The organism is Allosphingosinicella sp., assembly GCF_036403745.1.
In the GTDB taxonomy this organism is placed as follows: domain Bacteria; phylum Pseudomonadota; class Alphaproteobacteria; order Sphingomonadales; family Sphingomonadaceae; genus Allosphingosinicella.
The window spans coordinates 1-56,940 of the sequence record NZ_DASWQI010000072.1 but is presented as its reverse complement, the minus strand read 5'-3'; the positions used below and the strand labels follow the sequence as shown (position 1 = coordinate 56,940).

49 protein-coding genes, 1 tRNA gene and 5 pseudogenes (1 of these 55 only partly in view) are annotated in these 56,940 nt (G+C 64.5%); 23 read left to right on the top strand and 32 right to left on the bottom strand.

Annotated features, from left to right (window positions below; genetic code table 11):
* On the top strand, window positions 1-35 hold the 3' end of the coding sequence (locus tag VGC56_RS14035) for a hypothetical protein (protein WP_464125841.1). It extends 874 nt beyond the left edge of the window; 35 of the gene's 909 nt are visible here — the last part of the coding sequence; its start codon lies beyond the left edge, outside the window; it ends in the stop codon at window positions 33-35.
* A 6-nt stretch (window positions 36-41) separates the two neighbouring features.
* Here VGC56_RS14035 and VGC56_RS14030 read toward each other — a convergent pair whose 3' ends face one another.
* From VGC56_RS14030 to VGC56_RS14010, 5 genes are all read right to left on the bottom strand, one after another.
* Complete coding sequence (locus tag VGC56_RS14030; RefSeq protein ID WP_464125839.1) at window positions 42-392, bottom strand: hypothetical protein; 351 nt, start codon at window positions 390-392, stop codon at window positions 42-44.
* A 2-nt stretch (window positions 393-394) separates the two neighbouring features.
* Window positions 395-913, bottom strand: a complete 519-nt coding sequence (locus tag VGC56_RS14025) for a hypothetical protein (RefSeq protein WP_464125838.1) — start codon at window positions 911-913, stop codon at window positions 395-397.
* A gap of 70 nt (window positions 914-983) precedes the next feature.
* Window positions 984-1,613 (bottom strand): uracil phosphoribosyltransferase, encoded by a 630-nt coding sequence (gene upp, locus VGC56_RS14020; protein WP_464125836.1) that lies wholly within the window; start codon window positions 1,611-1,613, stop codon window positions 984-986.
* A gap of 2 nt (window positions 1,614-1,615) precedes the next feature.
* Window positions 1,616-2,818, bottom strand: coding sequence for a DUF1688 family protein (locus tag VGC56_RS14015; RefSeq protein ID WP_464125834.1), 1,203 nt, complete (start codon window positions 2,816-2,818; stop codon window positions 1,616-1,618).
* A 5-nt stretch (window positions 2,819-2,823) separates the two neighbouring features.
* Window positions 2,824-4,089: a GTP cyclohydrolase II gene (locus VGC56_RS14010; protein WP_464125832.1), complete on the bottom strand. Its 1,266-nt coding sequence runs from the start codon at window positions 4,087-4,089 to the stop codon at window positions 2,824-2,826.
* Between the two features lie 186 nt (window positions 4,090-4,275).
* Between VGC56_RS14010 and VGC56_RS14005 the strand changes: the two genes are divergently transcribed.
* Entirely contained in the window at window positions 4,276-5,598 is a 1,323-nt protein-coding gene (locus VGC56_RS14005) for an ammonium transporter (RefSeq protein ID WP_464125831.1), read from the top strand.
* Window positions 5,599-5,613: 15 nt separating this feature from the next.
* Here VGC56_RS14005 and VGC56_RS14000 read toward each other — a convergent pair whose 3' ends face one another.
* Window positions 5,614-6,012 carry a DUF1801 domain-containing protein gene (locus VGC56_RS14000; RefSeq protein WP_464125829.1) on the bottom strand — a complete coding sequence of 133 codons (399 nt, stop codon included), beginning with the start codon at window positions 6,010-6,012 and terminating at the stop codon, window positions 5,614-5,616.
* A 738-nt stretch (window positions 6,013-6,750) separates the two neighbouring features.
* On the opposite strand from VGC56_RS14000, the gene VGC56_RS13995 reads away from it, so the two are divergent.
* Window positions 6,751-9,090, top strand: coding sequence for a PAS domain-containing protein (locus tag VGC56_RS13995; protein ID WP_464125827.1), 2,340 nt, complete (start codon window positions 6,751-6,753; stop codon window positions 9,088-9,090).
* Window positions 9,091-9,353: 263 nt separating this feature from the next.
* Here the strand turns inward: VGC56_RS13995 and VGC56_RS13990 are convergent, their stop codons facing one another.
* The 6 genes from VGC56_RS13990 to VGC56_RS13965 form a co-directional block, all read right to left on the bottom strand.
* Entirely contained in the window at window positions 9,354-9,866 is a 513-nt protein-coding gene (locus tag VGC56_RS13990) for a hypothetical protein (RefSeq protein ID WP_464125825.1), read from the bottom strand.
* 29 nt (window positions 9,867-9,895) lie between these two features.
* Complete coding sequence (locus VGC56_RS13985; protein ID WP_464125823.1) at window positions 9,896-10,528, bottom strand: SHOCT domain-containing protein; 633 nt, start codon at window positions 10,526-10,528, stop codon at window positions 9,896-9,898.
* 63 nt (window positions 10,529-10,591) lie between these two features.
* Window positions 10,592-10,831 carry an SHOCT domain-containing protein gene (locus VGC56_RS13980; RefSeq protein ID WP_464125821.1) on the bottom strand — a complete coding sequence of 80 codons (240 nt, stop codon included), beginning with the start codon at window positions 10,829-10,831 and terminating at the stop codon, window positions 10,592-10,594.
* Window positions 10,832-10,909: 78 nt separating this feature from the next.
* Window positions 10,910-11,629, bottom strand: coding sequence for a hypothetical protein (locus tag VGC56_RS13975; protein WP_464125819.1), 720 nt, complete (start codon window positions 11,627-11,629; stop codon window positions 10,910-10,912).
* A 557-nt stretch (window positions 11,630-12,186) separates the two neighbouring features.
* Window positions 12,187-13,935 (bottom strand): ATP-binding response regulator, encoded by a 1,749-nt coding sequence (locus VGC56_RS13970; protein WP_464125817.1) that lies wholly within the window; start codon window positions 13,933-13,935, stop codon window positions 12,187-12,189.
* Window positions 13,932-14,531, bottom strand: a complete 600-nt coding sequence (locus VGC56_RS13965) for a response regulator transcription factor (protein ID WP_464125815.1) — start codon at window positions 14,529-14,531, stop codon at window positions 13,932-13,934. The genes VGC56_RS13970 and VGC56_RS13965 overlap by 4 nt, the downstream gene beginning before the upstream one ends.
* 221 nt (window positions 14,532-14,752) lie before the next feature.
* Here VGC56_RS13965 and VGC56_RS13960 point away from each other — a divergent pair, with 221 nt between their 5' ends.
* The 4 genes from VGC56_RS13960 to VGC56_RS13945 all read left to right on the top strand — a co-directional run bounded on the left by VGC56_RS13960 (window position 14,753) and on the right by VGC56_RS13945 (window position 17,998).
* Window positions 14,753-15,097 carry a hypothetical protein gene (locus VGC56_RS13960; protein ID WP_464125813.1) on the top strand — a complete coding sequence of 115 codons (345 nt, stop codon included), beginning with the start codon at window positions 14,753-14,755 and terminating at the stop codon, window positions 15,095-15,097.
* On the top strand, window positions 15,094-15,939 hold the full coding sequence (locus VGC56_RS13955) for a hypothetical protein (RefSeq protein WP_464125811.1): 846 nt from the start codon (window positions 15,094-15,096) through the stop codon (window positions 15,937-15,939). The genes VGC56_RS13960 and VGC56_RS13955 overlap by 4 nt, the downstream gene beginning before the upstream one ends.
* 127 nt (window positions 15,940-16,066) lie before the next feature.
* On the top strand, window positions 16,067-17,200 hold the full coding sequence (locus tag VGC56_RS13950; protein ID WP_464125809.1) for a DUF2628 domain-containing protein: 1,134 nt from the start codon (window positions 16,067-16,069) through the stop codon (window positions 17,198-17,200).
* 75 nt (window positions 17,201-17,275) lie between these two features.
* Window positions 17,276-17,998: an SHOCT domain-containing protein gene (locus tag VGC56_RS13945; RefSeq protein ID WP_464125877.1), complete on the top strand. Its 723-nt coding sequence runs from the start codon at window positions 17,276-17,278 to the stop codon at window positions 17,996-17,998.
* A 147-nt stretch (window positions 17,999-18,145) separates the two neighbouring features.
* On the opposite strand, the pseudogene VGC56_RS13940 reads toward VGC56_RS13945, so the two are convergent.
* Window positions 18,146-18,530 (bottom strand): annotated as a pseudogene (locus VGC56_RS13940) (site-specific integrase).
* 23 nt (window positions 18,531-18,553) lie between these two features.
* The gene (locus VGC56_RS13935; protein ID WP_464125807.1) at window positions 18,554-20,527 is read right to left on the bottom strand and encodes a winged helix-turn-helix domain-containing protein; all 1,974 of its coding nucleotides are present in this window, start codon (window positions 20,525-20,527) and stop codon (window positions 18,554-18,556) included.
* Between the two features lie 139 nt (window positions 20,528-20,666).
* On the opposite strand from VGC56_RS13935, the gene VGC56_RS13930 reads away from it, so the two are divergent.
* From VGC56_RS13930 to VGC56_RS13895, 8 genes are all read left to right on the top strand, one after another.
* Window positions 20,667-21,239, top strand: a complete 573-nt coding sequence (locus VGC56_RS13930; RefSeq protein WP_464125805.1) for a hypothetical protein — start codon at window positions 20,667-20,669, stop codon at window positions 21,237-21,239.
* A gap of 5 nt (window positions 21,240-21,244) precedes the next feature.
* Window positions 21,245-22,039 (top strand): hypothetical protein, encoded by a 795-nt coding sequence (locus VGC56_RS13925; RefSeq protein ID WP_464125804.1) that lies wholly within the window; start codon window positions 21,245-21,247, stop codon window positions 22,037-22,039.
* A gap of 8 nt (window positions 22,040-22,047) precedes the next feature.
* Entirely contained in the window at window positions 22,048-22,863 is an 816-nt protein-coding gene (locus VGC56_RS13920; RefSeq protein WP_464125802.1) for a hypothetical protein, read from the top strand.
* A 53-nt stretch (window positions 22,864-22,916) separates the two neighbouring features.
* On the top strand, window positions 22,917-24,035 hold the full coding sequence (locus tag VGC56_RS13915; protein WP_464125800.1) for a hypothetical protein: 1,119 nt from the start codon (window positions 22,917-22,919) through the stop codon (window positions 24,033-24,035).
* Window positions 24,036-24,047: 12 nt separating this feature from the next.
* Window positions 24,048-24,308, top strand: a complete 261-nt coding sequence (locus VGC56_RS13910) for a hypothetical protein (RefSeq protein ID WP_464125798.1) — start codon at window positions 24,048-24,050, stop codon at window positions 24,306-24,308.
* A 101-nt stretch (window positions 24,309-24,409) separates the two neighbouring features.
* A complete protein-coding gene (locus tag VGC56_RS13905; RefSeq protein WP_464125796.1) occupies window positions 24,410-25,027 on the top strand; it encodes a hypothetical protein in 618 nt (205 codons plus the stop codon).
* Window positions 25,028-25,064: 37 nt separating this feature from the next.
* Window positions 25,065-25,415, top strand: a complete 351-nt coding sequence (locus VGC56_RS13900; protein WP_464125795.1) for a hypothetical protein — start codon at window positions 25,065-25,067, stop codon at window positions 25,413-25,415.
* A gap of 465 nt (window positions 25,416-25,880) precedes the next feature.
* The gene (locus VGC56_RS13895) at window positions 25,881-26,558 is read left to right on the top strand and encodes a hypothetical protein (protein ID WP_464125793.1); all 678 of its coding nucleotides are present in this window, start codon (window positions 25,881-25,883) and stop codon (window positions 26,556-26,558) included.
* Window positions 26,559-26,796: 238 nt separating this feature from the next.
* Here VGC56_RS13895 and VGC56_RS13890 read toward each other — a convergent pair whose 3' ends face one another.
* The 4 genes and pseudogenes from VGC56_RS13890 to VGC56_RS13875 form a co-directional block, all read right to left on the bottom strand.
* Complete coding sequence (locus VGC56_RS13890) at window positions 26,797-27,213, bottom strand: hypothetical protein (protein ID WP_464125792.1); 417 nt, start codon at window positions 27,211-27,213, stop codon at window positions 26,797-26,799.
* Window positions 27,214-28,122: 909 nt separating this feature from the next.
* Window positions 28,123-28,272: pseudogene (locus tag VGC56_RS13885) on the bottom strand (IS5/IS1182 family transposase); the annotation flags it as partial.
* Between the two features lie 135 nt (window positions 28,273-28,407).
* Window positions 28,408-29,472: a family 43 glycosylhydrolase gene (locus tag VGC56_RS13880; protein WP_464125791.1), complete on the bottom strand. Its 1,065-nt coding sequence runs from the start codon at window positions 29,470-29,472 to the stop codon at window positions 28,408-28,410.
* Between the two features lie 40 nt (window positions 29,473-29,512).
* Window positions 29,513-29,896: pseudogene (locus tag VGC56_RS13875) on the bottom strand (family 43 glycosylhydrolase); the annotation flags it as partial.
* 419 nt (window positions 29,897-30,315) lie between these two features.
* Here VGC56_RS13875 and VGC56_RS13870 point away from each other — a divergent pair.
* Window positions 30,316-30,866: pseudogene (locus VGC56_RS13870) on the top strand (hydrolase); the annotation flags it as partial.
* A gap of 866 nt (window positions 30,867-31,732) precedes the next feature.
* Here the strand turns inward: VGC56_RS13870 and VGC56_RS13865 are convergent.
* From VGC56_RS13865 to VGC56_RS13815, 11 genes and pseudogenes are all read right to left on the bottom strand, one after another.
* Window positions 31,733-32,041: pseudogene (locus tag VGC56_RS13865) on the bottom strand (Arm DNA-binding domain-containing protein); the annotation flags it as partial.
* A gap of 274 nt (window positions 32,042-32,315) precedes the next feature.
* Window positions 32,316-32,390 (bottom strand) — tRNA-Gln (locus VGC56_RS13860).
* Window positions 32,391-32,556: 166 nt separating this feature from the next.
* Window positions 32,557-33,510: a branched-chain amino acid aminotransferase gene (locus VGC56_RS13855; RefSeq protein WP_464125789.1), complete on the bottom strand. Its 954-nt coding sequence runs from the start codon at window positions 33,508-33,510 to the stop codon at window positions 32,557-32,559.
* 91 nt (window positions 33,511-33,601) lie between these two features.
* Entirely contained in the window at window positions 33,602-33,964 is a 363-nt protein-coding gene (locus VGC56_RS13850; RefSeq protein WP_464125787.1) for a hypothetical protein, read from the bottom strand.
* Between the two features lie 334 nt (window positions 33,965-34,298).
* Window positions 34,299-34,574, bottom strand: a complete 276-nt coding sequence (locus VGC56_RS13845) for a hypothetical protein (protein WP_464125786.1) — start codon at window positions 34,572-34,574, stop codon at window positions 34,299-34,301.
* A 9-nt stretch (window positions 34,575-34,583) separates the two neighbouring features.
* Entirely contained in the window at window positions 34,584-38,726 is a 4,143-nt protein-coding gene (locus VGC56_RS13840) for an RHS repeat domain-containing protein (RefSeq protein WP_464125784.1), read from the bottom strand.
* Window positions 38,727-38,737: 11 nt separating this feature from the next.
* A complete protein-coding gene (locus VGC56_RS13835; RefSeq protein WP_464125782.1) occupies window positions 38,738-39,316 on the bottom strand; it encodes an Ig-like domain-containing protein in 579 nt (192 codons plus the stop codon).
* Window positions 39,317-39,794: 478 nt separating this feature from the next.
* Window positions 39,795-40,643, bottom strand: coding sequence for an RHS repeat-associated core domain-containing protein (locus tag VGC56_RS13830; protein WP_464125875.1), 849 nt, complete (start codon window positions 40,641-40,643; stop codon window positions 39,795-39,797).
* Window positions 40,644-41,213: 570 nt separating this feature from the next.
* Window positions 41,214-43,754: an RHS repeat domain-containing protein gene (locus tag VGC56_RS13825; RefSeq protein WP_464125874.1), complete on the bottom strand. Its 2,541-nt coding sequence runs from the start codon at window positions 43,752-43,754 to the stop codon at window positions 41,214-41,216.
* 20 nt (window positions 43,755-43,774) lie between these two features.
* Window positions 43,775-45,730, bottom strand: a complete 1,956-nt coding sequence (locus VGC56_RS13820) for a hypothetical protein (protein ID WP_464125781.1) — start codon at window positions 45,728-45,730, stop codon at window positions 43,775-43,777.
* 11 nt (window positions 45,731-45,741) lie between these two features.
* Window positions 45,742-46,380 carry an Ig-like domain-containing protein gene (locus VGC56_RS13815; protein WP_464125779.1) on the bottom strand — a complete coding sequence of 213 codons (639 nt, stop codon included), beginning with the start codon at window positions 46,378-46,380 and terminating at the stop codon, window positions 45,742-45,744.
* A 196-nt stretch (window positions 46,381-46,576) separates the two neighbouring features.
* Between VGC56_RS13815 and VGC56_RS13810 the strand changes: the two genes are divergently transcribed.
* From VGC56_RS13810 to VGC56_RS13785, 6 genes are all read left to right on the top strand, one after another.
* Window positions 46,577-47,593 carry a CaiB/BaiF CoA transferase family protein gene (locus tag VGC56_RS13810; RefSeq protein ID WP_464125777.1) on the top strand — a complete coding sequence of 339 codons (1,017 nt, stop codon included), beginning with the start codon at window positions 46,577-46,579 and terminating at the stop codon, window positions 47,591-47,593.
* A 72-nt stretch (window positions 47,594-47,665) separates the two neighbouring features.
* A complete protein-coding gene (locus VGC56_RS13805; RefSeq protein WP_464125872.1) occupies window positions 47,666-48,790 on the top strand; it encodes a DUF47 family protein in 1,125 nt (374 codons plus the stop codon).
* A gap of 9 nt (window positions 48,791-48,799) precedes the next feature.
* Window positions 48,800-49,813: an anion permease gene (locus VGC56_RS13800; RefSeq protein WP_464125775.1), complete on the top strand. Its 1,014-nt coding sequence runs from the start codon at window positions 48,800-48,802 to the stop codon at window positions 49,811-49,813.
* Between the two features lie 66 nt (window positions 49,814-49,879).
* Window positions 49,880-50,215 (top strand): metalloregulator ArsR/SmtB family transcription factor, encoded by a 336-nt coding sequence (locus VGC56_RS13795; RefSeq protein WP_464125773.1) that lies wholly within the window; start codon window positions 49,880-49,882, stop codon window positions 50,213-50,215.
* Window positions 50,212-51,171: an acyl-CoA desaturase gene (locus VGC56_RS13790; RefSeq protein ID WP_464125771.1), complete on the top strand. Its 960-nt coding sequence runs from the start codon at window positions 50,212-50,214 to the stop codon at window positions 51,169-51,171. Before VGC56_RS13795 ends, VGC56_RS13790 begins: the two co-directional genes overlap by 4 nt.
* Before the next feature lie 47 nt (window positions 51,172-51,218).
* On the top strand, window positions 51,219-52,511 hold the full coding sequence (locus tag VGC56_RS13785) for an SRPBCC family protein (RefSeq protein WP_464125769.1): 1,293 nt from the start codon (window positions 51,219-51,221) through the stop codon (window positions 52,509-52,511).
* A gap of 12 nt (window positions 52,512-52,523) precedes the next feature.
* On the opposite strand, the gene VGC56_RS13780 is transcribed toward VGC56_RS13785, so the two are convergent.
* The gene (locus VGC56_RS13780; RefSeq protein WP_464125767.1) at window positions 52,524-54,428 is read right to left on the bottom strand and encodes a phospholipase D-like domain-containing protein; all 1,905 of its coding nucleotides are present in this window, start codon (window positions 54,426-54,428) and stop codon (window positions 52,524-52,526) included.
* Between the two features lie 138 nt (window positions 54,429-54,566).
* Window positions 54,567-54,842, bottom strand: coding sequence for a hypothetical protein (locus tag VGC56_RS13775; protein ID WP_464125765.1), 276 nt, complete (start codon window positions 54,840-54,842; stop codon window positions 54,567-54,569).
* A gap of 123 nt (window positions 54,843-54,965) precedes the next feature.
* On the opposite strand from VGC56_RS13775, the gene VGC56_RS13770 reads away from it, so the two are divergent.
* The gene (locus VGC56_RS13770; protein ID WP_464125763.1) at window positions 54,966-55,319 is read left to right on the top strand and encodes an AraC family ligand binding domain-containing protein; all 354 of its coding nucleotides are present in this window, start codon (window positions 54,966-54,968) and stop codon (window positions 55,317-55,319) included.
* A 9-nt stretch (window positions 55,320-55,328) separates the two neighbouring features.
* On the opposite strand, the gene acs is transcribed toward VGC56_RS13770, so the two are convergent.
* Window positions 55,329-56,940, bottom strand: a 1,612-nt coding sequence (acs, locus tag VGC56_RS13765; RefSeq protein WP_464125761.1) for an acetate--CoA ligase, incomplete at its 5' end; no start/stop codon positions are given.

Here is a 56,940-nt window from a genome sequence, read left to right as displayed (position 1 = left end):
CCGCCAAGGTCGCCGCGGCGCTCCGGACCCGTTAGCGCCGCTCAGCTGCCCGTGGGTGGCGGCGGAAACAGGTTTAGGCCAGTGGCCTTGTTGATCGCGCCCCACAGCACGCCGACCATGGCGTTCCACAGCTTTTCTGCGGTCACCACCGCGAGGCCCGCCAGCGTGTTGACGAAGCTGCGGGTCATCTCCTCCAGGCTCTGGAGAAAGTAATCGCGTGTGTCCTTGTCGATCGAGCCGTCGAGCGTGCCTTCGGCGATCAGGGCCGCCTGCCGTGCGATCGCTTGCAGCTGCTGCTGCGAGAAACCGCCCATCGCGGGCAGGTCCTGGTTGAGCACGGTCTTGCCGGCGCTGAGGATGTTCTGGAGAAGGCCGTCTACATCGAATGCCATGGCTACCTCTTGAGGTAATTTTCGTAGGTCATCGCCTGCGACAGGAAGGTCACCGCCTGGTTCTGGAAGGCGGCGACCGCGGCGCCCCGAAGGCCGCTCTTCTCGTCCACCTCCTCCATCTTGACGATGGTCCCCTGCAAATCGTGCACGGCGCGGGCGCTGGGATAAGCGGAAAAGTTCGGATCGAGCGTCACGCCGCCGATGTTCAGCCGCTGGATGGCCGCGGCCGCCTTTTTGATCGCCTCGGGCTTCGGGATGGGCCTGGTACGGATCTGGAGCTCGACCGCACCAAGCTCGCCGACGATCTTGTCATATTGCGGCTTGCGTGTCGGAAAGCCCGCAGGGTCGGTCAACGTGCCGATCTGCGCGAAGAGGAGCTGGATGTCCTGGTTGGCGCCGTTCAGGCCGTCGACGATATCGCTGTCGTAGGATGGCGCGAGCTGGACCATGCAGGCGGACAGCGCGGCGCACAGCCCGATGCACAGCGCCAGCAACCGTCCTTCGCGCACCCGCTGCAGCATCCCCACGCTCCCCCTGCCTCGGCCGATCATGACACAAGCGCGCGTCCGCCTCAACGGCCCCTGCGCGGCGTCAGCGGGTGCCGTAGGTGCGGTCGCCGGCATCGCCGAGGCCAGGGACGATATAGCCGTGGTCGTTCAGCACCTGGTCAATGCCGGCCGCCCAGATCGGCACGTCGGGATGGTGGGCGCGCAGCGCTTCGGCGCCGGGACGGGCGGCGAGCAGGCAGACGAAGCGGATCTCGCCGGCGCCCTCCTCCTTCAGGCGCTCGATCGCGGCAATGGCGGTGTGGCCGGTGGCCAGCATCGGATCGACGACGATGACGACGCGCTGGTCGAGATCGTCGGGCGCCTTGAAATAATATTCGATCGCCTCGAGCGAGAGCGGGTCCCGGTAGAGGCCGATATGGGCGACGCGGGCGGACGGCACGAGGTCGAGCATCCCCTCCGCCATCGACAGGCCGGCGCGCAGGATCGGCGCGAAGACTAGTTTCTTGCCTTCGAGGGCAGGCGCGTGGGTGGGGCCGATCGGCGTCTCGATGTGGACCGTCGTGGTCGGCAGGTCGCGGGTCACCTCGTAGCAGAGCAGGGTGGCGATCTCGCGAACGACGGTGCGGAACAGCTGGATCGAGCTGTTCTTGTCGCGGAGCAAAGTGAGCTTGTGCTGCACCAGCGGGTGATTGACGAGGGTGAGGCCGTCCATATCTAGAATACCGTTCCGTCGCTGAGGATGTTGAGGGGAGGCCCGCCGCCCGGCCGGCGCTCGGCGGCGAGGCGGCGCCCGGCAGCCCAGCTGCCGCCTTCGAGCATGCGGGCGAGCGGGAAGTCGGCCTCGGAGGCGCCGAGCAAGGCGCGCACCTTCGGCGCCATCCGGTCGAGCAGGGCCACCGTCATCGCGCGCCAGGCGACGATCAGAGGGTCGGAGACGTGGTGGGCGCGCACCGCGTCTTCCGGGTCGGCGAGGCTGAGGATTCCGCCATCGAGGAACAGGCCGCCGTTGCGATATTCGGCGAGGCCGGTGAGGCCGTCGATGTCGGTGACGTGGATGCCCGCCGCCTCGAGCGGCTCGACCAGCGAATAAGCGAGCCATTGCGACAGCTTATGGAGCGGCACGAGGCCGTCCGTCGCGTCGTCGCGGCGCAGCGCCGGGTGGCGCCAGCAATCGCCCAGCGCAAGGCCGTCGACAACCAGCCGCCCCGCCCAGATCGGGCCCAGCGCCTCCAGCAGCAATTCGAGGATGGCCGCGGCGGGAAGCCTGCCCCTGGACGCCCGCGCCGCCAGCACATCGAACAGCCCGCCCGGGCGCGGCGCGTCGGCCGTTGCGAACAGATCGGGCCGCGCCAGCACCTGCGCGCCGAGGCGGCGGAGCAGGGCTGCGCGGCCGTCGAGGCCGACGAGCGGATTGTCGATCGAGACCTGGAAGCCGGCGGCGAGCGTCGCCGTGTCCAGGGACGCGAGCGCCTCGCCATTGGCGCGGGCCGAGCCGTCACCGGCGAAGGCGCCGCCTTCGAACAGCCGCTGGCTCGCGACGCCCAGGCCTTCGGAGCGGGTGAAGGTCTTGCCGCTCTCCGCGTCCACGTACCGCCAGCCCGGGCCGGAGCCGGCGTCCAGCAATACGGACAGGATCACGAGGTCGAAGGCGGCCCGGCCGCGCTCCGCTCCCTCCCCTGCGAGCTTCGGAGCCCCGGCGACGAAGTGCCGCCAGCGGGCGTGGAACGGCACTGCGAGGTCCGGATAATTCTCCCGCGTCACCGCCGCGGTCAGCTCCGCCGCCGCATCGAACCGCGTCAGGTCGACGCGCCAGCCTTCGATGCGGCCTTCGATGGCGAGGGCCAGCATGTCGTGCGCGCGCTCGCGCACGGCGGCGGCGCTCAGCAGGCGCTGCAGGGGTTCGGTCGAGGTCGCCACGCGCGCTAGAACTTGCCGAGGTCCCGGCCGACCACCGACTTCAAGGCGTCGGCGCTCGGCGCGCCCTCGGGCGTGTAATAGCCGGCCGCCTTCTTGGCCTCCATCTCCACGCTGGCGTCGGGCGGGACGAGATCGTCGGGGATCGGCACGCGCTCGCCGATCTCGACGCCGCCGCCGGCCAGCGCGTCGTATTTCATGTTCGACATGGACACGAACCGGTCGATGCGGCGGATGCCGAGCCAGTGGATGATGTCGGGCATCAGCTGCTGGAAGCGCGCGTCCTGGACGCCGGCAACGCATTCGGTGCGCTCGAAATACGTCGCGGCCTGGTCGCCGCCCGGCTGGCGCTTGCGGGCGTTGTAGACGAGGAACTTGGTGACCTCGCCCAAGGCGCGGCCTTCCTTGCGGTTGTAGACGATGAGGCCGACGCCGCCGTCCTGCGCCGCCCGCGTCGCCTCCTCGATGCCGTGGGTGAGATAGGGGCGGCAGGTGCAGATGTCGGAGCCGAACACGTCCGAGCCGTTGCACTCGTCGTGAACGCGGCAGGTGAGCTTCTTCTCGCTGTTGCCGAGGAAGGCGGGGTCGCCGAAGATGTAGAGCGTCATGCCCCCGATCGGCGGCAGGAAGACGGTGAGGTCCGGGCGCGTCACCAGTTCGGGGTACATGCCGCCCGTCTGCTCGAACAGGCAGCGACGCAGCGCCCCTTCCGCCACGCCGAACCGCTCCGCGACCCCCGGCAGCCACCAGACGGGATCGACCGCGATCTTGGTCACCGAGACGTCGCCCGCCTCATGGACGATGTCGCCGTCCACCTGGATGCGGCCGGCGGCGATGGCGGCCTGCATCTCGTGCAGCGTCAGCCGGGCCTTGGTGATGGCGATCGAGGGGCGGATGTCGACGCCCTCGGCGATCAGGTCGCCGAAATCCTGCGCCACGCGGTGGCCCCAGGGGTCGAGCGAGACGATCTTGCTTGAATCGCCCCATTGCGGGTGCGGGCCGATCTCGCACACCGGCGAGGTGTCGTTGAGGTCCGGCCGCGCCGACGGGTCCATCGCCCCCGACGAGATCGCGAGGGCGCGGTAGATCGAATAAGACCCGCCGTGCGCGCCGATGGCGTTGCGGTCGCCGCCCGCATTGACGGTGGCGACCACCGGCCCCCGCTCCTGCGCGGTCGGCGCGCCCCAGTTCATCGCGAAGCGCGGCGGTTTGCGCAATCCGGGGTGCGAGGTGAGCCGGATGTGCCCGCTCTTGCCGTCCAACGCGTTACCCATCCGCAATCCGCCCCTAATGCCTGTTTCGACGGACGCTACGCCACCGTGCCGCGTGTGGCTAGAGTCGCCGGGAAAAGTCGCGTCGGCCCCGCCGGGTTGAAAACTTCACGTTGGCACGCGGCCCCGGCGCGTCTCCAATCCGCGATCCGAATCCGTGACGGACCGCATCGCGAGGGGCGCAGACAGATGATCTTATCGAGCCGTATGCAGGGTGCCGTGCGGAGCCTCGTCCTCGCCGGACTCGCCGCCCTGCCCTCCGCCGCGGCCGCCGCGCCGACTGTGAACAAGGGCGACACCGCCTGGATGCTGACCTCGAGCCTCCTCGTCCTGCTGATGATCGTCCCCGGCCTCGCCCTCTTCTACGGCGGCCTGGTGCGGACCAAGAACATGCTATCGGTGATGACGCAGGTCGGGGCGGCGGCGGCGCTGGCGATGATCGTGTGGGTGCTGTGGGGCTATTCCCTGGCCTTTGGCGACGGCGGCAATGCGGTCGTCGCCGGGCTCGGCAAGGCGTTCCTCCGCGGCGTGACCCCGACCTCGACGGCGCCGACCTTCACCCCCGGCGTCGCCATCCCCGAATATGTTTTCATCTGCTTCCAGATGACCTTCGCGGCCATCACCGTCGCACTCGTCCTTGGATCGGTGGTGGAGCGGATGCGGTTCGCAGCGGTGATGGTGTTCGGGGTCGTCTGGCTGACCATCGTCTATTTCCCGATCGCGCACATGGTGTGGGCGGGGAACGGCTTCTTCTTCACCCGCGGCGCGCTCGATTTTGCCGGCGGGACGGTGGTCCACATCAATTCCGGCGTCTCCGCGCTCGTCGCCTGCCTGATCCTCGGCAAGCGCCTCGGCTATCCGCGCGAGCCGATGATGCCGCACAGCCTTACGATGACCGGCATCGGCACCGGCCTGCTCTGGGTCGGATGGTTCGGCTTCAACGCCGGTTCGGCGCTCGAGGCGAACGGCGTCGCCGGCCTCGCCATGATCAACACCTTCATCGCCACCGCCGCCGCGGGCCTCGCCTGGATGCTCGCGGAGCGCCTGTCCGGCCACAGGGGGTCCGCGCTCGGCTTCTGCTCGGGGATCGTCGCCGGCCTCGTCGCGGTGACGCCGGCCGCCGGCAACAGCGGCCCGGCCGGGGCGATCGTGCTCGGCGCGGCGGCGTCGGTCGTCTGCTTCTTCGCCGTCACCCGGCTGAAGCCGAAGCTCGGCTATGACGACGCCCTCGACACGTTCGGCATCCACGGCGTCGGCGGGATCGTCGGCGCGCTCGGCACCGCCTTCGTCAACGCGGCTGTGTTCGGAGGCCCCGCGAACGGCGGCAAATCGATCGTCGCGCAGTTCCTGGTGCAGGTCGAGACCGTCGGCACGACCATCCTCTGGTCCGCCCTCGGCACCTTCATCGCGCTCTTTGTGGCGAGGGCGCTGACGGGCCTGCGCGTCGCCCCCGACACCGAGCGCGAGGGGCTCGACCTCGCCGAGCATGGCGAGCGCGCCTACAATTACTAGGGCGCGCGCGGCCGGTCAGCGCCTGGCGCGCGTCGCGTTCAGCGCCGCCGCCGCGCGAATGAGCGCCTTGAACGCCGCCTCGTCTATCTCCTCGCCCTCGCGCAGGTCGATGGCGCGGCGGGTATTGCCCTCGAGGCTCGCATTGAACAGGCCGGAAGGATCGTCGAGGGCGGCGCCCTTGGCAAAGGTCAGCTTGACGATGGCCTTGTAGGTCTCGCCGGTGCACAGGATCCCCTTGTCGGACCAGACCGGGACGCCGCGCCACTTCCATTCCTCGACCACCTCCGGATCGGCCTGCCGGATCAGCGCGCGGACGCGGCGGAGCGTCTCGCCACGCCAGTCCCCCAACGCCTCGATCCGCTCGTCGATCAGCTGCGACGCCCGCTTGCCTTCGTCACCGTCCGCATTTGTCATCCCGTATTTCCTCCCGGCGACGAAGTGCCGCCAGCCTTGCGATCAAAGCCTCGCAACCCGCCCGATCAGGTCCAGCGCCTCGCCGGCTGGATACTCCTTGAATATCCGCTCCGGCAACAGGAGCTGGAAAGCGCTTTGAAGCCTAGATCCATCGGGTTCTCGGAGCCGTTCGCTTCAACATCGAAATTCCTAATCGGTTCGGAAAGCTGGTCCGGCCGCGCGAATGGTTACTCGTGCCGCTGCCGATCATTGACGAGCTGGTCGCCCGGATCGATGACGGCTCGCTTGTGGGAATGACTTACGACCCTTCGAGTGCGGTCCTCGTGAGAGAGACATCCTGAAGGTTTCGGCAATGTCCGCTTCTGGCGGCAGCGGACCCTCCGCTCTGCGGCTGCGGGAGAAGGAAGAGCGGACGTGAAGCTGTCCTTCGAAGGGCAGGCTGTTCCATCGGGCATGATCACGCAGGTGGCGAAGCGGCCTTGCTCCCGAGACCCGACGCCGGCGTCGTTGCGTCATCGGAACTAAGTTCGTGGCGCTGCGCTCATGCTCCCATTGCCGCTTGGCACTACGGGCGACGCGGCGAGGATTATGTCAGGATGGGGGGGGGTCAAATTGGACACGGAGGTGGTGCACGTCCTGGCCGGAGGGGGCCAGACAGGCGCCCTTCTGCGCGCTCTTGACTGGACTTCGTCACCGCTAGGACCGCCTTCTGGGTGGCCTCAACCTCTGAAGACCCTGATGAGCGTTATCCTTGGGTCCAACCAGGCGATGTTCGTCGTCTGGGGCGCTGAAGGAACCCTTCTCTACAACGACGCCTACAGTGAGATTCTCGCTGCAAAGCACCCTGCGGCGGTCGGTCAGCCGTTCCTGAAGGTGTGGAATGAGATTGAGCGCGACCTGATCCCGATTGTCGCGCAGGCGTTCGCCGGCGAACCCGTCCACATGAACGACATCGAGCTTCATATGGAGCGCAAAGGCTATCGGGAGGAGGCTCATTTCGCCTTCTCCTACACCCCCGTCCGCGAAGAGAGCGGCGCCATCGCGGGCTTCTTCTGCGCCTGCACGGAGACGACCGGACAGGTGCTGGCGGAGCGGAAGGCGGCCGCGGCCACGGCTCGACAGCGACGCCTATTTCAGCAGGCACCGGGCTTCATCACCATTCTGGGCCAGCCCGACCACATCTTCGAATTCGTCAACGATGCCTACATCCGGCTATTCGGCGACCGCGAATATATCGGGCGCACGGTTCGGGAAGTCTTCCCAGAGCTGGAGGGCCAGGGGTTTTTCGAGTGGCTGGACCACGTCTACGCCACGGGCGAGCGATATTCGGCCCACCACGTGCCGGCTCGGTTGCGCCTGTCTCCCCAGGGGCCGGATGTCGAGCGCTTTCTGGATTTCATCTACGAGGCCGTGGTGGACGAAGCGGGGCAGGCCACCGGGATCTTCTGCGAAGGCTATGATGTCACGGAAAGCCATGGCGCCCAGGCAGCGCTGCGCCAAAACGAGGCTCGCCTGCGAGAGTTGAACGCGACTCTGGAGGAGCGCGTCGCCGACGCGCTTGCCGAGCGGCGGATACTGGCTGAGGTCGTGGAGACCACCGATGCCTTCATCCAGGTCGTCGACCCAGACTACCGCTGGCTTGCCGTCAACCGCGCCAGTGCCGACGAGTTCGAGCGCATCTACGGCGTCCGCCCCAAGGCCGGCGATTCGATGCTGGACCTCCTCGAGAATCAGGGGGAGCACCAGGCCCAGGTAAGGGCTGTTTGGGCTCGCGCGCTAGGCGGCGAGGCATTCACGCACATCGACGCATACGGTGATCCCGATCGAGAGCGACGCTATTACGAGATGAAGTTCAACATTCTCCGCGACCCCCAGGGCGGAATCATCGGAGCGTATCAATTCGTCTACGACGTCACCGATCGGCTACGGCGCGACGCCGAGCTTGCCCAGGCTCAGGAGGCGCTCAGGCAAAGCCAAAAAATGGATGCGATGGGGCAGCTGACGGGCGGTGTGGCCCACGACTTCAACAATCTTCTGATGCCGATCATCGGCAGCCTCGACATGCTCCAGCGCAAAGGGGTTGGCGACGCGCGCTCGCTGCGCATGATCGACGGCGCTCTCCAATCCGCCGAGCGTGCCAAGACGCTGGTGCAGCGCCTCCTGGCTTTCGCGCGGCGCCAGCCGCTACAGCCTCAGGCAGTGGATGTCGGAGCATTGGTTCACGGCATGGAGGATCTGCTGGCGAGCACCGTCGGCCCTCGTATTCAGATCAGCCTGGACGTGCCGGCCGATCTGACAGCCGCTGTCGCCGACGCCAACCAGCTCGAGATGGCGCTGCTAAACCTCGCCGTGAACGCGCGCGACGCCATGCCGGACGGCGGAACCCTTTCGATTGCTCTCGCGGCCGAGAACCTGGAGCATCATCACGGGATCGACCTTCGACCTGGCGCCTACCTTCGGCTCTGCGTCCACGACACCGGGGTCGGTATGGACCAGGAAACCCGTGCTCACGCGACGGAGCCGTTTTTCTCCACCAAGGGTATCGGTCGCGGGACCGGTCTCGGCCTGTCCATGGTGCACGGCCTGGCTGCCCAGCTCGGCGGCGCCCTGACGATAGAAAGCGAGTTGGGCGAAGGCACCACGATCAAGATCTGGTTGCCGATCGCTGAAGCGATTTCGGGTGCAGCTGCGAAAGCGACCGACCCACAAGCAAGGCCCGGATCCGGGACGGTCCTCCTCGTCGACGACGAAGCTTTGGTCCGCGCCAGCACCGCCGACATGCTCACCGACCTGGGCTACCGTGTCATCGACGTCCAGTCGGCTGACGAGGCCCTGCGTCGCCTCGAAGAGGAGGTGAGCGTAGACGTTCTGGTGACCGACCATCTTATGCCTGGGATGACAGGCACCGAACTGGCTGCGGCCGTTCGCCAACGACGCGCCGATCTGCCAGTTCTACTCATATCGGGTTATGCGGACGCGGAAGGCATAGGACCGGATGTCACGCGGCTGACGAAACCATTCCGGCAAGCGGAGCTTGGCGCCGCCGTCGCGAAGCTGTTGCTCCACAGGCGCCCTTGAGCCTTTGCCAGGCCCGAGGTGGCGCGGCGAACAAGCGAGACCTTCCTTCCATGTGCCTTAGCCGGTCGCATCTCCGAACCTTGCAGCTGGCGAGAGGATACCGCCGCCCTTTCGTGTGATAAGCGTCTGGCTCCGCCGGGTCCGGCCTTCTCCGAGAGACGTGTATGGGCCCGATATCGCCGGACATCATTCCCGAGAACGAAGCTGATCGCATGGCTGCGGTGTGCCGCTCCATCCTCTGGCGGGCGCTCGCTGCCTTGACCTTAGAGGGGACATCCAGCGGCCGCTGCCACTTGTACGACCGAATCTCGCTGCGCTGCCGTCAAGGTCGCAGCTTTCAAATTAAAAAAGATCGGCGTGTCGGGGGCGTACTTGGCGTTGGCGTCCCCGATGACGGCGGTGATCGTGCTGCCGTCGCTCTTCGTGAACTTGATCGTCATGTCAGCGCCCACTCCGCCGCTCGGCTGCTCGGACAGAACCTTGGCGTGGCGCAACGTGTTGACCAGGCTCGTCGTCTGCTCCGTGCTGAGCGGACAGGTCTTCGCCTCGCGCGCCCGCGGCGCACTGGGGTCCCTTTGCGAGTAGACCCCCTTTTCGCTGGTAGCGGCGACACCGCCGCCGCCGATCGGCTGACGGTCGATCTGCGCCGACGCGAACGAAGTCGGGTCGATCGCCGCGAATTCGGGTGCCACGGCTGCGTCCGACGCGGTTGGCGAGCTTGCCGTGGAATGACATGCTCCCAAGGTTCCAAGGAGTGCGATCAGGATACGCCGCATTATTTCTCTCCCCCCGGCTCTCTAGTCGATCATTTCTCGAGTCCGCATTGGGTGCCCAGGTTCTGGCTCCCCGGCGCCGAGACCCCGATCGTGTGGCCATCGATCATTCTGGAATAGGCGCCCGCGTAAGGCCCCGACGAGAACGTCAATGCGCCGTTCGCGTAGCTGAAGTTCCCGCTTCCGCCCGGCTCGACGCGATACTCATGGGGTCCCGTGATATAGAGGTCCGAAAACGTATACTGCCCGCCGGCGTAGCAGGTGTACTTCCCGTTCGCGACCGCACCCGAGTCGGCAGCAGGTGCTGCAACCTCCGAGGGTTGAGAACGAGTGCTCGGGGCCAGGGGGGAGGCTGAGACGGCCGGAGTAGAGGACGTGGACGCTCTGGAAGAGGGTGCGTTTCCCGCGATGATGGCCGCGATCGCTACCACGGCCGCAATCCCGGCCCCCGATGCAGCGATAACCTTGCTGTTGGTGGTGCTGAGGAAACTCCCTGCCGCGAATGATGCTGGCGTCGGGGCCTCGTATGATCCGGGCACCGGCGCTGGACCCGGCCGCTCCGCCTGCAGCAGGCTCGTCTTTTGTGCCTCGAACTCGAAGTCGGTGAGAATGCCCCGGTCCCGCAACGCCGCCAATTTCGCGAGCTCCTCCGTGAGGATCGACATATCTTCTCCCTGGTTATCAGGCTGTCGGTCCAAGGCGCTGACGGCATTGCGTCAACGCCCTGGCTACGAATTCGCACTGAGCAGCTTCGCCTTCTCAGCTTCGAACTCCTGGTGAGACAGGACGCCTTTATCTCGCAGAGCGGCGAGCTCGCTCAATTCGTCCGCCAAACTGACCGGGGCCGTTTTGGCGTGCACCTCCGCACCTGGTGCATGCGGAGCTTGCACGGTCGGCCGACGCCTTGCGACCAGAAACCAGGCCGCGGCCGCTGCAATGAAGCCAATCATGAGCAGCACGATCAGCATTGTGCCCGATGAGCCGGATTGCCCTTGCACCTGTTGTTCCCTCCCCGCAGAAGCCTCTTCAGCAGGCTGCTCAGCCTGTCATTTCTCGAGCCCGCATTGCGTTGCCAGATTGTGGTTTCCCGCCGTGGAAACTCCGATCGTGTGACCGTCGACCATTCTGGAATAGGCGCCGGCGTAAGGCCCCGATAAAAACGTCAATGCGCCGCTCGCGTAGTTGAATCTCCCGCTGCCGCCCGGTTCTACCGAATAGCTGTGCGGGCCGGTGATGTGCAAATCCGAGAAGGTGTACTGGCCGCCAGAGTAGCAGGTGTATTTCCCATTCTGGAGCGCGGCTGGAGTGGACTCGGCTTTGTCCCGCGCGATATTCCGCCGCACCGTCGCAAGGTCGCGGTCCCCGTTGGTCAGCCCGTTGCCTCTCGGAGGAACCGCAACACGCGTCGCGACGCGGGCCCCCGGAGCTCCAACTCGCGTGGCGTTCTGGGCGGCCGCTACTGCGGGCGGATGGGATGGCGTGACGACGGGCATGAGGGTGCGCCCCGGAGACATCGGGTCAGGCATCGCTTCCGGCGGGGTGGTGCGAATGTTTTCGGCGGTTACCCACCAGACGGTACCGCCGCATTCAACCTGGTACGACCTGTTGCTGCGGCCCTCCTTGACGATGCACCCGCTGTACCAGCCGTTTGTGGCGCCCGACGGTGTCGCATACACCGTCTGGCCGGTCGTGAAGGACTGCGCGTCCGCAGATGAAGCTGCACAAACGGAACCCACCGACGCGAGCGCCCAATAAACCAGCTTCATGGCAACCCCCTTCGAAACCTCAGCGTGGCAGCAACGCGGATTGGCTGCAAGCCATAGGCTGAGAGCGTTCCGCGATCGCGTCGGCGCCGGGCCTTAGCGGTGGCCGCGCACATGATGCCTGTGCGAGCTTCGGCCATGGTGCGCGCGGGAATGGCCGCGATGCCCCCTCGCCGCCTGGCGACGAACGGCGGCATTCATGGAGTTGCGATTGATCGCCGCTTGCACGGGATTGTAGGTCCCATAGCTATATGTGCCCGCGGTCGATTGCGCGCCCGCTGGTTCGCCTGCAGCTATGGCGCCCGCGGCAAGCAGCAAACGGGCCCCGTTTTTCATGTGCGACGTCATGACGATGTTCGACCTTTATGCTCGAGGGCGAAGAGAACCCGCCAGGCAAACCGGTTTCACCATGGGTGCTGGCAGAGACATCTTCCGAACAGCTTGGCGTGGGTCAATTGCCTAAAGAGGCATGGCGGCCGGGGGGGCATCGGGCGCAAGCGGCGCGATCGAGGCCGCCCACAGGCCCCATCTTTACTCTTACCCTTGCTGCCGGGGCGGCATCATCTTGCTCCGATGCCCAACAAGGTTTGAAGATCCTGCGGCTTCAGCGGCTTCATCAGCAAGGGAATGCCGCGCAGGTGCGCGGCGGCGATCAATGCCGGATCGAAATCGCCGGTGATCAGGGCCGAAGCAGGCGCAGGCGCGGAGTGGCGCTCGTTGATAGCCATCAGAAGCTCCAGGCCGTTCATCGCGCCGGCTAGGCGGTAATCGCTAAGAACCAGGCCGTAACGCGTGCCCGCCTCGACACGAAGGAGAGCTTCCTCGGCATCGGCTACCGCCTCATGGCGAGCATTCCAATGATTGAGCAGGTCGCTCAATGCATGCCGTACGTCGCGGTCGTCCTCGACGATGAGCAAAGGCAGCGTTGCATCGCGCGGCAACTGAGCGATGCCACCCGCCGAAGGGACGCCCTTGGCATTGATGCTCCACGGCGCGGAAGCTGTCTGCTGCTCGACAGCAAACCGCGAACCGCGACCGGGGCGTGATGCCAGCGCGACGCGGCTTCCGATCAGCGCGGCGGAACGACTGGCGATCGCGAGGCCGAGACCCAGCCCCTTGCGCCGGTCGCGCTCTGGATTTTCCAGCTGGACGAATTCTTCAAAGACGCGCTCGATGTCCCTTTCGGCGATCCCGATGCCTGTGTCCCAAACTTCGAGCCGGACCCTCGCTTCTTTCCGGCGGGCGGCGACGAGGACCCCGCCCGCACTCGTGCAGCGCAGCGCGTTGGACACCAGGTTCGAAAGCACCTGCTCCAGCAGCGCCTCGTCGCTCGTGACCCATTCCCCGTCGGAGCGGAATCGAAGATCGAGACCGCGCTCGAGAGCCACGGGGCGGAAATACTGGCTGAGCCTGTCGAACAGGGCGTCGACCGACACCGACGTAAGCTTCGGCCGAACGACCCCTGCCTCCAGTTTCGAGATGTCGAGCAACCCCGTGAAAAGGGACTCCATGACGGCGACGCTGTCCTGGATGTTCGCCACCACCCGGGCCCCTTCCTCATCAAGCTTCAGCGCTCCCAGGGAAGCCGAGAACAGGCTGAGGGCATAGAGGGGCTGGCGGAGGTCATGGCTGGCCGCAGCGAGGAACTGAGACTTCGCAAGGCTCGCAAGCTCCGCCTTGCGGCGCGCTTCGTCGGCCTCCGCCTTCTGCACCGTCAGGGCTTCGACGAGCGCCTGATTCTCAAACCTTATCTTGAACCCTTCGTCGAGAGTGCGGGCCTGTGCACGGCAGAACGCCACCATCGTAAGCGCGTAGAGCGCCGAGGCCAGGCCCAGCAGGATGTAGCCGAATTGTCCGGTAGCGAGCAGCCGGATCAGGACAGCCGCGAATACGGGCACGACCAGCGCATAAAGGCTGGGAGGATAGTAAGCGTGGGACGGCGTGCTGCCGCTGGCGATCGAGTAGAGGCAGCACAGGGTCAGGGCGACGGTAACCGGCTGCGTCGGGTGGGCGAACAGGAAGAAGCTGGCGCCCCATATCATCCCGATAAGGCCGGCATTCGCCGCGTAGAGCCGAGCCCATCGGCCGAGTGCAGCGTCCTCCGGTTTTCGTCGATAAAAGGCCCGTCGCAGCGCTTGTCGGAGCAGCTGCGCGGCGATCGCGAGCGCCGCCCAGATCGCGATGACCGGATGCGGCGTGAACGCCCAGGCCGTGCCGATCATGTAGACGGTGATGACGCCTCCGGCCGCGGCGTGACTCCGCATCTGCAGGAACAGGGTGCGGATCGCGGCAGCCCGGACCGGGCTCATCCCCCGATCAGCCCGAGCTCGCGTGCGCGAATGATCGCCTGGGTCCGGCTGTGCGCGCCAAGCAACTGGAAGAGGTCGGTGAGGTGCGCCCGGACCGTCCGCTCCGCAATCCCGAGACGATGGCGGATCTCCTTATTACCATGTCCTTCGGTCAGCAGCAGGAGCACTTCCGCCTGACGCGTGGTCAGCTCCGGAAGCGTGGCGTTCGAGTCCTCCGCCGTAAAGGCCCTGTTCCCGGCGAGAAGCGCGTCTACCTGTTCGGCCATCAGTTCAGGCACGGTCGTCTTCGAGATGAAACCTCGCGCCCCGCAGGATCGGGCGCGCACGCGCACCGCCGGATCGTCCCGGCCCGAAATCAACGCCTGTGGAAGGTTCGGATAGGCGTGCGCGATCGTCTTGAGGAGAGTGAATCCATCGTCGCCGGGAAGGCCGATGTCGACGATGACCAGATCCGGCGTCATCTCCCGAAGCAACTCGAGCGCCGACGACGCGCTCTCCGCGAACCGCAGGCTCCAGCCCGGCCGCAAGACCCGCGCCATGTACGCGAACCCGTCGCGGAAAAGCGGGTGATCGTCGACGACGAGGATGAGTGCCAAGCGAACCCCTTCGCTTCCCGAGAGACTCCGGCAGCGAGGTGCCCGATCCTGTTCGATACCCGCAACGCGGACCGCTTGCATCTGCCTAATTAGGCAATCGACATCCCGATCTGGAGCCGCGTAGCCACATCGCCGGCGATGCGAGGCCGGACGCCTATCCGGACTCGCCCGCCCGCCCTGCGGCACATCGCGGGGCGAAGCTCACTCGAGGAGGGCCGACCATGGAATGGAGGCTTGTCGCTGTCGCCGCTGCTGGCCTGCTTGCCGGGTGCGGAAGCGTGGGACCCAAGACACCCGACGCGGTGCAGGGCATCTGGTCGGCCGACTGCTCGACGCCTTTCGTCAAGTTCGACGGCAACGAAATGCATCTGTACCCGGACAAGGCGACGTATCGCCTCAAGGCCGCAACCCTTCAGGGCGCTAGTCTCAATGTCGCCTATGACACGCCGCAGGGCGCCGTGGCCGAAACCTACATCCTCGAGGGCGGCACCCTGCGTCTCGACCACGGCACCTATGGAGGGCAGCAAGCGGCCTGGCACAAGCAGCCGATGAGGAAGTGCGGTTGAGCGCGTCGCCGCTGCCACGGGGCAAAGCTGAAGAGGAGCAACACCAAATGAAGCGAGTTTTTTTCGGCGCCACGGTGGTGGCCGCCGCAGCGATGGTTGCCGCCTGCTCCGGCGGCGGCAGCGGCGCCGGCGCTCGCGACGCGTCCGCCAAGCTTATCCGGACAGCGGCGGCGCTCGAGAAGAAGCTCGGCGCGCCGGGTGAGAAAGCCCAGATGCCTTCGGCAGACGATCCGGACGTCAGAGCGTTCGATGGCGAGGCGAACCGGGCCCTGACCGAGCTCGGCACACCGGCCATGCCGGTGGCAGGTTCAGACTCATTCGACAGGCTCTGCGGACCTGCGACCAACATCACCGCAGCCTACGTCAGCGCCGGTCTCGGCGGAGCGAACGCAAACGGATTGCCGGTGGAGGATCAGGCGAAGGCCGCGAAGATGAACGAGAACGCCACCCGGTACATGGCCCAGATGATGACCCCGCTCCTCTATTTGGGGCACTGCACCGCCGTGCACATGCCGATCATCGACAAGGAGTTCGAAGGACGCGACCTCTCGGGGAAGGCCGCCGCCGTCGCCCAGGTTCGCAACGGCGCGTACGGGCAGTTCACCGGCCTCGTGCAATTGGCGGCGAGCGGCGACATTCAGCCGGAGCAGCGAAAAAGGGTCATGGACGTCCTCGTCCGCGACACCGGCAGCTTTGCGACCGCCTTCAGCCGCGCTCAGCGCCAGGAGCTCGGCGCCACGATCGACCAGGCTGCCCAGGCCTCACCCGAGTTCAAGGCGCAGGCGGGCCGGATCAGGGCCGATATCGCCAACGCGCCGTGCCGAAAGCTGTGCTCCGCGTGAAAACCGGCGACTGAACAAGAGAGCGGGCTCGTAGCGGGGAGCAGCTCCGAGACGAGGGCACCCTGCCTCATCAGGGTCCGAAGCCGACATCCACCGCTTCGAACGGAAGCTGACAACAGGAGACGACATGTCGAACCTCACGGACGAGCTGACCAAGCTGGCGGAATTGCGAGAGCGAGGCATCCTCACCGACGCGGAATTCGACGCACAGAAGGCTCAATTGCTGCAGACGCAGATGCCACCAGCATCAACGCCTCTACCGGCAACCCCTGCATCGGCGACATCCCCGGCAGCAACCCAGACGCAGGCGACGCCCGTCTACAACCCGGTGCCGTCGGCCCCCGCGGTCGCGACGCCGACTCCTCCGGCAGGCGACCCCGAGGAGCAGCTGATGCGGGCTTTCGTCGGGCCCAATGCCGATTTTTACCTCGGCAAGTGGCGCACCATGGAGGCGCAGGCCAAGCCCTATTCCTGGAACTGGGCGGCGTTCCTGCTGAGCATCTACTGGATGGCGTATCGCAAGATGTTCCAGCCCGCCTTGATCGCGGCGGGCGCGGTCCTGCTGCTGGTGATCGTCGGCATGCTCGTGCCGGCCATCGCAGCCCTGACGAACATCCTGGTGCTCGTCATCGCCGGGGGAGTGGGGTGGCGCGGCAACACGCTCTATCGCGACCATGTCCGCCGCAGCCTCGCTGGGATCGAGGCGGCGAATCACGATCCGCAGGCACGGTCCGCGTCCGCTCAGGCGCAAGGCGGCGTGTCCATGCCTGCCGCGCTCGGCCTGCTTGCGGTGTGGCTGGTCGTCGTGGGGGGCCTTTCCTACATCCAAATCGTCAGGGCGCAGAGCGCCCTCACCACGGCTACTGCCTATTCGCCGCTCGGTGGAACGGCTACGACCGCGCCCAGCGGTGGCACCGCGACAACGTCTCCAACTGCATATCCGCCCCCCTCGGCCGGCTCGGCTTACCCACCGGCTGGCACCACCCCAGCGGCCGCCGAGTGGGTGATCGGCCAATGGGGACCGGTCTCAAGCCCGCCGTGCACCTCCTGGATGCGCCTCAGCGCCGATCATACGCTCAGCGACAATGCCGGGTCGACCGGTACCTGGTCGCTGACTCCGGGGTCCGGTGGTGCCGACACCTTGGTCGTGAGCGTGACGGGACAAGCACCCAATAGTGGACCGGTCGTACGCGGGGCCGGCAACACAATGGTGATGGGAACCGCGCCACGCACCATCACGTGGCAGCAGGAGCAATGCTGACTTGAGGTGGGGCTTCTGTTTTACTGGATGAAACGATCATTTCCCTACGCGAGAACATCAACGTGAGTGACGGCAATGTCGGTTTTGACAGATGACTTGATCAGGTTGGCTGCACTTCGTGACGCCGGAGTTCTCACGGAAGCAGAGTTTGCTGCGAAGAAGGCGCGGCTCCTGAGCGCGAGCGAGGCAAGTGCTGCCACGCGAGCACAGATATCTCCCAGTCGGGCTCCGCCGCGAGAGCTTGCGTCCGCATCCTTTCTCGGCAGCACCCGCGGCAAGGTGATCGCCGGCCTGGCCGCGGGAGCCGTGGCACTCACGGCACTTGTGGCGCTCTCGTTTCAGCCGGCGCAGCATTCGTCGGCTCCCTACCCACCTCCAACGTGGAGCCAAGCGCCGGCTCCTGCAGGTGCTGCCAGCTCAGCCGATGCCAATGCGCCCGCTCAGGTTGCCGGCGCTCCGGCGCCCGCGAGTCCATCAGCGCCGGCCTTCGCCGGACCCGCGACCGTCCCGCCGACGCCCGCACCAACGATGAACAACAGCTTTCTTCTGGGTAGATGGAAGCTCGCTTCCGGGCCAAGTGGATGCAACGAGCTCATGGCTTTCACCCCCGATCATACGGATCAAACGCTGCATGGCCTGACCTCAGGTGCTGCCGTGTCCGGTTATGTCGTGAACGGATCCTCCATCATTGTCGGAGGAGTCCCGGGCCAGAGTGAGACTTTTCATTATGACGTGGTCGACGGCAACACCATCTCACAGCCAGGAGCCGTTGGGACGTGTACGTGGAGGCGAGGCTAGGCCGATACCCATCAGCCGATCCCGACTAGGAGATTGAGAACACCGGCGAAGGTACACTCGGCCTCGATTGCTAATCCGACGTGGGGTGGTGCTAGCGGCGGGGAAAGTGAGCACCCCGCTGAGGCAGGGCGCTCACCGTCTCTTCGTTCAGATCTCCGTTGCCTCCGCCAGCGCCAGTGCGTCCTCCACTTCTACGCCCAGGCACCGCACCGCCGTCTCGATCTTAGTGTTCGAGGAGGATCTGAACGGCCCGCAAGTTGCCGGTCTGCTTGTAGATTATGGCTGCTTTGGTCCGTCGCAGTGAATGGGTGCCATAGTCCTCGCGTCGCAGACCGATCGCTAACAGGCCTGCCGGTCTTCTGCTGAATCACCATGGTCTCGCGCGAACACGTCCCCCGCTGACCATATCGCCAATACGCACTTTCACCAGATCACAACCGCTAAGTTTACTGTCGATTGCGAGCCCCAGGAGAGCCTCGGTTCGCGGGGCGCGCTCCGGCTGGGCCTTGCATCGGGGTGGCGGGAAGCACAAGCCAGGCTGCCTAGCACGCAAACCTACGGCTGATCTCTCAGGCTTTGCAACGATACTAACGACAGCTCTTTCTTGCAGCTGTACGGCCAATCTGGCGTGGCGCAAAAGTCTGGCCATATTCCGGTCGTCCTCCAGAAATCCGCAACATGGAACTTGGCGGCGAGCGCAACGAAGCGGCGATCTCGACGAAGAGCGACCGACTCCGGCTCCCATAGAAACTCGGGATCGATGGCAGGAACCGTAGCCTTGGAGGCGAAGGCAAGCCTGAATGCGCCGTCGACATCCCCAAACGCCGCCATACGCGGAGCAGCGAAGTCGATGCCGAGCTGCCCTGAGGCAACCGCCTCCTTCAACCAGACGATGAAAGCCTTGGTCTCCGCGGCTCGGCCGACCCTGCGAGTCTCCGCGAGACGCCGATACGCCTCAAGCGTGATGTCGTGGACCTTTTGGGGCCTCGCGTCAGGATCCTTAAGGATGGCCAGCGCAGACGCAGGAGAGCCGAAGCGTGCTTCATAATCCAGGCGGATGATTCTAAGGTTGTTGTCGTCGGGCCAGATACGGAGTGCGCGCTGGAGCGTTGCTTGTGCTTCAGTGTTTCGCGAATCATTGATGAGCTCATTGATGAGGTCGGACACCTGCGCAGGCGAAAGTGGATCCATCTCGACGCCCCGGCGAAACATTTCCAAGGCTTGATCCAGGCTACCCATACGCATCATCAGCTCGCCGTCGTCGTTCGTAAGGTCAGCATTTCGTGGATCTAGACTCAGCGCGGCCCGAATCTCCCGGTGGAGCTGCTCGAACGGAGCGCGGCCGAGCTTCATGTTGATCAGGGCCTCATGGGCGAGACCCGAGTTCGGATCTAAGCGAAGCGCCACCCGCGCTGCGGCGGACGCCTCCCTGCGCAGCGCATCGGCGCTCGAAGGATTCCCCTCTAAGAATCTGGCCTCTGCGGCTGCCAGTGCAAGTCGCGCCCACGCGGTCGCGAATCGCGGCTGCCGCCCGGTGACCTGCTTAAGCAGATCGACGATTTCCGCTTCCGGGGGATCGACAGCCTGCTGGAGGGCGCACGCCTTGAGATAGAGCTTGATCGTGTCCTGGGCCAATTGTTCGTGCGGATCGCGCGAGGTGTCGAGCGCGCAGTGAAGCACCGCCGCCAGATTGGCGGACACCTGCTCCTGCATCGCCTGCATCTGAACGGCTGGCCGGGTGAAGGTAGTGGACCACAGCACCAAGTGGTCCCGCGCGTCCTCCAAATCGGCCGTCAGGTGCAGGTCCGGGCCCGTAAGCTCGACACGCCCTCCCAGAACGAACGCTGCCTGGTCCGAAGAGCCCGCAGCATCCGGATGCACGACCTTGAGGCCAGCGGCGGCGAGGGCCCCGGCCACTTCCCCCGGCACCGCTGCCGCCATGGTGCGCGCCGCCGCGGCACTGCCTGCGATCTGGAACGGCTTTAGCATAACCGCGTCAGGCCGGCGGCCATCGAGCTGCTGGTAGAGGAATATCCCGCCCCCTGCGGCGATCAGCAGGCCGAGCGCTGCGACGAACGCGGTAAGCCCCTGGGGTCGCGGAGCCAGCGGCCGCGCCGGAGCCGACGCAATCTCGTCCGGCGTGAGGTCAGCGGCCTGAGATGCGTCGAGCAGCCGATAACCACCTCTCGGAATAGTCTGAATTTCGATCCCGCCGCTCTCCATTGCGATCCGGCGCAACAGCGAGATGCAGCGGTTGATAACGTCGTCGCCGACAAAGCGGCCATCCCAGCATCGGTCGATCAGCTGCTGGCGGGGAACGACCTGGCCAATTTTGTCGTGAAGGGCGACCAGCACCTTCAATGTCTGCGGCTGAAGTCGTCGCGATGTGTCGCCCCAGGCGAGTTCATGTGCGGCCGGATCGACCGTTACCCCGCCCAAGCGGAACGCCTTCGCAAGCGCGAGATCGACCCGCCGGGCCTCGAGCGAAAGTGGCCCATCCATCTGCGCACCCCCAACGGCCCAGTCCATCCTACATGAAATCAGGAAAAAATCAGCTTTTTGCCATCGCCGGATGCTGGTCCGGCGGGACAACAAAGCGGGCGTCACGGCGCCACAGGCAGAAGGCTCATTGGCGCCGCTCGGAGCGCCACCCTTGGGAGGAAGAGATATGAGGCTAATTTTCGCAGCGTCGATCAGGGCGTGCGCACTTGCCTCACTCGGCCTGGGCGCCATCACCTATGCCTCATGCGCTTCTGCGGCATGCGGCGACAAGGCGTGGTCTCACCCGGCAAGCTGGCAGGACAATCAGCCGGATCACCAGCAGCGCGCCCTGTTCCACCGCGCCAGCGACGACGAGGAGGAAGGACGCTCGATCGTTGGTATGTGGTCCTTCAAAATGACGGCGGGGGGCAACCCGGTGGATTTCGGCTACCAGCAATGGCATTCGGACAAGACCGAGCTGATGAACAGCGGCGGGCGTGCACCCTCCACCGAGAATTTCTGCATGGGGGTATGGAAACAGACTGGTGCGTCTCGGTACCATCTCAACCATTTCGCGCTCAGCTACGACGGCTCCGGCACCCTCAATGCCAAGGTCAACATCAAGGAAGATGTCGTCGTCGAACCCGGTGGCGCCTCCTACACCGGTTCGTTCACTCTCGACGTCTACGACCCGAATTCGAACGCCCTGCTGCAGCACGTGGCAGGCGAAGTCGTCGGTCATCGGATACAGGCGAATTGAGCAATATGCTGGATCAATGGATCGCCGCCTTAGCGGCTATCGGTCTGATCATTGCGCCCACCGCGGCACGAGCTGATGATAAGTTCTCCAGCAAGGCGGGTCTCGTCGATGCCACGCGCGCGCACGTCTTCAACCAGATCTGCGGCGACCATATGGTGCTGGCGCAGATCGGCGAGATGATGGACAACGGCGCGGTGACGGAGATCGTCATGCGCTGCCAGCCTGTCGACGTGCATGGGAATTGGTCGGGCGGCACGTCCAAGTACTCGCTCGTAGCCATGCGCGAGAAAGCTTATCCGTTCGACTCGCATGTCTTCGACGGGAAGTGGGCCGACGCGAGCTGTCCGCCCGATAGTTGGGTGATCGGTTTCAACGCCGGCACCGCGACGGTGACCAAGGGCGGCCCGAAGCGGGACGTCGTCTGGATCCATCGACTGATGTGCGCCAGCTACACGACCGCGCCGACCGAAGAGGGGTTCGATTGGCCGATCGATGCGGCCAAGCAGCGATATGTAGGCTTCGATGGTGTCGGGGGCGCTCGCAGCTGCGGTCCAAATGAGGTCGGCGTCGGCATCTGGAGCGCGGTCAGCGGCGAATATATCGAGGCGTTTGGGCTTATCTGTCAGCGCAGGCTCGGCGTGATGGGCACGCCCCCGTCCAACCCTGCGCTCGTCCAACGCCTCTCGCCCAGCCTTCGCGTGAGACACCAACCCCTCTCGCCTGCATCGATTGCTCAGTTGCACGCGATGGCGCCCAAGCCATGCTTTGCCGCAGGACCCAACGGATGCATCCAGCACTAGCTCGGGGGTTGGCGGCCGCCGCCGCCATGGTCCTGTGCGCACCGGCCGATGCCGCGCCGCGGGACGCCGACGGCGTCGGTGAGGCAAGCGGCAGCTATCGGTCGGCAATGTGCCCTGCGCACGGCGTGCTCGCCGGACTGGACCTGTCTGTGGTCTATTGGCTCGACGTCGTCACGATCCATTGCGTGGCGACCGATGGCGATGGAATTTGGACAGGCACACCGACCACAGCGACGGAAGGGACGATCGCGCGTGACAAGCCGTTCCCCGCTGGCGACCTGCCAATTCTCCAAGCCTCGACCCACGCAGTGACCTGCCAGAGCGACACCTATATCACCGGGTTGAATATGGGGACGGTGCTCATCGGCTTGTCCAACAAGCAGGGGTCCATCTTCCTGCCGTGGCAGATGATGGGGGAATGCCGATCGCGGGCCACCGGCACAGTCACCGAGGCTGGCTACGGCTGGACCTATTTCGGTGACGCGCCGCATGGCGGACTAACCGGATGGGATGGCATGAACGGCGCACGATCGTGCCGTGCGGGCGAAGTGGCTGTGGGCATATGGGCGTACAGTCGCGAAGACTCGATCCGCAAATTCGGCCTGAAGTGTCAGTCGAGGTTTGAGGTGATCGGCCGAGGGACGACGTCGCTCGTACCCAACCTGGCCCTACGGAAAATCCCGACGACCGTCGTTCGTTCGCGCGATCTCAATGTGCTGGTCGCGCCCAACGTGCGCACCGTTCCTGGTCCTGCGACCTATCGAAAAACGGCGACGCCGACGATCAGTCCGAGCTGCGGCAAAAATCCGATGAATTGCCACTAGCCGGAAGCGAAGAGACGACGTCCTGCGAAAAAATCGGCTGAAGGAGATGGGGCATGTTCCGTAGAATAATTCGGGTAACCCTGCTCTCAGGGCTCGTCCTGCTCGCGAACGGCGTCGGGCACGCGCAGGCCGCTTGGAACCCGAACAGCGCCCAGCTCGATGCACTTGCCCAGCGCTTCCGGCCTTACCTGAAATTCAGCACCGGCGCCCGTGAGGAACCTCGGCCGATGACGTGGCAACATCTCTATGAAAACTCTCGCCTAAAGAGAGGCAGCATCACCATCTTTGACCTAGGGGAATTGCGCGGGGCGGGAGCCGCCCGGATCCTGAAGTATGCCAATATCTTGGCAGATCCCGATGGAGCCCGATCATATTCAATTGATATCGATACAAGTCATAACGCGCAGTACGGGGTAGATTGGAAAAGGGTCGAGGGTGGAGACGGCATCTACGCGCATGTCACCTATCTCAAGACGGTTACCTCCCAGTCGCCTTCGCAGAACCTCGTTAATATCGAGTACTGGGTTTTGTTCGGATTCAACGCGGGTTACGTACCGGCGGAAGATCATAAAGGTGACGTGATAGCAGTCTCCATGGTCTACGACCACGCGTCAGACAAGATCGTTCGAGTTGCTTTTTCCGAGCATGGCCGTACTCTCATCATATTCGATCTTGCGCGCTCCAAGTCGCCCGCTCCTGCCATGCTCGATGGCAAGGACGATAACGGCAGTCACATCAAACAAGCGGCTTGCAAGGTGAGCAGCCAGGATGATGGTTACTATGCCGGCGGCCTTGGTGGCGGCCCCGGCATCTTTCGAGGCGGCGAGCACCATGTTTTCTTCGCCCGCGACCCGGTTAGCGGGCGTTGCGAGCACCTCGCTCTCTACATCGAACGTGGATCCCATGAGCCATGGCCGAATCAATCCGGTTATTACATCGGCGTCGCGAGCCATAATGGGGACGACATTTCCTTTCTGCCGCGCAGCGTTCACATGCTCGGCAGCCTCGACGCTCCTTTTGTCAATTTTGGCGGATCGTTCGGGGATCCCGTTGGCCTGATGAGGCACAAGATGTGGCTCGGCTATTTCCGTGGCGACGATCCCAAGGACGTGGACCCCTATGTCGACCACGGATCGCTTAAGTGGTTGCCCACCCTGGCGCCGACGGAGTGAAAGGAAGTTTTGATGAAAATCACGGTGAACCTGGCCTTGGCCTGCCTTTTTCTTTGCACGGGAACTGCATCTTTTTCGAAAGACCCACCCGTCCCGAGGAAAGTCGTGAGTGGCGAGGCATTCAGGGCCGGTATAAGTAAGCTCAACGGGAAACAGATCGGGGCACCGATAACCGCTGACGGCGTCGTTTGTCACAAGCTCGGACGGGTGAACTACTTTATCGTAACCGGCGTCGACAGTAAGACTGGCGGCATGTTTTGCCACATGCACTGACAGCCGCCTTGCGGGCCGCGCGGCGCTTCGGGGGACGGGACGCCGTGCTCCTTGCCCGCCGAATACGCTTATATGGCGCATCCGTCCCCTGCCGTGGTACGTTGGGCGCCATCGCGCTCGCGGGATGGGCGACCCTTGCAACGCCCGTCATCGCCCGCCCGACCCCGGCACCGAATCTGGCGCTCGAGAGCGGGAGCTATAGCGACAATATGCTGATTGGGTCCGATCCGGCCACGCACACCGTCAGCGGGTATTACGAGGCGTACGCCGGCCAAAAACAGTTTGGCTGTATCTTCGCTTTAACCGGCAAACTTCGGGGCCGGAGCACTCCAATCCAGACCTATTTTCCGGGCGATCGGTCCCATGTAATCCGCGGCGCGCTCCTGAAAAGCACGCGCCGCCGGTTTGCTATTTCGCTGGCGGCTGAACATGGCGGATGCTGGAACGTGCAGCATTTCTCGGACGCGAAGCAGCCTGTCCAGTTCGAGCTTCGCGCGGCTTACCCATGGATTTCGGTCGCGGTCGTCAAACGACCGGGCACCTACCTGCTGGATTCTATCGGCTCGGGTTCCGGCCAAGCAGTTCTGAACAAGGGTGACGGTGTCGGAGTGCGGGCTGTCCGACGTCAGTGGCTTCAGGTTGATTTCATCAGCGGCCGCAAGCGGGTCACCGGCTGGATAAGGCAATCAGACGTTTATTCTTCTCCGAGACGTCCATGATCCAGGGCAGCAGGCACAATGAAAGGACCCTTGATCGATGACAGCGTCACCCGCCGAGAGAGAATGCAATTGCCTTTCGGTCGAAGAATCGTTCGCCTTTGGCATGCCTTGGCGCGTGGTGGGTATCGACGAAAGCGACGGGCGCTTTGCCGACGTTGCCATATTCAAGTGTGACGCGTGCGGCCGTTTCTGGCTGCACTATTTTGTCGAGCAAGAAGGCTTCACTGCTTCTGGAAAATGGGCCCGGGGTGTCGTTTCCGCTGAAGTCGCCCGGACGATCACACCGGAGACTGCCTCCGCCGCCCTCTCTGCACTCCCATCCTATTTATATGGCGGATCGTACTTCGATGGCAAAGTGTCACGTGGGTCTGGGGCGATAGCTTGGTAATGCAACCAGCAATGCCCCTGCTGATCTTCAGTTATCGACGCCGGCGGGAGCTTTCTGCCGCCGCCCAGCAACACACCGATTGCAGAGCCGACGAAACAGGCCAGCCAGAGTCCCGGCGCGAGGATTAGCATCTCGATCATGGATCCCAAGAAACCATCACCCATATTTGAGTTCAAGACGGCCGACTTCAGTGGATAAAAAAAGAATATTGGGTCGCTGCTACCAGTAAATCGCCTGCCGTGTGACTCAGGCTGCAGCTGGGATAGTGTAACAAGACGCGGAAGGTGCTTGCCCGGTAAGGTTGGAACGATTTACATCGGAAGGGATACTCGCTCAGACAGCAGGCTGTTAGGTTGCAGCCGGTTCCGGTCGTGTCTCCCCGTCGTTTCTCGCGAGGCGGTAAAACTGATCTAATGGAGGGCTTCGGCAATGGAACGCGTGACTCGAAGGCGGCTAAGAACACGATTGGAGAGAGCGGCAAGCTTTAGAATCGCTGTCATTCTGGTGCTCGGCTTGACCGCCGCGGCATGCGCCTCCACCCTGCCAGGCATTAGACGTGAAAGCGCTGAAGCGGCCGAACAGCGCCTTCAACAGTCGATCGACGCGGCACGAAACAACGAGAATTTCCGCGCCAATACCCTCGCCAAAATGACCGTTGCCTCGACAGGTTTTCGCCGCATGAGCGACACCGAGCGGCACAAGACTTACACCATGGTCTCCGCGACGGCTGCGCTGATTGACCATCCCGAGGAATGTTATCGTTACGCCCGGATTTCGACGGAGATGCAGGACTCCTGGAACGACGAGTGGCGGCTTCGCGCCGTCTGCGCTTATTCCACAAACCGCTGGGCCGATGCGTCCTACGCCCTCACCATCATTGCCGCCACGTGGCCCAGCGACCTTAGGGATCACGCCGATTCAGTCTATCTGACGGTGTGGGATCGATTGGGGCCACTGCCGGACGGCGCCGCGCGACGCTTGTCACTCGGTGCCTGGATGGTGCGCGCGCGATGGACGCCGAAGGGCCGCCCAGAGACCGTCTCCGGCATCTGGCCGGAACTCGCCCGTATCGAGGACGCAGCGGCGAGGCCCGACCTGCGTGATGAGGCCTTGGCAAGAGCGACCCAGACCGGAAGGCCCTGACCTCAGCGGTCGAGCAGAAACCGGCCGATCAAATAGCCGCCGGGGACCCCATGCGTCCGCCTGCTGCTGACTTCAGCGGCCAGGCCATATTGGATTGAACGACTGCGCGGTGGCGACCCGTGAGTTGTTGAAAGCACTTGCGTGGGCGATGGCGACACCTGAAATGTTCCGCAGATCCGGTGTCGACACGTTCCCTCTCATCACCTTTTGCCGACAAGCCAAGTAACCCTTGCACAGGTCAGGGGTCGCCGCCCGCGAGCATTCGCGCGAAATCGTCCCTGCGCAGCGGCCTGACGAGTTCGCGCCGGCCGTCGCAGAGCCACACTTCCTGATCGTCCCCATCGTCGGCCGCGAAACCGACCCACCAAACGGGAAATTCGCGAACGTCGGGCGTGACGAGGATTTGCGCGGACTCGAATTCGGGGTGATCCTTGGGATGAGGCACCGGGTCGCGATAAAGCATGATCTGCTTAAGCCGCCGCGCGAGCCATTGTGTCAGCACGCGGTCATTCTCGATCGATATGCCGTGTATTGTAAACCACCCCGTGAGCGGCCCGGTCGCCCCGATATCGTCATAGCCGATAGCCACCTCGACTTCGCTGTCGAGATAGAGCTGGGACAGGCCATCGCCCGAAGGATTCAGCGGATCCAGCATGGCGGACGCGTTGTCGTAAGCGAAGACCGCGGCGAGCGGACGCCCGAAAAAGTCCGCGATTGCCGCAGCGAGGACGCCGGGGGTTATCCTCTCCGACAGATAGAAAGATGAAGACTCACGCATCAGGTCTTATATCTAACGCGCGCGCATTCTTCACAAAGCGAATCGAACAGTATGCCCGGGTGCTTGTACGAACAGGTGCTACAGCCCGTCCGGCCGAGTCGAGCCATTACGAAAACTCAATAGCTTATCCGAGCCTCCTATGTTTAACCGGCGGCCTGCAGCAAAGACCGTAAACATCAGCTCGCGGGGGATCCAAAGTGAAGAAAATTATCCTGCTATCCGGGCTCGCCATGTTTGCCGGCTGTTCGAGACTCGCCCCCACGACACAGGGTGCGAACGAACCTGTGGCCACATCGGCTCAAGCTAACGCCGCAACGGTGTCCGGCACGCCTGCGCCGGGCACGTACCAGGTGAGGATGCCTGGAGGGAAGACGGGGACGACCACGATCAGCGCTGACGGTACTTATGTCGATGCGACAGGTGGAAAGGAGACCGAAAGGGGCCGGGTCGTAGCCCGGGAAGGAAACATCTGCTTCACTCCGGCAGGTGGGACCGAAACTTGCTTCATCGAAGGTCCGCCACGGGCGAACGGGGGCTTGATCACGATTGGCGCGAACGGCGAAAAAAATACGATCAGGCCGCCTGCGGCGAGATGAGCAGGCGAGGCTCGAGTTTCAAACCGGCGACCTCCTTAGCCGATTCAGCCATAGCGCCTCGCTTAGTGTCCGCAACGGGTGGATTGTGTTGACGAAGTCCGCTTTTCACAGAAGCGGACGTTTGCGTGTGCCGAGGCTGAGCGAGGCTGGGTAGCCTCAGCCGCCCATGGCAGCGGCTCCAGGCCTGCCGCAGCTTGGCCATCTTGCGGAGGATCTGGGCGGCGGCGGCGAGGAGGAACTCGTCCTTCCCTCCATCTGGGCCTCTGAGGCGGAGCCGATCCAGCTTCAGAATGCGCTTGAGGTGAGCGAACAGCATCTCCACCTTCTTCGGCTCGCGTCGTTGGAGTTGCGCTGCCCGTCGACGGCGGCTTCGTGGCCCACTGAGCCGCTCGCGTCGCAGGTGTGCCAGGCAGATTTCCGATTAGCTTCTGACGGCGACCGCGAAGCGATGCAGCTGCGCATTGCCTTTCTCGGCTCAGGCGCTGGTATCGCGGGCGGTGAAGGCGACCGACCGGAAGCGCGCCTGCCCCGCTCCGGCAGCGAAGATGGCCGGCCGAAGGCTCATGAAGCCGTCGCCCATGTTGTGGTTGTAGCCGGAGACTTCGTACGAGACGACACGGCGCCAGGGCTCCGCGCCCGCACGGATGAAGAAGCTTGCGACATTCTCCTCGTTATCGACCCGTAGCGACAATCGGCGTCCCACGGGGGGCCCCCGCGCCGGATAGCCCTGCTCGCGACCCAGCTTGTAGGCGCGGAGCCTGTCATGCTCTGCGCCGACGCCGCAGAACAGCAGGTCATTGTAGAATAGCAGCAGCCCGGCCTGCGCCCCTTCCTCCAGCGCGATATCGACCGAGAAGCTGTACGATCGGTCCCCGGCAATGAAGCCGAGCGGCGATGACTCCGCCGGCCCCTTGCCTTGGCCGCGCAGGATCAGGCTGCCATGTTCGAACCGGGCGCGATCGAGGTAGCTACCCTTCGGGCCGTAGAACGCGCAGCGCGGCCCCAGATCGGCCCGGCTGAAGTCACCAGACAGTGCGAGGCCGTGCCCGCTTGGCGCGACCGCGCGGGGCTTGTGCATCGGGCGTTCGAGATCGCCGCCGCGGGCACGGGGCCAGCCGTCTTCGGTCCAGACGATCGGATCGAGCAGCATCTGGCGGCCGAGCGTGCGAAAGCCATTCTCATAGCCGTGATAGGCGAGCCACAACTGCCCTCCCGGCCCCTGCACCGGGGTTGCGTGGCCTCGCGACCACCACGGCTCTTGCGGGCTGCTGGTTCGCACGATCGGATTGTGCGGGCAATTCTCCCAAGGGCCGTGGATCGAACGCGAACGGGCGACTACCACCATGTGGCTGGTCGGTGGCCCCGCCGTCCCGCCCTCGCCGGAAAACATGTAGAACCAGCCGTCCTTGCGGAGCAGCTTCGGGCCTTCGAGCGCCGGGGCCTCGATCGGCCACTCCGGCGGGATCGGCCACCCGCCATAGACCTGCTCGGGGTCCCTCCCGGCGCAAGCCGTCGTCGCTGATCCTGACGCGCGCGCCACCGTTCAGGAAGAGGTAGCGCTTGCCGTCCTCGCCGACGGCGTGCCCGGGGTCGATGTAGCCTTTGATGTCCATGTCGACCGGCTCGCTCCACGGGCCGCGCGTGCTGGGCGCGTGGACCACGAATATCCTGCAAGGAATGCCGGAACCGCTGAACTCCGGCGCTTCCGCGTTGAAGATCGGGATGTAGATGAAATAGCGGCCATCATGCTTTGCGATGTCCAGCGCCCACACCGATCCGAGCGGCTTTTCGAGCGCTGGCCCCATCGGGGTCCAGTTCACCAGGTCGCGGGAATGCCAGACGACCACTGCCGGATAATAGAGGAAGCTCGAGAAGGTCGCGTAATATTCGTCCCCGTCCTTGAGGATGCTCGGATCGGGTCGGTCGCCGGAGAGGATCGGGTTGAGGTAGTAACCGTTGCCCATATCGGCCCGCCGCTGACCCTCGATGGCGGCGCGCCACGGCGACGTGCTGCGCGGCGAGCCGCTGAAGCATCTGGCCGGTTCGCTCTCCTTGGGGGCAGCGAAACCTTTCCCGGGCACGACAAGGCCAGTGGCCCCGGCCAGGCCTAACGCGAGCGTTTCGCGTCGGGTCTTCGGCATGCACTCTTCTCCATCGTCGCCAGATCCAATATCCGTATGCGGCCTCGCCGGAAATGCATCTGGTAGAACCAAGCTTAGGCTCGCGCCAAGTTCCCGCCGGCGGCGCCCCGCACCACGGCGACGACACCTATTCTATTTTCTAGAACGAAGGTCGAGGTTTTATCTAACTTCCTGGAGGAGTGGGGTCATCCTAAACAGCCTCCAACACCGCAGATGTGCAGAATGTTCGAGGAGGACCATCAATGCCCATCACCGCCACCCCGCATGCGGGTACATCTTTGCTCTCGCCGACCGACCACACCCTCGTTCTGATCGATTTTCAATCGCAGATGGCGTTCGCCACCAAATCGATCGCGCCCGAGCTCCTGCGCAACAACGCGGCGCTGGTGAGCCAGGCCGCGAAGTCGTTCGGCGTGCCGACCATCCTGACGACGGTGGCGAAGAAGTCCTTTTCGGGCCCTATGTTCGACGAAATCACCGACGCTTTTTCGGTCAGGCGATGCTCGACCGCACGACGATGAACACCTGGGAAGATGCGGCCGTGATCGCGGAGGTCAACCGCATCGGTAACGAGCGGATCGTGTTCGCCGGGCTCTGGACCAGCGTCTGCATCGTCGGGCCGGTCGTCTCGGCGATCGAGCAGGGCTTCGACTGCTACGTCATCGCCGACGGCTGCGGCGACATCTCTGCCGACGCGCACAACCTGGCGGTGGAACGCATGATCGGGCTCGGCGCCAAGCCGCTGACCTCGCTCCAATACCTGCTCGAGCTCCAGCGCGATTGGGCGCGGACCTGAGGATCGCGACGTGGGAAAGCACGAGAATGCACGACATGACGGGCGACCCCGGATGCTGGGGCCTTCCGACTCACTCCGGCAATCGAGATCGCTAGGACGGGGCTTGGGCCCACACGCCGATTCGGCTTGGTCAGGGTTCCAGCCACGCGAGGCTCGGGGTCGCGAAGCCCGGATCCCGCTCGTTGGTCATCTTTTCGGATCTCAATGAAGAGGGGGTCGTGGCTCCCTCGGGTAGTGGCCATAACTGCAACAGCAGCCAGAACAGCCGGGGCGGCATGTTCCTCGTAGCGAGAACAAGCCGCTTCACCATGATTGTGGAAGCTCCCCGGCGGTCCCTGACGCGGCCACGTCCGACGCGCGAGCCCGCCTGCACACGCCCGGGGGCGCTGAGCTCGAACGCGGGGACCGTTGCCGCGTTGATAATCGCGCTGCTCCTCGATCAGGGCCTGAAGGAACCATGCAATCTCCTGAAGCGCCAGCCGCCGCGAGCGTGGCGTCTCACGGAAGCGCAGGTCCCCGAGCTGACGGGAGGGATCGACCTGCAGGCCGACCTCCAGCCCACGCAGCGATGCGCTCCAGCCGAAGAAGACCTTGAGTTCGGCGGCGAGGCGGTTCGCCCGCACCCGCGCCTTCTTACCCTTGCCCTCAACTAGCTTGATGAGGTCGGCTTCGGTGACGTCGTAGATGATCTTTCGACCGAGCTTCGGGGCGATGTCGCGCCGATAGATGTCCTGCTTGTCCGCGACCGTCCGCGGCTTGTTGAGACGCTTGGCCCACGAGGAGCGGCCTTCGCGGACCGCCTCCATGTAGAGCCCATGCGCACGATCAACGGTCATTGTCGCAAGGCGAAGCTCCTGCCGAGCGGACTCTCGAGGGTCGATGCCGGCGTCGATCTGCAGGTTGAGACCATTCGCCCATTCGCGCGCACCCGCGATCGAGTAAGCTTGATAGAGGCCCAGGCTGAGTTTCACGACCTCTCCGCGGCCAATGATCCGGCGTCGGTAGAGCCACCTCTTCTTGCCGCTCGGAAGCACCTCGATAGAGAGGGCACCGGTTTTTGGATCGTCGAGCTTGCCACGCCTCAGATCGTCGATAAGTGCTGGAGTTAGCTCCTTTTTCTTCGATTTCCCGACGTTCCGACGAGCCGGACTCGCCGAAAGATCAGTACACAAATCGGGACACAAAATTCGATTACCCGACGCGCCCCCGGCCGAACCGGGTCGAACTCCGACCTAGTCGATTATGTTGTCGTCCGAGGTGCTTATGCGTGCGAGATTGTCTGCCATACCGACTCCACCCGCTCCTTCGGCAGAACAAAAATCGGGACACAAATCGGTACACAATAGGCGTCGAATCCGGGCCAATTCAGGCTAGCCGGGTCTAACTGGCCTGTCAGCCGATCTGCGTGCAAGTCATTGTTCTAGGACCGCATCATGAGGATTCGGTTGGCTGGGGCGGCAGGATTCGAACCTGCGAATGCCGGTACCAAAAACCGGTGCCTTACCACTTGGCGACGCCCCAGCAGCCGGGCGGCTTATAGCGGCCGCGGCGCCCGGCGGAAGGCCCTACGACCTGATCGTTTGAGGCGGAAGCGCTTCGCGCTTCCGCCGAAAGCGTCAATCAGGCTCACCTCAAATGGTGAGGCCTCGATCCAGGCTCAGGCTGATTCAGCCTGAGACGATCAGGTCTAGTCGTTGCCCACGCGGCGGTTCACCAGATCGAGATAGTCCTTGCGCATCTGCCGGGTCACGTCACCCACCTCGAAATGCCAAGGGCCGACGGTATTGACCGGCGTCACCTCCGCGGCCGAGCCGGTCAGGAAGCATTGCTCGAAGCTCTCCAGCTCCTCCGGCCAGATCGCACGCTCGACCACCTCGATGCCGCGGCGGCGGGCCAGATCCATCACCGTCTGGCGGGTGATGCCGTTCAGGAAGCAGTCCGGCGTCGGCGTATGCAGCGCGCCGTCCTTGACGAAGAACACATTGGCGCCGGTCCCTTCCGCCACCTGGCCGCGCCAGTCGAACATCAAGGCGTCGTCATAGCCCTTCTTCTCGGCCTCGAGCCGGGCGAGGGTGCAGATCATGTAGAGGCCGGCCGCCTTGGATTCGGTCGGCGCGGTGTAGGGCGCGGGCCGCCGCCACGGCGAGATGTCGAGGCGCAGGCCCTTCAGGATCGCCTCCTCGCCGAAATAGGCGCCCCACGGCCAGCAGGCGATGGCGAGGTGGGCGGGCACGTCGATCGCCGTCACCCCCATCTGCTCGGAGCCGCGCCAGGCGAGGGGGCGCATGTAGCCCTCCTCCAACGCGTTGGCGGCGACCACCTCGCGGCAGGCGGCGTCGATCTCTTCCGCCGCCCAGGGCAGCTCCATGCCGAGCAAAGCGGCCGACCGCTTCAGCCGCCGGCTATGGTCGGAGAGGCGGAACACCTCGCCGCCGTAGATGCGCTGGCCCTCGAAAACCGATGAGGCGTAATGGAGCGCGTGGGTGAGGACGTGGATGTTCGCCTCGCGCCACGGCACCAGCTTGCCGTCGAACCAGATGAACCCGTCCCGGTCGTCGAAATCCACCCGCTGGCTCACGTCGCGCCTCTCCTTGTCGCGCGGCGGATAGGGCCCGCCCGCCGGACCGTCAACGTCGGCCACATCGACAGAAGCGCGGACGATAGTCGGGATTCCGGCGACGGGATCGTCCGCCCAGGCTCCAAGAATGGAGGTCCGCAGCGGTGCGGTACCGTCATAAACGAACCGCGTCGTAAGTGATGGTTACCACGGTCGTGCCGTCCGCCTGGCGCAGCGCGCTCATCCGGTCGAGCCCGTCATAGACGCTCTGCAGCACGTAGCCGGCGCTGGTCGATGTTTGGGTCACGTTGCCGTTCGGATCGTAGACGTAGGAGATGGTCCGCGGCACGTCCGCCAGCGTCGTCGTCGCCGAGAGCAGCCGCCCCGCATTGTCGTAGCTGTTCGAGATCCCGCCGCCGGCCGCGAACACAGCCGACAGCTGGAGGTTGCGATTGTCGTAGCCGTAGGTCACGGTGTACCCGGCAGCCCCCGTCGCCGACGCCGGCACCGCATTCTGCGTCACCCGGTTCAGTATCATAGGCGTAGGTCAGCACCGACCCGTCGCGCTTCCTCAGGCTCGTGCGGTTGCCGAGCACGTCGTAGCCATATTCCTCGTAGTCGCTCGGGTTGGCGACGTTCGGCGTCGTCGGCGATGGGAAGGTCCACCGCGCCTGGCGATCGAACCCGTCCCAGGTCATCTCCGCTCGATTGCCGTTGGTGTCGGTCACCGCCTTCTGCTTGCCGTTCGAAGTGTACTCGTAGGTGGCGTAATTCTGCTGGAGCGTCGCCGGGAAACCGTTGGCGGTGAAGCCGCAGTTAGCCACCACTGAAGCTCGTCGCTGGTCGAGCGACTCACCTAGGCAGCGCCATCGCTACACCCCACCGGAACTGAGTGCCAGGAACGGCAGAATGCAAATAATCGCTGCAATAGCCAAGAACATCGATAGCGACTTTGGCAATTTTTTGCGATAGATCACCAAAGCAGCAGACATCGATAGCATCGCTAACGGAAATAGGACGTTAAGTTCTAGCTGCGCAAGATTTGGATAGCCATGAACATGTTGCTGAATAATACTTAGGTATCCTGATAAACCGAGCAGAAGGGCTATTACCCATATCGCAATATTCAGTATTAGCAAAGATTTCATCTGAACTACCTAGTGATAGAACGGTGAGTACGGCTGCACCGGAGGGTGGAGGCTATTGTAGACCTGTATTCCCTCAAGTCTGAACAGCAACGCTCCAAAGATTTGATTCTCGATCGGGCTTTGGCCGTGGTCACCGTGACCGACGACGTAAGCGCCGATAACGTTTCCGCGCGTCTCGACGTGGATCGTCACGGTGCCATAGTGGAACTGATGGCCCGGCAGCGTTTCATTCAGGATTGTACGACTATGTTCGTTTACGGTCTGCCGGATAGGATTGCCGCCGGTTAGCGTCCGATCGTGTTCACCCGCTTCCGCATAAGGAGCACCGGGTGCGGAATTTTTTCGCCATGCTTCAAATACGGCTCTCTCACTGCAGCCCGCAGCGCCTTTGTCGCACGCGCCAAGGAAGAACCGATAATCATGCTTTCCACTCGGGTTGATAGGATAGTTCGCGTTGAAGTCGCCGTTGCGGCGGAGCCCGGGGTGCGTTCCCGAAGAGGATGATTCGGCCTCAGAGTTTCGGTACGTGCGGCAGCCAGCGGCCGACTGATCCTTAAATGCCGTACCACACCCATCCTCCAGCCCGCTAGGATCGCTCCTATTAACGGGGTCATCACTCGCATACTCGTAGATATTGATGTCGGCGTGATATCCAACCGGATCCGTCTGCAGGAACCGTCCGAGCATCGGTGAGTAGATGCGGGCCTTGTAATACCACATGCCGAGCTCCGGCAGCCATACCTGCCCGGTATAGCCGAACCGGCCGATGTTCGCGGCGCCGGGGACGCCCCATGGATCGTAGGTGTTGATCGCGACCTTGTTGCCGGCGTCGTCGGCGATGGCGGTGATCGAGCCCTGGTGGTCCGCGTGGAGGTGGCGACGACCGGCGGCCGAGTACCAGCTCAGCGGTTCGTCGACGCCGGGGCCGTGGACGTAGGCGCCGGTGGGTGTGCCGCTTGCGTTATATTCCTGGACCAGCCGGTCGCCGTCGTAGAGGAACCGCGACAGGCTCGACGGCCCCGACACCTGCCACAGCCGCCCGTTCGGGTCGTACGACAGCGCCACCCCGCCCGACCGCGACACCAGCCGGTTTTCGGCGTCGTAGGTGTAGGTGCTGGTCCCGTCCGAGGTGAGGTTGCCGTTCGCGTCGTACGTGTAGGTGTTGCCGGCGACGGCGGTATATTGGTTGAGGCCGTTCACCCCGTAAGCGAGGGCGCGGTTCGTGGCGCCTGTATAGGCGTAGGCGTCGTTCGTCCGCGCCTCGCTTATCATCTGCGAGGCCGGGTTGTAGCCCAGCGTCACGCTGTGGTTGCCGGTCGTGTCGGTGAGGCCCTGCGTCTGCGTCTGCAGCCGTCCCACCGCATCGTAACCATAAGAGGTCCAGGACGTCGTCGAGGACCCCGGGCCCATGTAGACCCCGGCGCGCCGCCCCGCGGCGTCGTAGCCGATCTGGAACACGCCCTGATACGCCGTCATCTCGTTCGCGGCGCTGTAGGTGAACGACGCAAGATAGCCCGCATCGCCCGAGAGGACGAGCGTGTTCCCGGCCGCGTCATATTGATGCGACATCGCCCGCGCCGTGCCGTCCATGTTGCTCGTCGATGAGGTGACCCGGCCGAACCCGTCGTAGCCGGTCGTGATGCCGGGACCCGACGCCGAACCGAACCGGGCGTACGTTTGAAGACCATTGGCGTCGTAGCCGGAATAGATGCTGTAGCCTGGCGCTCCAGTCGTGGAAGCCGGCACAGTCTTCAGCGTAAGGCGGTTCATACCGTCATACTGATACGTCAGGGTGACGCCGTCCCGCTTCCTAAAGCTCGTGCGATTGCCGAGCACGTCGTAGCCATATTGCTCATAATCACCCTGGTTGGCGACATTCGCGGTCGTCGGCGACGGGAAGATCCATCGCGCCTGCCGGTCGAACCCGTCATACGTCATCTCCGCCCGGTTGCTGTTGGCGTCGGTCACCGCCTTCTGCTTGCCGTTTAGGGTGTGTTCGTACGTGGCGTAATTCTGTTGGAGGCTGGTCAAATACGCCCTCTGCACCTGCGTCAGCTGTCCCGCAGCGTCGTATGCATTGTGGGTGATCCGGTCGGGACCGTAGCTCCCCTGCGCGCCGGGCGTGCAGCCGTCGGTGACCGCCCCGAACGCCGCCGCGTTCATCCGTTGCGCCTGACAGAGCAGCTGGCCGCGGTTGTCGAATGTCCGCTCCGTAACCCCGTAGGTCGTGCCGCCGGACGACAGCGCTTCGCGGGACGGATTGCGGTGCGCGTCGTAGCTCGTATCGGTATGGACCGGCACCGGCTGTGCCGCCAGCGCGAGGTCGCCGGACGCGGCGACCGCTCCGGCGTCGGTGGCGATCACCTTGTCGTCCGAATCGCGATAATAAAAGCGTTTCGCCGGACGCAGACCGTTCGCGCCTTTGGGGCCAATCTCCCAGGTCTTACGCCCGACCACATCGTAGCGGACATAGGCGGCGTCGTCGGTGCCGGCGAGCGGCCCGTCCTTCGACAGCAGGCGGCCGGCATTGTCGTAGGCGTAGGTGGTGGTGAGCGTCACGCCCGCCGCCGCGTCAATACGGCTCTCGGTCAGCGGGAGCAGTGTCCCGCCCCAATAAGAGTATTCGGTTCGGATCTCGCTTGCCGTACCGCAGGTGGTGCCGAGCCCGCACACCCGCACGACGCTCGGACGGCTGAGGCCTGTCGAGCTCTCGTAGGTGATATAAGTCTTGCGCCGGACGCCGTTGGCATCCGCCGGGTCCGTCTTCTCGGTGACCTGCCCGGCATTGTTGTAGACATAGTCGGTCTGCCGGCCCGCCACGTCCGTCGTATAGACAGGGCGGTAGCAAAGCACCGGATAGCCGGTAGTAGCGCAGTTGACCGTGTCCACATGGGCCGTCTCGGTGACGGCCGTGAGGCCGGAGCCGGCCTTGGGCGTGACCGTCTTCGATGCGATATTGCTCTTGTCGTCATAGCCGATGGAGACTGAATTCCCTTCCGGGGCGGTCTGCTGCACCGGCCGCATCGCCTCGTCGAACTGGTAGGCGGAGGACCTCGAGAGGGAGTCGGCGACGCTGCTCAGGACATTGTGCTGGTACCCTGGACTGTCGGCATACTGACCCATCGTATAGGCTTGGTTGTAGCCGTTGGGTCCGGTGACGGTGACCTTGTCGAAGATCCAGTTCGCTGCGTTCGCATCGAGGCGAAGGTTCGTATAGGCGTAGTTCCACGCCACCCCGTCCTTGACGATCGAGGAGACGACCTGCGCGGTCGGGTGGCGGGTCACCGTCAGCGCCGGGGTCGCTTCGCCCGGATAGCCCGCGCTTCCCTCGATCACCTCGGTGGCGGCGCCCAGTCCGTTCGCGCAGTTTGTGCAGGTGAACACGCGCCCGGCAAGGTCAGTGATGGTCGTGCCGCTGTAAGTGAGCCGCCCGACCGGCGTCGACGGAGCGCCGGCATTGTAGAGCGTCACCTGCGCCGGCACGTCCCAGGCCATGTCGTTGAAATCGCTGCTCTGGTAGGTGATCGTCAGATAATAGCCGAGGCTGCTGTCGACCCGGTTCGGCCGGTAGAAGGTCGGCTGCCCGATCGCCGTCGTCACCGTATAGCTGTCGTAGGTGAAGCTGATCGTCTCGCCGTTGGGATAGACGATGTTGGACGCATAATAGTAGGTGCTGCGCGTGCTCCCCGAGAGTGTGTTCACGCCCTTGATGTCGAAATGATAGAGCGCGCCCGTGCCCGCCTGGCGATAGCGCGAGCTGCCGGCGCCGAAGGCGTCCAGAATCGACCCCGTGCCGGTCGCCGGCGTGCAGTCGAAGTCCACGCAGCGAAAGCCTTCCGAGCTGCCGCCGCCGGTGTGCACGGAATAATTGCCGCTGCTGTAATCGGCGCCGCCCGAGCCGCTGATCTTGCCGCTCACCGCCGGCGAGACGTCCTGTATGCGCGAGAAGCTGAGGTGCGACGCGCCGGGCGCGGAAAGCGATGGCAGCGGCATGACGACTTTGCCGTCGACGAGGTTGACGCCATTCGGATCCTGCTGGACGCGGAGCGGCGTGGCCACAGTCGGCAGGTCCGTGGTCTGCTGCGCATGAGCCGCACAGGCGGCGCCGAGGGTCGCCAGGGCGGCAAAAGCGGCGCGGGCGAAGGTGCGCATCGTGGCGGTCCTCAGGAACATTGGTTCACCGTTGTCACGGTGACGCTGACCGTGCCCGTGGAGGTCGCGCCGAGGCTGTCGGAGACCGTGTAGTTGAACGTCTTCAGGCCCGAGGGCCCAAGGCTGTCGATCTCGATCGTGCTCGCGCTGAGGATGGTGAGGGTGAGGCCGACGCCGCCGGAGACGCCGGTGACGGTCAGCGGGTAATTGCCCTCGGGGTCGGTGTCGTTGGCCGTCACGTTCACGGTCGTCGTGCCGCATTTCGGGATCGAAGGCGCCGTGTCCGCATTCGCCACCGGCGGCTGGTTGCCCGGAGGCGGCGGTGGCGGCGGTGAAGGAGGCGGCGGGGACGGCGGCGGTGAGGGCGGCGGGGGCGGAGGCGGCGTACAGCTGCCGCCCGTGCCGGTGGCGGCGCCCGCGACCGTGTAGCAGGACCGGTTGCCCGCCGGATCGTAGGCGATGCCGGTCGTCAGCCCGTTATTGACGGTGCCGCTGCTCGAGGTCGCGACGAGGCGGCCCAGCGCGTCGTAGCTGTAGGTTGCGTCAGTCCGTCGCGCTGCGACTGCTTCAACAACCTGTCGTGATTTCATAGCTGTACGTGCTTAATCCGCACCGTGTTACTGCGAATTCTGTGTAATAGATAGCTGCTTCCCGAAAGCGTGACACATGCACTTTCAATCAAATGGTATGGAGTATCAGGAATGTCCCCAACGAGAGTGAACCGAGTAGAGGTATCTTTAACTAATTCACTTCTAATTCCGTCGAAACTCGCCATTCTTATATTTTTCAGAAAAGGCTCGCTGTTCGTAATATACTTGTGCGACTCACAGTTTATTATATCGGCTCTCATATAGACCTCGCCGTTAACTATCGTCCGTAAAGAATCTCTTGAGATGTCTAGGGAGACCCGATAATTCGCATGTACTTCCGGACTCAAGTGTTCGGCAGGCCCAAGAGGCCGCATCTCAGCGTCAGCGACGGACACGACAGAGGTACAACTTGCCAGGCTTAGCACGGCCACCGCGGCCGCAAGCCCCTTGACCCTCTGCTCGGCACAGAAGCGAACTCTTAGTCCCATATGTCGAACCCTCCCCCGGAAGAACACTTTGTTGAAATTCCGCAATGAAAAGGAATTAGAGGCTTGTGCGCCCTTTTCCGTTCCTCGTGTCTCAGCTTCGACCTAGTAATGTACCACGAAGCATGGGCATCGGCCATCATCTTTTCGAAATCTCCATGATGAGCTGATGAGGTAACTCCGACGTCCTCTTGGGTGGTGGAAACGCCAACGATCTTCCTGCCAGTCCAGGCTATCTTATCGTCGGTCTCGGAACTAGACGGAATGGCGAGCACGTTGACCCATGTAGTAACGTTAGATCGATTAAAATGGCCCGCAGCTCGGACCGGATCGACAGTTATCAACAAATCAATCGACATACCCCGCGCCTGACTATTCTCGGCGGCGATGATGGCGGCCGATCCGCCAAGGCTATGACCTATGATATTTATTGGCTCACCTCGGCGGTATGCGGCTGTGATGTCGGCCATGATACCTGCCGGGTCTGTCCAGCTCCTATATGAACCGTGCACGCGATCCGCATAACGCTTAACTGTCCACGTAAACCAATCGTCGGCGGCCCCGCCGATGTACAGGTCGAGCAAGCCCGTGGGATCGCGTCCATCCACGGGATCGTTCCCGACATAGGCATACAGGTTCACCTGATCCTTATATCCGATCGGGTCGGTCTGCAGGAACCTCCCCAGCATGGGCGAGTAGATGCGGGCCTTGTAGTAATACATGCCGAGCTCGGGGAGCCATGCCTGCCCGGTGTAGCCGAACCGGCCCTGGTTGGTCGCATTGGGGATGCCCCACGCGTCGTAGGCGTTGATCGCGAGCGCATTGCCGCTTTGATCAGCGATCGCGGTGATCGAGCCCTGATGGTCGGAATGCAGGAAATAGCGGTGGAGACGCCGCCGCCCACTTCCTCAGTCCAGACCAGCGGCGTGTCCTCTCCGCGCGCATGCACATATGCGCGCAGCCTGATTCCCGAGGCGTTTTCCTCGATCAGGATCTTGTCGCCGTCGTAAAGGAAGCGGGTGGTGCCCGCACTGCCGCCCGATACCTGCCAGAGGCGCCCATCGGGTCGTAGGCCAGAGCGGCATTGTTGACCCCGCTCGCCGACACCAGCCGGTTCTCGCCGTCAAAAGACATCTGTAGGCGCTCCCCTAATGATCTCTATTTCGGAATCACGTCCGAGCGGGGGAAAGCATAAGAAAAATACAGAAATGCCCCTATAGTGCGCGCTATGCCACTAGCAAAGATAGTCCCCAGAATATACGGGGTATATCTATAGAATTCAAAAGCGCATCTTTGCTGAGGTTCTAAGCACTGCAATCTACCTTCATTAAGATAGATATAAAATATGAGAGATAGTACAAAGACTAGCTCGGCGACAAACCATATTATCGATAAGGCACGTCTCCCGATCCTCATTGACGAGGTCCTTTTTTAGGTTTCTCCGGCTCCACGGGCTTAACAGGATGATCCTCGTTTTGCTTTTCTACCGCAGCTCCAAGAATTGCGGGGATCGATACTCCTATTGCGTTGGTATGGTCAAGGTCTTCGCCTGTACCTAACCTCCACGCTGTTGCAGCAAAATCCGTACAATTATTTGAGTAGTCGCTATATGTCTGGTCCGACAGAAGATAGTGCGCCAGTCGCTTCATTCGTGATGGATCTACTTCCATAGATCTGGATACGGATTCCCAGTGCTGCTTATCAAATTCTAGATTTGTCCGGATGTCGTGCCCAGGGCCATTTTGTCCGCCATAATAGTCTGGCCACAGACCCCTCGTTTGCGTCTCACCTTTCGCATTGGTTATTGTGATCCACGCGTGGCCAGTATTTAGCGCCGCACTAGACCCAGTCCCCCCCTCAGCCACGTGTATCGCTATTATCCAACGTATTTGTTCCCGCTCCGCCAAACCGGTGGAGTCTGTTTTATTAAGTGGATCATTGCCCACATACGCATACAGATTCGCTTGGTCCTTATACCCGATCGGGTCCGTCTGCAGGAACCGGCCGAGCGTCGGCGAGTAGATGCGGGCCTTGTAATACCACATCCCTAGCTCGGGGAGCCACACCTGGCCGGTGTAGCCGAACCGGCCCTGGTTGGTCGCATTGGGAATGCCCCAGGCGTCGTAGCCGTTGATCGCGAGCGGGTTGCCGGCGACGTCGGAGACCGCGACGATCGAGCCTTGGTGGTCGGCGTGGAAGAAGCGCTTGGCCCCGGTCGCCATCTCGTACCAAACCAGCGGCTCGTCGGCACCGGGGCCATGCATGTAGGCGCGCAGCAGCGTTCCGGCGCCGTCATATTCCTGCGACAGCCGGTCGCCGTCATAGACGAACCGAGTTATGCCCGAAGGGCCAGACACCTGCCAAAGCCGCCCGTTCGGATCGTAGGCGAGCGTCACCCCGCCCGAGCGCGAGACCAGCCGGTTCTCGGCGTCGTAGACGTAGCTGTTGGTGCCGTCCGAGGTGAGGTTGCCGTTTGCGTCATACGCGAACGAGGCGGTGCCGGCGACGGTGTACTGGTTGAGCCCGTTGACCCCGTAGCCGCGGGCGACGTTGTACGCGCTGTTCGAGGCATAGGCGTCGTTCGCGCTCGTGCGCGTCACGATCTGCCCGGCCGGGTTGTAGGCGAAGCCGTAGCTCTGGTCGCCGCTCGTCCCGGCAAGATCCTGGCTCAGCCCCTGCAGCCGCCCCACCGCATCGTAGCTGTAGCCCGCCGTCGCCACCGTCGCCCCGGAAATGCTCGCCACGCTCTGCCGCCGTCCCGCCGCGTCGTAGGCGATCGTCGCCGTGACGCTGCCCGTCGCGATCACGCTCGTCATCCGGTCGAGCGCGTCGTACGCGTGGCCAATATACCCGGTCGCCGCCGTGCCGATCTGGGTCACGTTCCCGTTCGCATCATATTGATAGGGCAGCGGCCGTGCCGTGCCGTCCATGTTGGTGCTCGTCGAGGCCAGCTGACCGAACCCGTCATAGGCGTTGGTGATCCCCGCCCCCGAGGCCGAGCCAAACCGCGCGTAAAGCGGACGGCCGCCAAGATCATAGTCGTAGAAGACGCTGTATCCGGCCGCCCCGCTCGCCGACGCCGGCACGCTCTTCTGCGTGACCCGGTTCAGCGCGTCATAGAGGTAAGTGATCGTCACGCTGTCGCGCTTGCGCAGGCTCGTCCGGTTGCCGTTCGCGTCATACGCGTAGGCCTCGTAGTCGATAGAGGAACTTTGTCCCACCGTCGTCGCCGACGGGAAGCTCCACTGCGTGAGGAGGTTGAGCCCCGTCCCGCTGTAGGTGTACGATGTCAGGTTGCCGTTCGCGTCCGCCATCGTGGCGGGCTTGCCCGCGCCGCCCCTCGTCGTGTCCCAGGTATACGTCTCGTAATTCTGTTGAAGCGGCGTCCCAACGGCGCGCTCGATGAGCGTAACATCGCCAAGATAGTCGTAGGACGTCTTCGTGATGCGGTCGGCGCCGTTCGGGCCGGTGGTCTGCGGCACGCACGCGTCGGGCTGACCGCCCCATTGTGAAGGGTCCATCCGCACCGCCGTGCAAACGACCCGTCCATAGAGGTCGTAACTATATTGCGTCACAGCGGTGACCTGCCCGGCCGAGATCGTGCCGGCGTAGAGCTGCTCCCTCGTCTTTCGCCCATAGCTGTCATAGCTGTACGATGTCGTGCGATCTGGCGTGAAGGACGCCCAGCTCGCCGGCGCTATCGACTCGCCCTGCCAGCTTGCCAGCTGGCCCGCTTCCACCGTCGAAAGGTTGCCCGAGCCATCATAGCTGTTGCGCGTTGCAAGGAACGGCCCTTGCGTTCCGGAGGGCGACGCACTGATCGTCCCCGTCACCCGCCCGGCAATGTCGTAGCGTATCCCCGAGGTGTACGGCGCCGCCACGCTCTGCGCCAAAGCGGATGTCGACACAAACAGCAGTGGCACGCTCAAGAAGGTGCTCGGCTTGAGCAGCATCGCCAATCCCCTGATGTTGCTTATGGACATGACGTAAGTCCCGCACGCGGCGAGGTCGCGCTGATCCGATTGCCCCGCTTCTCATAAGCGTAACAGGTGCGACGCGACACGCTCCCCGCCGTCACCACCTCGCCGCGCAGCCAAAGATTATTGGGTCCGCTGTCGGGGCCATAATCGTAGGTGGTCAGGATCTCGTCGCCCGCTGTGGCACATCCGGCGCCGGCGGCAGCGCCGCTCTTGCAAATGCTCTGGCTGGCGAGCTTCCAGACGGGATCGGCAGACCGGGCCATCTGCCCGCTGCCGTTGAGAAACCAGGCGTAGCGCTGGACATAGGTAAAGCGAGCTTGCGCACGGATGCCATTTGCGCCGGCGGGCGATGTTACCGACAGCATCCCGCCATGCTGGGCGTCGTAGACATAGTCCGTCTGGTTGCCCTTGGCGTCCCTGGTCCAGTTGGGCTGGTTGCAGGTTTTGGTGTTCTGGCAGGTCGCGTCGTAGCCGGCCGTAACAAACCCGTCCGATAGAACGTTGCCCCGACTGTCGTAGGTGTAGTTGTAGGTGACGCCACCCTTGCTCCACGAATAGGCGGCACTGACCCTGTTCGCCAGGTCCTGAATGAACGACGCGCGAACACCCGGGGCTGAAAAGTCGATAAGATAGTTGGTGCTGGTCGTTTGGTTCGCAATCGTCAAATTGCCATCTGGCCGGGTCGCGATCAACGGGAGCATGGCAGGCGTCTGCCCTGCAGACAGAGAAGATCCCTCTACGGGGTAACCATAGCTCCAGGTCGAGCCATCTCTCGTAGCGGACAGCACCCGGTCTTCGACATAGGCGAGTGTTGCGTCAGGTGACTGATATGAAGACCAATAATAGAAGCAGGAGTGCGGGTCGCGGGGCCCATAAGCGTAAGGATTGTACTGAAATCGCCGCAAGCAATAATCGTAAGAGTAGAGATCGCTCGAACTGGACGGAGGCTTCACGGATCTCACCCTACCGAATTGATCGAGCGTGTAGCGTGTGGTACGTCCGCCGCTGTCCCCGACCGTCAAGACGGTGTCTGCTCCGGCTGATGATGACCCCCACGTGTAGCTCGAGCTCGGCCAGCTTTGGGAAGTCGCGCAAGCCGCAGCACTCGGGTCGCAATATTCGTAGCCGTTATTGACGCCCACCACACCCGTCAGATCCCAGTTCGCGCCATATTGGTACTTGAGCTGAAGGCCGTCGCTCCGGTTCACCGAAAGGATGGGATAACCCGTCTGATAGGGAATGGCCGCTGTAGGGCTCGCCGAATAGGTGGTGTTACCAAGATTGCGCATCGTGGTTGCATGCGTGACGCGCTCGACGAGCCCGTCAGCATGCACGATCTTGCTGATTACGGAAGGCGCGCCTGAGTGGTTCGGGTTGGTAAGGCTGACAGCGTCGCCGCCCTTGTCGATGTAAATCCAGTCTCTGCAATTGGATGTGGCGGCGGTCGCGCAATTAGGGTCGGTCGAGGACGGGTCCGAGATCACCATCCCTCCACCGGTTCCGATGGTGAATCCACCGGTGGAACCATTGATGTTGAACTGTTCCGAGGATGCTCCAGTACCAATCGTAAATATGGGGCACACAACTCCAGGGCATTGCCCTTGTACGGCAAAGACGGCTTGATAATTGTCCATGAGTCCGGTCGCCCGGTTGAAAGCGAGCGGACTAGCCGCATGGTCTGGTGGATTTAAACTGGTGACAGCATGAGCCATCCCGCCAAGAGATACGTCCCGGACGCTGAACTTGATTGATCCGCTGTACATATCGACGCCGTTTTCATCAGGCGCTCTGACCTCGACGCTCGTGGGCAATCCAGGGGGAGCGCTGGTTTGAGCGGCTGCGCCACTTCCCAACGGTAAAATGGCGAGCACAGCAACGCCCAGGCGGAATGCCGGGACGGTGCCGAGGGTGGCCAGGGCTGCAAGCGCGGCGCGGGCGAAGGTGCGCATGGTGGGGTTCCTCACGAACATTGGTTCACCGTCGTCACGGTGACGCTGACCGTGCCCGTGGATGTCGCGCCGAGGCTGTCGGAGACCGTGTAGTTGAACGTCTTCAGCCCCGAGGGGCCGAGACTGTCGATCTCGATGGTGCTGGCGCTGAGGATGGTGAGGGTGAGGCCGGTGCCGCCGGAGACGCCGGTGACGGTCAGCGGGTAATTGCCCTCCGGGTCGGTGTCGTTCGCGGTGACGTTGACGGTCGTCGTCCCGCATTTCGGGATCGAAGGCGCCGTGTCCGCATTGGCCACCGGCGGCTGGTTGCCCGGAGGCGGCGGCGGCGGCGGCGGCGGTGAAGGTGGTGGCGGCGGAGAGGGCGGCGGAGGAGAGGGCGGCGGAGGCGAAGGCGGCGGCGGGGGCGGCGTGCAGCTGCCGCCCGTGCCGGTGGCGGCGCCGGCGACCGTGTAGCAGGACCGGTTGCCCGCAGGATCGTAAGCGATGGTCGTGGCCAGCCCGTTGTTGACGGTGCCGCTGCTCGAGGTCGCAATGAGGCGGCCAAGCGCGTCATAGCTGTAGGTGATCGTCTCCCTCGCCAATGCTCCCGTCGCCAGGGCACAGGAAGACGTCGCCAGGAACAGCCTGGCGGCCACGGTTTTTCTACGCATCGACAACCCCTTTACCGAATGCAGACCTATGCTGCGCTTTTGGCCCCGGCAGAGTCAACGTGTTGCGCAAGATTATTTATTGTATTTTGTTTCAAACCATTGAAAGTCTTCGCAAGGCTTCCGTGGCCGCGTCTTCCGCGGCCTTGCGCACGACTCGGCTGGCCAGCGCCCTCGATCCGATTTAGTCCTGTCGGCCATGGCCGGGGTTCTGAAGGGGGTGCGGATCGTCGAGCTGGCGGGGCTGGCGCCGGCGCCGTTTGCCGCGATGATGCTGGCCGATCATGGCGCCGAGGTGATCCGCATCGAGCGCGCCGGCGCCGTGCCGCCGGTGCCGCCGAAATTCGACATCCTGCGCCGCGGGCGTGCGGAGATCCTGTCGCTCGATTTGAAGCGGCCCGAGGATGCGGCGCGGGTGCGGGCGCTGACCGCCGGGGCGGACGGGCTGATCGAGGGGTTCCGGCCGGGGGCGATGGAGCGGCTCGGGCTCGGCCCCGAAATCCTCTGCGCGGACAATCCGCGCTTGGTCTACGGCCGCCTCACCGGCTGGGGGCAGAGCGGGCCGCTGGCGCCGCGGGCGGGGCACGACATCGATTATATCGCGCTGGCCGGCGCGCTCTCCACCTACGGCCGCGCCGGCGCGCCGCCAGCGCCGCCGGTCAATGCCGTGGCGGATTTCGCCGGCGGAGGGCTGCTCATGGCGTTCGGCATGGTCGCCGCCTTGCTCTCGGCGCAGAAGACCGGGCTGGGGCGGGTGATCGACTGCGCGATGGTCGACGGCGCCGCCTTGCTCTCCGCTTTGACCTTCTCGCTCCACGCCGCCGGAATGTGGTCGGAGGAGCGCGGCGCCAACCTCCTCGACACCGGCCGCGCCTATTACGATTGCTACGAATGCGCCGACGGCAAGTGGCTCGCCGTGGGCGCGCTCGAGCCCCACTTTTTCGCCATCCTGAAGGAAAAGCTCCAACTTACGTGCCATCAGCACGATTCCAAGCTTCGCGAGGAGCTTTTTACGACCTTCAAGCGCCAGCCTCGCGACCATTGGACCCGACTTCTGGAGGGCTCGGACGCCTGCGTCGCCCCAATCCTCACCCTCTCCGAAGCGCCTACCCATCCCCACAATAGGATGCGCGGCACTTTCGCCAACATCGGCGGCCTGATCCAGCCCGCCCCCGCCCCCCGCTTCTCGGAACCGCCCTCCCGGCCGCCGCGCTAAACCCCTTGCGCTCCCCGGCGCGTCTGTCATGAAGCCGTCACACTCGGCCACCGCAGCAGGGAGGAGCCCGTCATTCGCCAGGTCGCCGCCCTCCCCTACCGCTCCAGCGGCAGCGCCGTCGATGCGCCGGTCAGCATCCTCCTGGTCACCTCCCGCGAGACCAAACGCTGGGTCATTCCCAAGGGCAACCTCCCCTCCGGCGATGCGCCGCACGCCGCCGCCGCGGTCGAGGCCGAGGAGGAAGCCGGCGTCCGCGGCGCCGTCTGTCCCACCCCGCTCGGCTCCTACCGCTACAGGAAACGGCGCTCGAGCGGCGCCTCGGTGATGCTCGATGTCGACGTCTTCCCCCTCGCCGTCAGCCAGGAATTGCCCTCCTGGAAGGAAGGGGCGGAGCGCGAGCGGCGCTGGTTCTCGCTCGCGCAAGCGGCCGACGCGGTGGAGGAGGCGGACCTTGCCGACCTCATCCGCTCGTTCGGCGCCGCGGAGTTCAACAGGGCGGCGCGGCGGGGCTCCATGCTCGGCGCGATCGCCCAGAAATCGAAAGTGGGTCCGATGTTCGCCTGGTTCCAAAGCCTGCTGCCGCGCACCGGCAATTTCTTCGAATTGTTCGAAGCCCATTCGACCAGCATCTGCGCCGCCGCCAACGCGCTGTCGCGCCTGCTGGAGGGCGGCCCGGCGATGCGCGACAACATCCGCGAGATCCACGAGCGCGAGAGCGACGCCGACAACGTCATCCGCGAAGTGCTGACGACGGTGCGCCGCACCTTCCTCACGCCGTTTGACCGCGGCGCAATAACCAGCCTGATAGCGGCAATGGACGATGCGATCGACGAGATGCAGGCGGCGGCCTCGGCGATCGACCTCTATGAGCTCACCGAGTTCGACCAGGAAATGAAGGACATGGCGGCAATCATCGTCGATGCCGCTCGCATCACCGCCGAGGCGTTGCCGCTGCTGCGGGACGTCGGCGTTAATGGCGGCCGTCTTCACGAACTCACCGAGCGGCTCGTGCGCATGGAGGGCCATGCCGACGAAATCCACGCCGCCGGCCTCAAGAAGGCCTTCTCGCGCTACGGCCAGACGGACACCTTGCGCTTCATCGTCGCCCGCGAAATCTACAAGCATCTCGAGCGGATCACCGACTCCTTCGAAGACGTCGCCAACGAGATCGACGACATCGTCATCGACCATAGCTGAGGACCTGCGATGCACGAGCTCGCGCTGCCGCTCCTCGTCGGGCTGATCGTCGTCGCCTTGGCGTTCGACTTCCTGAACGGCCTCCACGACGCTGCCAACTCCATTGCGACAGTGGTGGCCACCCGCCTGCTCGGCCCGGTCCAGGCGGTCGCCTTCGCCGCCTTCTTCAACTTCGCCGCCTACTTCCTCACCCTCGCCTACCCCCAGCTCCACGCCGTCGCCGACACGATCGGCAAGGGCCTCATCGACAAGGACCTGATCACCCCCGCCGTCGTGTTCGGCGCGCTGGTGGGCGCGATGTTCTGGAATGTGGTGACGTGGCTGAAGGGCATTCCTTCTTCGTCCAGCCATGCCCTCGTCGGCGGGCTTATGGGGTCAGGAATCGCCCATGCGGGTTTCACGGGCGTCAAATGGGCCGGCCTCAACAAGACGCTCATCGCCATCGTCCTGTCGCCGGTACTCGGCATGGTCCTCGCCATGGCGATCATGCTGGTGACGAGCTGGCTCGCCGTCCGCGCCTCCGCCCGCGGCGCCGAGCGCAGCTTCCGCGGCCTCCATCTCGTCTCCTCCGCCGCCTACTCGCTCGGCCACGGCCTCAACGACGCGCAGAAGACGATGGGGATCATCACCGTCCTCCTTTACTCGACGGGCTGGTTGCACGGGAAGTTCGCGGTGCCCCACTGGGTCGCAGTATGCTGCTACATCGCCATGGGCATGGGCACGATGATGGGCGGCTGGCGGATCATCGAGACGATGGGCTCACGGATCACCAAGCTCTCCCAGCACCAGGGCTTCAGCGCCTCGCTCGGAGGGTCCGTCATGCTGTTCGCGGCTTCGGCACTGGGCATCCCCGTCTCGACCACCCACACGATCACCGGCTGCATCATCGGCGCCGGCGTCGCCCGCCGCGCCTCGGCTGTGAACTGGGGTGTCGCCCAGAATGTCGTCGTCGCCTGGATCATCACCATCCCCGCCTCGGCCGCCGTCGGCGCCTTATTCTACGGGCTGACGCGGCTGTTCTGAGCCTCGGTGCAGGGGGAAGGAGGCGCTTGACGCGCACCATTTAACTCATTAGTTAAATAATCAACGATGAACAAGATCTTCGAAGCCCTCGCCTCCGCGCCCCGCCGCAAGATCCTCGCCTATCTGGCGGAGGTGGACCTCACCGCGGGCGAGATCGCCGCCCGGTTCGACATGTCGAAACCGGCTATCTCCAAGCACCTCCAGATCCTCGAAAATGCCGGGCTGGTGACGAGCGAGAAGCGCGGCCAGTTCGTCCATTACGCGCTGGTACGGGAGAATCTCGCCAACACGCTCAACGGCTTCGTTCAGCTCGTCTGCCCCGTCTCGACACCCCTGAAGCGCGAAAGCGCCGCCTTGCGGGAGCAGCGCCAGGCGGATGCAGCGGACGAGGACAAGAAATGATCGGCCTCGTGCCGGGATCGGAGCGGATCGTCGCCACGGCGGCGTCCGACCCGGTTCTCGGCACGATCCGCTGGTCGCCCCGCAAGTCGCTCTGGATCGGCGGGATAACGGCCGCCGCGCTCCTTCTCGGCCCCTTCACCTTCACCTGGGGCGCCTTCCTCCTGTTCCTCGTCAGCTGCGGCGTCACCCTCTGCGCCGGCCACTCGGTCGGCATGCACCGGCGGCTGATCCACAACAGCTTCGCCTGCCCGCTGTGGCTGGAATATGCGTGCGTCTATCTCGGCGTGCTGGTCGGGATGGCCGGCCCGATCGGCATGATCCGCATCCACGACATGCGCGACTGGGCCCAGCGCCAGCCCGATTGCCACCCCTTTTTCGGCCATCGCGCGACGCTGCTGCGGGACGGCTGGCACCAGCTCCATTGCGAACTCGTCCTGCTCGCGCCGCCCCGCTTCCGGCTGGAGCCGCGCCTCGAGCAAGACCGCGTCTACGCGTTCCTGGAGCGGACATGGATGGCGCAGCAACTGCCCTGGGCGCTGCTCTTCCTCGCGATCGGCGGGCTGCCGTGGCTGGTCTGGGGAATCTGCGCACGCGTCGCGGTGTGCGTCACCGGCCACTGGCTCGTCGGCCATTTCGCCCACCGTGAGGGCGGCCAGACCTGGATCGTCGAAGGCGCCTCGGTCCAGGGCCATGACGTTCGCATCGCCGGGCTGATCAGCATGGGCGAGAGCTGGCACAACAACCACCATGCCTTTCCGGGCTCCGCCCGCCTCGGCCTCGAGCCGGGGCAGGCCGACCTCGGCTGGCTGCTGCTCCGCCTCTTTGAGCGGCTCGGGCTCGCCTGGAATATCATCCTGCCCGAGCATTTGCCGCGACGGCCGGCGCTGCGGCGCGTCGCCGAGCACGGCGCCGGCTGCCCGGTCGCGGCGCGCCTGTTCTCCTGGAGCGGCCTGTGATCCTTCGCGCTTTCCGCGGCCGAACCTCCCTTTGGGCCTACCCGCTGATGGCGGTCCCTTTGCTCCTCGTCCAATATACGGCGGTCGCGCTGCTTTATTGGAGATATGGCGCCGCCCTCGAGCCCGATGCCGAATTCTGGCTGCTGCCGTTGCACCGCATCGGCCAACTCTCAGCGCCCACCGCCACGGACGTCGCCCTGTTGTTCGGCGCCATCGTCCTATCCTATGCGGCGCTTGGCGCCCTCTCCTTCCGCCGCGCCGCGCGCTCCGACCTCGGCTTCAGCCTCGCCGTCGCGTCGATCCTGCCCTGCCTCCAGCTCGTCGCTGTACCGGTCCTCGCCTGCCTTCCCGTCCGCCGGGGGGATGGGGAGGCGCAGCCGGAGGAGGTGCCCGAATCCAATCAACGTGGCGTCGACGCGGCGCATGTCCTTCAGGGCCTGTTCGCGGGCATGTTCTTGATCGTCGCCGCCGTGCTGATCTCCGCCGTCACCTTCGGCGCGTACGGTTGGGGGCTGTTCGTAATGACCCCGTTCATGGTTGGCGTCGCCACCGCCTATCTCGCCAACCGCCGCAACCCGCTCGACCTCCATCAGACGAACCTGCTGGTCTCAAGCGCACTGGGATTGGGAGGGCTGGCCCTGCTCCTGCTCGCGCTGGAGGGGGCGGTCTGCATCGTCCTCCTCGCGCCGCTCGCGCTCGGCCTGGCTTTGATCGGCGGCGTCATCGGCCGCGGCGTCGCGCTGCAGCGAAACAGCCGCGACAAGCCGTTGATGGCCGTCGCGCTGCTGCCGCTGGTCTTCGCCCTGGAAGCCGCAATGCCCCCCAGCGCCGCCATCGCCAGCCAGGAGAGCATCGACATCGCCGCGCCCGCACCGGCGGTGTGGCGGGCGATGACCAGCGGCGCCGACATAGCCGAGCCGCCGGGCCTGGTGGGACGCGCCGGCCTTGCCTATCCGTTGCGGGGGAAGCTGCTCGGAAGCGGCGTCGGCGCGGTGCGGATCGGCGTCTTCTCCACCGGACTGGCGCGCGAGAGGGTGACGGAATGGGTGCCGGGCCGGCGCCTCGCCTTTCGCGTGCTGTCGCAGCCGCCGGCGATGGAGGAGATGAGCCCCTATCGCCGCGTCCACGCCCCCCATGTTAGCGGCTATTTCGAGACCGGCGAGACCCGCTTCACGCTCACGCCCTTGCCAGGCGGCGGCACCCGCCTCACGGTCGCCGCGTCGCACGTGCTGCGCATCGATCCCATTCCCTATTGGGAGCCGCTGGCCCGCTGGGCGGCGAGCGCCAACAGCCGCAGGGTCCTCGCCGATCTCAAGCGCAAGGCCGAGCGCGGCGGCTGAGACCGCCCCTCCTCAACCGGCGAACAGCGCGCGATCGCGGCAGTGGAGGTCCTTGGGGTCGAAATATTTCTTCGACCAGCCGTCGTCGGTGGAGAGGAACCAGCCCGCCGCCACCGCGCCCGCGGCCTTGTCGGCGGGCGGCGGGACGTCGTCGCCGGCCTCGCCGGCCTTGCCGCTCTCCTTCGGCGCCTTCGGGCCCTTGGCCATGGCGTCCAGGAAATTGAAATGGTCGACCAGCGCCAGCCCCTCGATCGCAAAGGCGGTGGCGATGTCGCAGTCGCGGATGGCGATCAAGTTGTCGCCGTTGACCTGCTCGCCCAGCAAGGCGAGGTTCGAGGAACCGCACCACATTGCGGCATCCGGACGGTTGAAGCCGCAGATGACGAACTTGTGGTGGATCTGGTGGCCCATGCCGACGCTGCGCACCTGGTCGAAGGGCGGCGGCAGGACGACGCCGACCGGTTTGCCGGTGACCAGCACCCCGCTCGTCTCGCCGACGGGATAAAGGGAAATCTTCTTCGGATCGTCGGACACGCCGCAGCTAAAGATCGTCTGGTCCTCGTGCAGCTTGGAGAGCGCGTCGTAGACCGGATTGTCCTTACCGCCGTCCAATTCCATCACCGCGAACATCACGCTGGCATTCTCCGCGGTCCGCTCCGCCTCGACCCGGTCGGTCATGAGCGTCAGATAGTCGCGGGCGTGCGCCTCGTCGTGGGGCGAGAACGTGATGCGGATGTCGGGGAGCGCCGCGCCGCCGCCGCCGAAGCTGAAGACGGTGCTGGCGAGCGGGGAAGCGACGAACGCCGCCTCCTTGACGCCGCCCGCCCACGCCGCGTCGAACAAGGCGGCATATTGAGCGGCGATGCCGGCATCCTCGAACAGCAGGACGTGGTTCGAGTTCACGTACATGCCGGTGATCGAGAAATTGGTGGAGCCGGTGAGGACGCGGACGGCGGCGCCGCTTTGCTTCTCGCGCACGATCAGGATCTTGTCGTGGGCGAAGCGGCCGAACTTGCCGCGCTTCATCGCCCCCGCGCCGGCGGCGGCGACGAACCTCTTCTCGACCTCGTCCTCGGGCGGCGGGGCCTTCGGCTTGCCCTTGGCGGCTGCGGCGGCCGCCTGCTTGTCGCTCACATGGTGGAGATCGGCATTGTCGAGGATGATCCGCGCCCGCCCCTCGCCGCCCAGCTGGAGCAGGCATTTCACCACGTCGGGTTCGTTCAGATCGTAGGCGAACATGTCGAGGGTGAGGCTGGGGTCCGCTGCGACCGCGTCTAGAATCTCGAAGATGCGGGCGCGGGCGGTGAAGCCGGACCAAAGATATTGCTCGGCGTAAGTGAAGGCCTTCCCGTTCGGGCCGGGGGCGGTGCCGCAAGGCTGGTTGGTGTCGAAGACGAGGTCGGCGCCGTCGGGCTTGATCTTGGCGCCCTTGCCGAAATGGCGGACGAAGGCCTGGCTCTGGGTGAAGCCGCGAGTGAAGCCGAGCTTGACCGCGCCCTTCTCGAACGGCCCCACCGCCACCGTCACGCTTGCGGTCAGCGAGGCGTCGAGCGGCAGCATCTTGCCGGCGGCGTCGAAATAGCGCGGCGTTGCTTCGTAGAGATAATCGCCCCAGGCGGGGTCCAGCCCCTGGTGGGCGGAGCCGGGGACGTGGACCCAGCGGAACTTGTGGATCGGCGCATTGGCCGAGGAGAGCGGATTGGTGTCGCTGCCATCCTGCGAATGGTCTTGCGGATGCTCGAACTGCAGGTCGTTGAGGAGGTAGTAAGGCGCCTTGCCGGGCGGCGTGATGCGGAGCGTGAAGCCCGCCAGCCCCGAACGCGCAGGTCCGTCGGCGAGGTCGAAGGCGAGCAACGTCTTGGCATCGCCCCTGTGCGCGACGAGCTTCATCGCGCCCGTTGTCCCGGTTACCGGCATGATTTTGTCCCCCACGGTGCGGCGGGCCGTGCGACTCGCCGCTGCCGGGGACGTTACACCGGATCGGCCCCGTACCAAAACGGACGCCACAACGGTCGCGCCGCCTCGCGCGGCAATCAACCGGAAGAGAGTCTAAATCTACCAGGGCGTATCGCGGTTGCCAGGTCCCTGCGGGTGGTCGCCGTTCATCTGTTGCCGCGCGAGGCCGACCTTCTCCTGCTCCGCCTGGTCCTCCCATTGCTGGGCGGTATGGCATTCGCGCACCTCCTGGAGCCGCGAGCCGGTGACGTTCTTGCTGACGCAGATCATCTTGTTCGGGTTGTAATTCGGCTTGCCGTAGCCGGTCTGCACCTTCGAATGCGGTGAATTTATCGTGCTGACCGGGGCGAGCAGGGCAAGAAGGATCACGATCATCGAGACCTCCCACGTGGGCGGACCATTGTCCCACTCTTCGGCCCGCGCGGCAAGGACTTAGGGTTCGGCCTTGTCCAGCCGCCGCGGGAGGCGGAGGTCACTCCGGCGTCCAGGCTGAAGGCTATGGTCGCGACCACGGTCGACGGTCTCGTCACCCATGCCGCGGTGGCCGACCCCGCGGCACGGACCATTGTCCTCCGGCGCGACCGGCCCGGGCTGGTCGAAGTCCATGATGGGCTGAACGATGTCGTCGTCGCCCAGGCCGGAGCGGCGGTCCTGATCGCAGGCGGCCGCGCGGAGGGGCTGCGGCACACCGAAGCCGGCGAATGGCGCGGCGGCACCATCGTCGGCGGCGAGCGGCGCAGGCTGGCGCCCGGCGACGTCGCGTGGATCCCGGCAGGAGTCCCGCACCAACTGATCGTCGAGCGGGGCGGGTCGTTCACCTATGTCGTGGTCAAGACCGTCAAGGCGCCCTGACGCGGCGGATCAGGCGCCCGCGTTACGCCTCCCGTCGATGAGGCTGTCGACGAGCGAGGGATCGGCCAGCGTCGACGTGTCGCCCAGGCTGCCGAAATCGTTCTCGGCGATCTTCCTCAGGATGCGGCGCATGATCTTGCCCGAGCGGGTCTTGGGTAGAGCGGGGGTGAAGTGGATGAGATCGGGGCTGGCGATCGGGCTGATCTCGGTTCGGACGTGCTGGCGCAATTCCTTCTCCAGCTCCGGCGAACCGTCCTCGCCCTCCATCAGGGTAACGTAGACGTAGATGCCCTGACCCTTGATGTCGTGCGGGTAGCCGACCACCGCCGCCTCGGCGACGAGCGGGTGGGAGACCAATGCGCTCTCGATTTCCGCCGTGCCGAGACGGTGGCCGGAGATGTTCAAGACATCGTCGACCCGGCCGGTGATCCAGTAATAACCGTCCTCGTCGCGGCGGCAGCCGTCACCGGTGAAATATTTGCCGCGGTAGGTGGCGAAATAGGTCTGCACGAAGCGATCATGGTCGCCGTAGACGGTGCGCATCTGGCCCGGCCAGGAGCGGGCGATGCAGAGGTTGCCCGAGGCCGCGCCTTCGAGGACGGCGCCGTCCGCGTCGACCAGCTGGGGCACCACGCCGAAAAACGGCCGGCCGGCCGAGCCGGGCTTCATTGCGTGGGCGCCGGGCAAAGTGGTGATCATGATGCCGCCGGTCTCGGTCTGCCACCAGGTGTCGACGATCGGGCAGCGGCCGTCGCCGACCACCTGCCAATACCAGCGCCACGCCTCCGGGTTGATCGGTTCGCCGACGCTGCCGAGGAGGCGAATGGAGGAGCGGTCGTGCTTCTTCACCGGCGCCTCGCCTTCGCGCATCAGCGCGCGGATGGCGGTGGGGGCGGTGTAGAAGATATTGACCTTGTGCCGCTCGACCACGTCCCAGAAGCGGCTGAAATCGGGATAGTTCGGCACGCCCTCGAACATCAGGCTGGTCGCGCCGTTGGCGAGCGGTCCGTAGACGACGTAGGAATGGCCGGTCACCCAGCCGACGTCGGCGGTGCACCAGAACACCTCGCCTTCCTTATAGTCGAAGACGTAGTGGAAGGTGGTTGCGGTCCACACCGCATAGCCGCCGGTGGTGTGGAGGACGCCCTTGGGCTTTCCGGTCGAGCCTGACGTGTAAAGGATGAAGAGCGGGTCCTCGGCGTTCATCGGCTCGCAGGGGCAATCGTCGGGCAGCGCCGCGCGCAAGGTGTCGAACATATGATCGCGGCCGTCGGTCCAGCCGGTCTCGTTGCCGAGGTGGCGGACGACGAGCACGGCGTCGACCTCGGCGCCCTTCGCGATGGCGGCGTCGACATTGGCCTTCAACGGCACCAATTTCCCGCCCCGCATGCCGCCGTCGGCCGTGACGATGATGCGGCTGGCGCAATCCTGGATGCGGCCGTGGAGGGCCTCGGGCGAGAAGCCGCCGAACACCACGGAGTGCACCGCGCCGATGCGGGCGCAGGCGAGCATCGCCACCGCGGCCTCGGGGATCATCGGCATGTAGAGGGTGACTCGGTCGCCCTTGCCGGCGCCGAGCGCCTTCAGGCAATTGGCCATCCGCACCACCTCGGCGTGCAGC

What these genes read in the sequence shown, in the direction of transcription:
- VGC56_RS14030 (WP_464125839.1), bottom strand. Translation starts at nt 392, where the DNA reads ATGGCATTCGATGTAGACGGCCTTCTCCAGAACATCCTCAGCGCCGGC.
- VGC56_RS13975 (WP_464125819.1), bottom strand. Translation starts at nt 11,629, where the DNA reads ATGAAGCTGGTTTATTGGGCGCTCGCGTCGGTGGGTTCCGTTTGTGCA.
- VGC56_RS13910 (WP_464125798.1), top strand. Translation starts at nt 24,048, where the DNA reads ATGAAAATCACGGTGAACCTGGCCTTGGCCTGCCTTTTTCTTTGCACG.
- VGC56_RS13890 (WP_464125792.1), bottom strand. Translation starts at nt 27,213, where the DNA reads ATGCTGGATCCGCTGAATCCTTCGGGCGATGGCCTGTCCCAGCTCTAT.
- VGC56_RS13790 (WP_464125771.1), top strand. Translation starts at nt 50,212, where the DNA reads ATGATCGGCCTCGTGCCGGGATCGGAGCGGATCGTCGCCACGGCGGCG.
- VGC56_RS13985 (WP_464125823.1), bottom strand. Translation starts at nt 10,528, where the DNA reads ATGTCGATCCTCACGGAGGAGCTCGCGAAATTGGCGGCGTTGCGGGAC.
- VGC56_RS13785 (WP_464125769.1), top strand. Translation starts at nt 51,219, where the DNA reads ATGGCGGTCCCTTTGCTCCTCGTCCAATATACGGCGGTCGCGCTGCTT.
- VGC56_RS13820 (WP_464125781.1), bottom strand. Translation starts at nt 45,730, where the DNA reads ATGCGCACCTTCGCCCGCGCCGCGCTTGCAGCCCTGGCCACCCTCGGC.
- VGC56_RS13775 (WP_464125765.1), bottom strand. Translation starts at nt 54,842, where the DNA reads ATGATCGTGATCCTTCTTGCCCTGCTCGCCCCGGTCAGCACGATAAAT.
- upp (WP_464125836.1), bottom strand. Translation starts at nt 1,613, where the DNA reads ATGGACGGCCTCACCCTCGTCAATCACCCGCTGGTGCAGCACAAGCTC.
- VGC56_RS13770 (WP_464125763.1), top strand. Translation starts at nt 54,966, where the DNA reads ATGGTCGCGACCACGGTCGACGGTCTCGTCACCCATGCCGCGGTGGCC.
- VGC56_RS13925 (WP_464125804.1), top strand. Translation starts at nt 21,245, where the DNA reads ATGCTGGATCAATGGATCGCCGCCTTAGCGGCTATCGGTCTGATCATT.
- VGC56_RS13780 (WP_464125767.1), bottom strand. Translation starts at nt 54,428, where the DNA reads ATGCCGGTAACCGGGACAACGGGCGCGATGAAGCTCGTCGCGCACAGG.
- VGC56_RS13810 (WP_464125777.1), top strand. Translation starts at nt 46,577, where the DNA reads ATGGCCGGGGTTCTGAAGGGGGTGCGGATCGTCGAGCTGGCGGGGCTG.
- VGC56_RS13825 (WP_464125874.1), bottom strand. Translation starts at nt 43,754, where the DNA reads ATGCTGCTCAAGCCGAGCACCTTCTTGAGCGTGCCACTGCTGTTTGTG.
- VGC56_RS13950 (WP_464125809.1), top strand. Translation starts at nt 16,067, where the DNA reads ATGTCGAACCTCACGGACGAGCTGACCAAGCTGGCGGAATTGCGAGAG.
- VGC56_RS13945 (WP_464125877.1), top strand. Translation starts at nt 17,276, where the DNA reads ATGTCGGTTTTGACAGATGACTTGATCAGGTTGGCTGCACTTCGTGAC.
- VGC56_RS13815 (WP_464125779.1), bottom strand. Translation starts at nt 46,380, where the DNA reads ATGCGTAGAAAAACCGTGGCCGCCAGGCTGTTCCTGGCGACGTCTTCC.
- VGC56_RS13835 (WP_464125782.1), bottom strand. Translation starts at nt 39,316, where the DNA reads ATGAAATCACGACAGGTTGTTGAAGCAGTCGCAGCGCGACGGACTGAC.
- VGC56_RS13840 (WP_464125784.1), bottom strand. Translation starts at nt 38,726, where the DNA reads ATGCGCACCTTCGCCCGCGCCGCTTTTGCCGCCCTGGCGACCCTCGGC.
- VGC56_RS14010 (WP_464125832.1), bottom strand. Translation starts at nt 4,089, where the DNA reads ATGGGTAACGCGTTGGACGGCAAGAGCGGGCACATCCGGCTCACCTCG.
- VGC56_RS13915 (WP_464125800.1), top strand. Translation starts at nt 22,917, where the DNA reads ATGTTCCGTAGAATAATTCGGGTAACCCTGCTCTCAGGGCTCGTCCTG.
- VGC56_RS13980 (WP_464125821.1), bottom strand. Translation starts at nt 10,831, where the DNA reads ATGCTGATCGTGCTGCTCATGATTGGCTTCATTGCAGCGGCCGCGGCC.
- VGC56_RS14025 (WP_464125838.1), bottom strand. Translation starts at nt 913, where the DNA reads ATGCTGCAGCGGGTGCGCGAAGGACGGTTGCTGGCGCTGTGCATCGGG.
- VGC56_RS13930 (WP_464125805.1), top strand. Translation starts at nt 20,667, where the DNA reads ATGAGGCTAATTTTCGCAGCGTCGATCAGGGCGTGCGCACTTGCCTCA.
- VGC56_RS13970 (WP_464125817.1), bottom strand. Translation starts at nt 13,935, where the DNA reads ATGAGCCCGGTCCGGGCTGCCGCGATCCGCACCCTGTTCCTGCAGATG.
- VGC56_RS13960 (WP_464125813.1), top strand. Translation starts at nt 14,753, where the DNA reads ATGGAATGGAGGCTTGTCGCTGTCGCCGCTGCTGGCCTGCTTGCCGGG.
- VGC56_RS14005 (WP_464125831.1), top strand. Translation starts at nt 4,276, where the DNA reads ATGATCTTATCGAGCCGTATGCAGGGTGCCGTGCGGAGCCTCGTCCTC.
- VGC56_RS13900 (WP_464125795.1), top strand. Translation starts at nt 25,065, where the DNA reads ATGACAGCGTCACCCGCCGAGAGAGAATGCAATTGCCTTTCGGTCGAA.
- VGC56_RS13995 (WP_464125827.1), top strand. Translation starts at nt 6,751, where the DNA reads ATGAGCGTTATCCTTGGGTCCAACCAGGCGATGTTCGTCGTCTGGGGC.
- VGC56_RS13990 (WP_464125825.1), bottom strand. Translation starts at nt 9,866, where the DNA reads ATGCGGCGTATCCTGATCGCACTCCTTGGAACCTTGGGAGCATGTCAT.
- VGC56_RS13845 (WP_464125786.1), bottom strand. Translation starts at nt 34,574, where the DNA reads ATGAAATCTTTGCTAATACTGAATATTGCGATATGGGTAATAGCCCTT.
- VGC56_RS13795 (WP_464125773.1), top strand. Translation starts at nt 49,880, where the DNA reads ATGAACAAGATCTTCGAAGCCCTCGCCTCCGCGCCCCGCCGCAAGATC.
- VGC56_RS13850 (WP_464125787.1), bottom strand. Translation starts at nt 33,964, where the DNA reads ATGATACTGAACCGGGTGACGCAGAATGCGGTGCCGGCGTCGGCGACG.
- VGC56_RS13935 (WP_464125807.1), bottom strand. Translation starts at nt 20,527, where the DNA reads ATGGACTGGGCCGTTGGGGGTGCGCAGATGGATGGGCCACTTTCGCTC.
- VGC56_RS14000 (WP_464125829.1), bottom strand. Translation starts at nt 6,012, where the DNA reads ATGACAAATGCGGACGGTGACGAAGGCAAGCGGGCGTCGCAGCTGATC.
- VGC56_RS13800 (WP_464125775.1), top strand. Translation starts at nt 48,800, where the DNA reads ATGCACGAGCTCGCGCTGCCGCTCCTCGTCGGGCTGATCGTCGTCGCC.